51 protein-coding genes and 1 tRNA gene (2 of these 52 only partly in view) are annotated in these 57303 nt (G+C 67.6%); 27 read left to right on the top strand and 25 right to left on the bottom strand.

The features are described from left to right. Positions 1-741: the 3' portion of a carbohydrate ABC transporter permease gene (locus D1610_RS08325; protein WP_182466749.1), read on the top strand. Its footprint begins 81 nt before the window's first position; the window shows 741 of its 822 coding nt (coding positions 82-822); the start codon falls outside the window, past its left edge; the stop codon is at positions 739-741. A 161-nt stretch (positions 742-902) separates the two neighbouring features. Here D1610_RS08325 and D1610_RS08320 read toward each other — a convergent pair whose 3' ends face one another. Continuing rightward, positions 903-2426, bottom strand: coding sequence for an ABC transporter permease/substrate-binding protein (locus D1610_RS08320; protein WP_118863633.1), 1524 nt, complete (start codon positions 2424-2426; stop codon positions 903-905). Beyond that, positions 2423-3187, bottom strand: a complete 765-nt coding sequence (locus D1610_RS08315) for an ATP-binding cassette domain-containing protein (RefSeq protein WP_118863632.1) — start codon at positions 3185-3187, stop codon at positions 2423-2425. The genes D1610_RS08320 and D1610_RS08315 overlap by 4 nt, the downstream gene beginning before the upstream one ends. Before the next feature lie 64 nt (positions 3188-3251). Here D1610_RS08315 and D1610_RS08310 point away from each other — a divergent pair, with 64 nt between their 5' ends. Then, on the top strand, positions 3252-4031 hold the full coding sequence (locus tag D1610_RS08310) for an SDR family oxidoreductase (RefSeq protein ID WP_118863631.1): 780 nt from the start codon (positions 3252-3254) through the stop codon (positions 4029-4031). Between the two features lies 1 nt (position 4032). On the opposite strand, the gene D1610_RS08305 is transcribed toward D1610_RS08310, so the two are convergent. Then, complete coding sequence (locus tag D1610_RS08305; RefSeq protein ID WP_182466748.1) at positions 4033-4335, bottom strand: 4a-hydroxytetrahydrobiopterin dehydratase; 303 nt, start codon at positions 4333-4335, stop codon at positions 4033-4035. A gap of 26 nt (positions 4336-4361) precedes the next feature. On the opposite strand from D1610_RS08305, the gene D1610_RS08300 reads away from it, so the two are divergent. Genes D1610_RS08300 through D1610_RS08290 form a run of 3 tightly spaced genes read left to right on the top strand, consistent with a single transcriptional unit; the run spans position 4362 to position 5961 of the window. Next, positions 4362-4766: a metallopeptidase family protein gene (locus tag D1610_RS08300; protein WP_118863630.1), complete on the top strand. Its 405-nt coding sequence runs from the start codon at positions 4362-4364 to the stop codon at positions 4764-4766. Continuing rightward, positions 4763-5332, top strand: a complete 570-nt coding sequence (ccmA, locus tag D1610_RS08295) for a heme ABC exporter ATP-binding protein CcmA (protein ID WP_182466764.1) — start codon at positions 4763-4765, stop codon at positions 5330-5332. Before D1610_RS08300 ends, ccmA begins: the two co-directional genes overlap by 4 nt. Then, on the top strand, positions 5332-5961 hold the full coding sequence (locus D1610_RS08290) for a heme exporter protein CcmB (RefSeq protein WP_118863778.1): 630 nt from the start codon (positions 5332-5334) through the stop codon (positions 5959-5961). The genes ccmA and D1610_RS08290 overlap by 1 nt, the downstream gene beginning before the upstream one ends. 136 nt (positions 5962-6097) lie before the next feature. Here D1610_RS08290 and D1610_RS08285 read toward each other — a convergent pair whose 3' ends face one another. The 7 genes from D1610_RS08285 to D1610_RS08260 form a co-directional block, all read right to left on the bottom strand. Next, the gene (locus D1610_RS08285) at positions 6098-6970 is read right to left on the bottom strand and encodes a class I SAM-dependent methyltransferase (protein WP_118863628.1); all 873 of its coding nucleotides are present in this window, start codon (positions 6968-6970) and stop codon (positions 6098-6100) included. A gap of 126 nt (positions 6971-7096) precedes the next feature. Further along, a complete protein-coding gene (thrC, locus tag D1610_RS08280) occupies positions 7097-8494 on the bottom strand; it encodes a threonine synthase (RefSeq protein ID WP_118863627.1) in 1398 nt (465 codons plus the stop codon). A gap of 11 nt (positions 8495-8505) precedes the next feature. After that, the gene (locus D1610_RS08275; protein WP_118863626.1) at positions 8506-9123 is read right to left on the bottom strand and encodes an SURF1 family protein; all 618 of its coding nucleotides are present in this window, start codon (positions 9121-9123) and stop codon (positions 8506-8508) included. A 101-nt stretch (positions 9124-9224) separates the two neighbouring features. After that, a complete protein-coding gene (locus D1610_RS08270) occupies positions 9225-10082 on the bottom strand; it encodes a cytochrome c oxidase subunit 3 (RefSeq protein WP_118863625.1) in 858 nt (285 codons plus the stop codon). A gap of 40 nt (positions 10083-10122) precedes the next feature. After that, positions 10123-10656, bottom strand: a complete 534-nt coding sequence (locus tag D1610_RS08265) for a cytochrome c oxidase assembly protein (protein WP_118863624.1) — start codon at positions 10654-10656, stop codon at positions 10123-10125. Then, complete coding sequence (locus D1610_RS17045; RefSeq protein ID WP_182466747.1) at positions 10653-10802, bottom strand: hypothetical protein; 150 nt, start codon at positions 10800-10802, stop codon at positions 10653-10655. The genes D1610_RS08265 and D1610_RS17045 overlap by 4 nt, the downstream gene beginning before the upstream one ends. Continuing rightward, positions 10799-11698: a heme o synthase gene (locus tag D1610_RS08260; protein WP_118863623.1), complete on the bottom strand. Its 900-nt coding sequence runs from the start codon at positions 11696-11698 to the stop codon at positions 10799-10801. Before D1610_RS08260 ends, D1610_RS17045 begins: the two co-directional genes overlap by 4 nt. An 88-nt stretch (positions 11699-11786) precedes the next feature. Between D1610_RS08260 and D1610_RS08255 the strand changes: the two genes are divergently transcribed. After that, entirely contained in the window at positions 11787-12575 is a 789-nt protein-coding gene (locus D1610_RS08255; protein ID WP_118863622.1) for a class I SAM-dependent methyltransferase, read from the top strand. 65 nt (positions 12576-12640) lie between these two features. Here the strand turns inward: D1610_RS08255 and ctaD are convergent, their stop codons facing one another. Next, the gene (gene ctaD, locus D1610_RS08250) at positions 12641-14302 is read right to left on the bottom strand and encodes a cytochrome c oxidase subunit I (RefSeq protein ID WP_118863621.1); all 1662 of its coding nucleotides are present in this window, start codon (positions 14300-14302) and stop codon (positions 12641-12643) included. A 6-nt stretch (positions 14303-14308) separates the two neighbouring features. After that, on the bottom strand, positions 14309-15430 hold the full coding sequence (gene coxB / locus D1610_RS08245) for a cytochrome c oxidase subunit II (RefSeq protein ID WP_118863620.1): 1122 nt from the start codon (positions 15428-15430) through the stop codon (positions 14309-14311). 185 nt (positions 15431-15615) lie between these two features. On the opposite strand from coxB, the gene pyrE reads away from it, so the two are divergent. The 6 genes from pyrE to maiA all read left to right on the top strand — a co-directional run bounded on the left by pyrE (position 15616) and on the right by maiA (position 20061). Further along, a complete protein-coding gene (gene pyrE / locus D1610_RS08240; RefSeq protein WP_118863619.1) occupies positions 15616-16200 on the top strand; it encodes an orotate phosphoribosyltransferase in 585 nt (194 codons plus the stop codon). Then, positions 16197-16925, top strand: a complete 729-nt coding sequence (locus D1610_RS08235) for a pyridoxine 5'-phosphate synthase (RefSeq protein WP_118863618.1) — start codon at positions 16197-16199, stop codon at positions 16923-16925. The genes pyrE and D1610_RS08235 overlap by 4 nt, the downstream gene beginning before the upstream one ends. Before the next feature lie 148 nt (positions 16926-17073). Further along, entirely contained in the window at positions 17074-17490 is a 417-nt protein-coding gene (gene acpS, locus D1610_RS08230) for a holo-ACP synthase (protein WP_118863617.1), read from the top strand. Next, entirely contained in the window at positions 17487-18335 is an 849-nt protein-coding gene (gene lepB, locus D1610_RS08225; protein ID WP_118863616.1) for a signal peptidase I, read from the top strand. Before acpS ends, lepB begins: the two co-directional genes overlap by 4 nt. After that, the gene (locus tag D1610_RS08220) at positions 18332-19432 is read left to right on the top strand and encodes an AI-2E family transporter (RefSeq protein WP_118863615.1); all 1101 of its coding nucleotides are present in this window, start codon (positions 18332-18334) and stop codon (positions 19430-19432) included. The genes lepB and D1610_RS08220 overlap by 4 nt, the downstream gene beginning before the upstream one ends. Next, positions 19429-20061 carry a maleylacetoacetate isomerase gene (gene maiA / locus D1610_RS08215; RefSeq protein WP_118863614.1) on the top strand — a complete coding sequence of 211 codons (633 nt, stop codon included), beginning with the start codon at positions 19429-19431 and terminating at the stop codon, positions 20059-20061. The genes D1610_RS08220 and maiA overlap by 4 nt, the downstream gene beginning before the upstream one ends. Here the strand turns inward: maiA and D1610_RS08210 are convergent. After that, entirely contained in the window at positions 20058-20339 is a 282-nt protein-coding gene (locus tag D1610_RS08210; protein WP_118863613.1) for a type II toxin-antitoxin system RelE/ParE family toxin, read from the bottom strand. The genes maiA and D1610_RS08210 overlap by 4 nt on opposite strands. A 203-nt stretch (positions 20340-20542) precedes the next feature. Continuing rightward, positions 20543-21631 carry a glycosyltransferase gene (locus tag D1610_RS08200; protein ID WP_245942043.1) on the bottom strand — a complete coding sequence of 363 codons (1089 nt, stop codon included), beginning with the start codon at positions 21629-21631 and terminating at the stop codon, positions 20543-20545. A 120-nt stretch (positions 21632-21751) separates the two neighbouring features. On the opposite strand from D1610_RS08200, the gene D1610_RS08195 reads away from it, so the two are divergent. The 3 genes from D1610_RS08195 (at position 21752) to D1610_RS08185 (ending at position 24549) form a co-directional block, all read left to right on the top strand. Next, on the top strand, positions 21752-22687 hold the full coding sequence (locus D1610_RS08195; RefSeq protein WP_182466746.1) for a hypothetical protein: 936 nt from the start codon (positions 21752-21754) through the stop codon (positions 22685-22687). Next, positions 22684-23199 carry a DUF2141 domain-containing protein gene (locus tag D1610_RS08190; protein ID WP_245942042.1) on the top strand — a complete coding sequence of 172 codons (516 nt, stop codon included), beginning with the start codon at positions 22684-22686 and terminating at the stop codon, positions 23197-23199. Before D1610_RS08195 ends, D1610_RS08190 begins: the two co-directional genes overlap by 4 nt. 147 nt (positions 23200-23346) lie before the next feature. Next, positions 23347-24549: a glycosyltransferase gene (locus D1610_RS08185; RefSeq protein ID WP_118863610.1), complete on the top strand. Its 1203-nt coding sequence runs from the start codon at positions 23347-23349 to the stop codon at positions 24547-24549. 21 nt (positions 24550-24570) lie between these two features. Here the strand turns inward: D1610_RS08185 and D1610_RS08180 are convergent, their stop codons facing one another. Then, positions 24571-25362, bottom strand: a complete 792-nt coding sequence (locus D1610_RS08180; RefSeq protein WP_118863609.1) for a DUF2334 domain-containing protein — start codon at positions 25360-25362, stop codon at positions 24571-24573. Beyond that, the gene (locus tag D1610_RS08175; RefSeq protein ID WP_118863608.1) at positions 25359-26942 is read right to left on the bottom strand and encodes a dipeptidyl-peptidase 3 family protein; all 1584 of its coding nucleotides are present in this window, start codon (positions 26940-26942) and stop codon (positions 25359-25361) included. The genes D1610_RS08180 and D1610_RS08175 overlap by 4 nt, the downstream gene beginning before the upstream one ends. 113 nt (positions 26943-27055) lie before the next feature. On the opposite strand from D1610_RS08175, the gene D1610_RS08170 reads away from it, so the two are divergent. Beyond that, complete coding sequence (locus D1610_RS08170) at positions 27056-28675, top strand: alkaline phosphatase D family protein (RefSeq protein ID WP_118863607.1); 1620 nt, start codon at positions 27056-27058, stop codon at positions 28673-28675. 178 nt (positions 28676-28853) lie between these two features. Here D1610_RS08170 and pepN read toward each other — a convergent pair whose 3' ends face one another. Then, positions 28854-31448 (bottom strand): aminopeptidase N, encoded by a 2595-nt coding sequence (gene pepN / locus D1610_RS08165; RefSeq protein ID WP_118863606.1) that lies wholly within the window; start codon positions 31446-31448, stop codon positions 28854-28856. A gap of 117 nt (positions 31449-31565) precedes the next feature. Here pepN and D1610_RS08160 point away from each other — a divergent pair, with 117 nt between their 5' ends. From D1610_RS08160 to D1610_RS08150, 3 genes are read left to right on the top strand one after another with little or no spacing between them, the layout of a single operon-like run. Next, the gene (locus D1610_RS08160) at positions 31566-33191 is read left to right on the top strand and encodes a M28 family metallopeptidase (RefSeq protein ID WP_118863605.1); all 1626 of its coding nucleotides are present in this window, start codon (positions 31566-31568) and stop codon (positions 33189-33191) included. Continuing rightward, positions 33188-34762 (top strand): M28 family metallopeptidase, encoded by a 1575-nt coding sequence (locus D1610_RS08155; protein WP_245942041.1) that lies wholly within the window; start codon positions 33188-33190, stop codon positions 34760-34762. The genes D1610_RS08160 and D1610_RS08155 overlap by 4 nt, the downstream gene beginning before the upstream one ends. Positions 34763-34767: 5 nt before the next feature. Next, entirely contained in the window at positions 34768-35592 is an 825-nt protein-coding gene (locus D1610_RS08150; protein ID WP_118863604.1) for a Rossmann-fold NAD(P)-binding domain-containing protein, read from the top strand. On the opposite strand, the gene D1610_RS08145 is transcribed toward D1610_RS08150, so the two are convergent. Both D1610_RS08145 and D1610_RS08140 read right to left on the bottom strand, forming a co-directional pair. Continuing rightward, positions 35502-36380 (bottom strand): DMT family transporter, encoded by an 879-nt coding sequence (locus D1610_RS08145; protein WP_245942059.1) that lies wholly within the window; start codon positions 36378-36380, stop codon positions 35502-35504. The genes D1610_RS08150 and D1610_RS08145 overlap by 91 nt on opposite strands. A gap of 173 nt (positions 36381-36553) precedes the next feature. Continuing rightward, positions 36554-37555, bottom strand: coding sequence for a threonine aldolase family protein (locus D1610_RS08140; RefSeq protein WP_118863774.1), 1002 nt, complete (start codon positions 37553-37555; stop codon positions 36554-36556). Positions 37556-37662: 107 nt separating this feature from the next. Between D1610_RS08140 and D1610_RS08135 the strand changes: the two genes are divergently transcribed. Further along, positions 37663-39549, top strand: coding sequence for a CocE/NonD family hydrolase (locus D1610_RS08135; protein WP_118863602.1), 1887 nt, complete (start codon positions 37663-37665; stop codon positions 39547-39549). On the opposite strand, the gene D1610_RS08130 is transcribed toward D1610_RS08135, so the two are convergent. Then, positions 39539-40606, bottom strand: a complete 1068-nt coding sequence (locus tag D1610_RS08130) for a hypothetical protein (protein WP_147414296.1) — start codon at positions 40604-40606, stop codon at positions 39539-39541. The two genes, D1610_RS08135 and D1610_RS08130, sit on opposite strands and share 11 nt — an antisense overlap. A gap of 183 nt (positions 40607-40789) precedes the next feature. Between D1610_RS08130 and D1610_RS08125 the strand changes: the two genes are divergently transcribed. From D1610_RS08125 to D1610_RS08095, 7 genes are all read left to right on the top strand, one after another. After that, on the top strand, positions 40790-42937 hold the full coding sequence (locus tag D1610_RS08125) for a polysaccharide lyase 6 family protein (RefSeq protein WP_245942040.1): 2148 nt from the start codon (positions 40790-40792) through the stop codon (positions 42935-42937). Further along, positions 42934-45114: an alginate lyase family protein gene (locus D1610_RS08120; RefSeq protein WP_118863599.1), complete on the top strand. Its 2181-nt coding sequence runs from the start codon at positions 42934-42936 to the stop codon at positions 45112-45114. Before D1610_RS08125 ends, D1610_RS08120 begins: the two co-directional genes overlap by 4 nt. An 11-nt stretch (positions 45115-45125) precedes the next feature. Then, positions 45126-46409: an MFS transporter gene (locus D1610_RS08115; protein WP_222926964.1), complete on the top strand. Its 1284-nt coding sequence runs from the start codon at positions 45126-45128 to the stop codon at positions 46407-46409. Positions 46410-46414: 5 nt separating this feature from the next. Beyond that, a complete protein-coding gene (locus D1610_RS08110; protein ID WP_118863597.1) occupies positions 46415-47167 on the top strand; it encodes an SDR family NAD(P)-dependent oxidoreductase in 753 nt (250 codons plus the stop codon). Further along, entirely contained in the window at positions 47167-48033 is an 867-nt protein-coding gene (locus tag D1610_RS08105) for a rhamnogalacturonan acetylesterase (RefSeq protein ID WP_118863773.1), read from the top strand. Before D1610_RS08110 ends, D1610_RS08105 begins: the two co-directional genes overlap by 1 nt. Before the next feature lie 172 nt (positions 48034-48205). After that, on the top strand, positions 48206-51076 hold the full coding sequence (locus tag D1610_RS08100) for a TonB-dependent receptor (protein WP_222926962.1): 2871 nt from the start codon (positions 48206-48208) through the stop codon (positions 51074-51076). Between the two features lie 94 nt (positions 51077-51170). Beyond that, a complete protein-coding gene (locus D1610_RS08095; protein WP_118863596.1) occupies positions 51171-51920 on the top strand; it encodes a FadR/GntR family transcriptional regulator in 750 nt (249 codons plus the stop codon). Positions 51921-51994: 74 nt separating this feature from the next. Here D1610_RS08095 and D1610_RS08090 read toward each other — a convergent pair whose 3' ends face one another. The 5 genes from D1610_RS08090 to D1610_RS08070 all read right to left on the bottom strand — a co-directional run. Further along, a complete protein-coding gene (locus tag D1610_RS08090) occupies positions 51995-55357 on the bottom strand; it encodes a TonB-dependent receptor (RefSeq protein ID WP_245942039.1) in 3363 nt (1120 codons plus the stop codon). A 99-nt stretch (positions 55358-55456) separates the two neighbouring features. Further along, positions 55457-56467: a FecR family protein gene (locus D1610_RS08085; protein ID WP_118863595.1), complete on the bottom strand. Its 1011-nt coding sequence runs from the start codon at positions 56465-56467 to the stop codon at positions 55457-55459. Continuing rightward, on the bottom strand, positions 56464-56937 hold the full coding sequence (locus tag D1610_RS08080; protein WP_245942038.1) for an RNA polymerase sigma factor: 474 nt from the start codon (positions 56935-56937) through the stop codon (positions 56464-56466). Before D1610_RS08080 ends, D1610_RS08085 begins: the two co-directional genes overlap by 4 nt. Positions 56938-57086: 149 nt before the next feature. Continuing rightward, a tRNA-Phe gene (locus D1610_RS08075) sits at positions 57087-57162 on the bottom strand. A 28-nt stretch (positions 57163-57190) separates the two neighbouring features. Further along, positions 57191-57303 carry the 3' portion of a DNA gyrase inhibitor YacG gene (locus D1610_RS08070; RefSeq protein WP_118863593.1) on the bottom strand. It continues 64 nt past the right edge of the window, so the window shows 113 of its 177 coding nt (coding positions 65-177); its start codon lies off the right edge, out of view; it ends in the stop codon at positions 57191-57193.

The raw sequence follows: 57303 nt of genomic DNA, 5'->3' as shown, positions 1-57303 counted from the left end.
ATGCTGAGCGTCTCCTTCATGGCGCCGGGCGAGGCCGCGGCCTTCCCGCCGCCGCTCATCCCGACCGACCCGACGCTCGCCAATTATCGCGAGCTGTTCGTCACCTACGGAATCGGCCGCTATTTTGGGAACAGCCTGGCGCTGGCGACGCTCGCCACCATCCTCGCGTTGATCTTCACGGTCCCCGCCGGCTACGCCTTCGCCAAGCTCAAGTTCAAGGGCCGCGACCGGATATTCCAGGCGCTGGTCGGCGCGCTCGTCATCCCGGGGCAGATCGGCATGCTGCCGCTGTTCCTGATGCTCAAGGGCATGGGGCTGGTGAACAGCTATGCCGGCGCGCTGGTGCCTTGGCTGGCGGGCATCTTCGGCATCTTCCTGGTGCGGCAATATTGCCTGTCGATCCCCGACGAGATGCTCGAGGCCGCGCGCGTCGACGGGGCAAGCGAGGGGCGCATCTTCACGTCGATCGTGCTGCCGATGCTGACGCCGATCCTCGTCACGCTGGCGCTGTTCGTGTTCCTGGGCAGCTGGAACGACTTCATGTGGCCGCTGATCATCCTGGCCGATCAGGACCTCTACACGCTGCCGGTGGCGCTCGCCGCGCTCAGCCGCGAGCATGTCCAGGACAATGAGCTGATGATGGCGGGCAGCGTGGTGACGACCTTGCCCGTGCTGATCCTCTTCCTCGCGCTGCAGCGCTTCTACATGAGCGGGCTGCTGGCGGGGAGCGTGAAGGGATGAGGCTGGCGACGGCAGCATAATCCTCCCCCTGCGAAGCAGGGGGAGGGGGACCATGCGCAGCATGGTGGAGGGGGAATGCGGCAAGCGGTGCGCTCGGGGCTTTCCCCCTCCACCAGCCTGCGGCTGGTCCCCCTCCCCCGCTGAAGCGAGGGAGGATTTGATTACGGGCCAAGCCATCGGCCGAGCCAGCGCGCCGCCTCCGCCGGGCTTCGCTTGTCGGCGTCGCGATCGACCATGTAGTTGGCCTCGCGCATCGCCTCGACCGGGATCGCGCCGATCAACGGCCTGAGCGCGGCGGCGAATCGCGCGTCGTCCGCGCGGCCCGGTGCGATTAACAGCACGGCGTCGTAGCCGGGGATCGCGCCCCGATTGTCCTCCAGCATGGCGAGGTCCTGCGCGGCGATGCGCCCGTCCGAGGAGAAGGCGGTGATCACGTCCGCGCGTCCGCTCGCCACCGCGCGGTACATGAAGCTGGGATTGTAGGCGCGGGTCGAGGCGAAACGCATGGCATAGACGTCGCGCACCGCGGCCCATTCGGGCCGGTCGAGGAATTCGAGATCGCTGCCGAGCGCGAGCTGGGGCGAGGCGCGGGCGAGATCGTCGAGCGTGGCGATGCCGCGCCGGGCGGCCGCCTCGCGCTTCATCGCGAAGGCATAGGCGTTCTCGAAACCGAGCGCGCCGAGCAGGCGGACGCCATGCTCGCGCGCCGCCCAGGCCGATACGCCAGCGACGATCGCGTCGCGCGGCGGCGTATCGGTGCGGCGCATCTGGTTGGTCCAGATCGTGCCCGAATAATCGACATAGACATCGATATCGTCGGCCGCGAGCGCGCTGAAGGCGACCGCCGAACCCAGACCCTCGCGGTAGCGAACCGCATAGCCGGCATCCTCCAGCCGCTGGCCGATCAGCCGGGCGAGGATGAACTGTTCGGAGAAATTCTTCGCGCCGATGGTGATGGCGGGCCGGGCCGGGGCCAGCACCGGCGCGAAGGCCAGCAGGACGGCGGCGCCGAGCACGCCCAGCGCCGCGATCACCCGCTTACGCCGCCGCATCGCAAGCCCCCGCTCGACCACGCCGAGCAGCGCGTCGACGCCGAGCGCGAGCGCGGCGGCGGCGAGGCAGCCGACCAGCACCAGGCTCCAGTTCTGCGTCTGCAGGCCCGAGAAGATCATGTCGCCGAGCGACGGCTGGCCGACCGTGGTCGAGAGCGTCGCCGCGCCGATCGTCCATACCGCCGCTGTGCGGATGCCCGCCATCAGCACGGGTGCTGCGAGCGGCGCCTCCACCAGCCGCAGCTTTTGCGCGGGGGTCATGCCCACGCCGTCGGCGGCTTCGATGATCGCGGGATCGAGGCCGGTCAGTCCGGTCACGCCGTTCCTGAGGATCGGCAGCAGCGCATAGAGCGTCAGCGCGAGCAGCGCCGGGAGGAAGCCGAGCGCTGGGACCCCGCCGCCGACCAGGCCCGAAAGCGCCAGCAGCAGCGGATAGAACAGCGCCAGCAGCGCCAGGCTGGGGATCGTCTGGACGAAGCTCGCAAAGCCCAGCGTCCAGCGGGCGAGCGCGGGACGGCGCGCCGAGATGATGGCGAGCGGCAGTGCGACCGCCAGACCAAGCGCGAGCGCCGCCATCGCCAGCAGCAGGTGCTGCGCGGCGAGATCGGGCACGCGGGCGAGGGTGGCGTTCATTCGCGCTCCAATGCGCGCAGCCGCTCGGCCTGGCGGCGGGGGACGGCGACCAGCGCCTCGGCCTCTTCGCCCGCCTTGCCCGCGATCAGATCGGCGGGCAAGGCATCGGCGGCGATGCGGCCATGATCCATCACCAGCACCCGATCGGCGATCAGCAGCGCCTCCGCCATGTCGTGCGTGACCAGAAGGGTGGTGAGGCCGAGCTGGTCGTGCAGCGCGCGGACCCTCTCGCCCAGCTGGTCGCGCGTCACGGGGTCGAGCGCGCCGAACGGCTCATCCATCAGCATCAGATCGGGCTCGGTCGCGAGCGCGCGGGCGACCCCGACGCGCTGGCGCTGGCCGCCCGACAACGCATCGGGCATGCGGCGCGCGAAATCGGCCGGAAGGTCGACCATCTCCAGGAGTTCAGCGACGCGCCCATTCTCCGCGCGGCCGTCAATCCTGAGGCCGATGGCGATGTTCTCAGCCACGGTCATGTGCGGGAGCAGGCCGATATTCTGGAAGACATAGCCGATGCGGCGGCGCAGGCGGTGCGGTTCCTCGCCGGCCACGTCGCCGCCGTCGATGAAGACGCGGCCGGCGGTCGGTGCGATCAGCCGGTTGATCGTCTTGAGCAGGGTCGATTTGCCGGAACCGGAGCTGCCCACCAGCGCAACGAAGCTGCCCGGCGCGATGTCGAGGTCGATTCCCGCGAGCGCGGCGGTGTCGCCATAATGCTTGGTGACGCCCTCGAAACGGACGGCGGGGCCAGCGGTGGTCATGCCTCTTTAGAACCCCTCGTCCCGTCCCTGTCGAGCGGCTATGGGAAGCGAAAGGGAGAGGGGCATGGCGGAGAAGGCGATCTTCATTTCGGGCGGCGCGTCGGGCATCGGTCGGGCGGTGGCGACACTGTTCGCCGCCAAGGGCTGGCGTGTCGGTATCGGCGATGTCGATGCGGCGGCGATGGCGGCGACCGCGGACGCATTGGGGGTGGAGGCGCATGCGCTCGACGTGCGCGATTACGACCAGTGGGTTGCCGTGCTCAACGCCTTCACGCGCGGCGGGCCGCTGCATGTGCTGCACAACAATGCGGGGATCGCGCAGGGCGGGCCCTATGGCGAGATCGGGCGCGACGAGATCGACCGGGTGACCGACATCAACTTCCGCGGCGTGCTGTACGGCGCGCGGGCGGCGTTCCCGCACCTTGCGCGCACGCCGGGATCGTGCCTGCTCAACACCGCCTCGGCCTCGGCGATCTGGGGCGCGCCGGGGCTGTCGGCCTATTCGGCGACCAAGTTCGGCGTGCGCGGGCTGACCGAGGCGCTGGACGGCGAATGGGCGGCGGCGGGCATCCGCGTCAGGTCGCTGATGCCGGGCTTCATCGATACGCCGCTGTTGAAGGCGAGCATCGCCGGCAGCAACCAGACCGCGCGCGAGAAGGTGGTCGAGGCCGGGCTGGAGTTCACGCCCGTGGAGGAGGTGGCGCAGGCGGCGTGGGATCTGGTCCATAGCGACAAGGCGCTGCACGCCCATGTCGGGCCGACCGCGCGCCGGCTGGCCTTCGCCGCGCGCTGGCTGCCGGGGAAGCTGAGAAGGCAGCTCAAGGCGCGGAGTTTGGGGGCTTGAATTACTCCACCAGCTCCTCGATCGCCTCGGCCATTTCGATGTCCCGAGGGCTGAGGCCGCCGGCGTCGTGGGTGGTGAGGAGGATGGTCACGCGGTTGTAGACATTGGACCATTCGGGATGGTGATCGGCCTTTTCGGCGATGAGCGCGACCTGCGTCATGAAGCCGAAGGCCTGGTTGAAATCGTCGAAGATGAATTCGCGAAGGATCGCGTCGCGCGCCTCATCATAGTCCCATTCGGGCAGGCCATCGAGCGCGTCGGCACGCTCGGCTTCGCTCAGGGCCTCTACCACATCTTCCTCCATCACCGGTTCCGGCCTATGTCGCAGCGATGACGAGCCGAGGTCAACAGATCGCGCCGGGGGCGGACATATTCGAGACGCTGGCGCGGGCGGCGTTCGAGCGACTGCCGCCGGCGTTCCGCGATCAGCTGGGCGACGTCGTGATCCGTATCGAGGAGTTCGCCGACGCCGAGCAGCTGGCGAGCGTCGATCTCGACGATCCGTGGGAGCTGACCGGGCTCTACACCGGCATCCCGATGGGCGAGAAGTCCGCATTCCACAGCGCGCAGCAGCCCGACATGATCCACCTGTTCCGCCAGCCGCTGCTCGCCGAATGGTGCGAGAGCGGGGTCGATCTGGCCGATCTGGTCAACCATGTCGTGGTGCACGAGGTGGGCCACCATTTCGGCCTGTCGGACGACGACATGCACGCGCTGGAAGACGCGGCGGAGTGAGCGCGGAACTCGCGTTCGGAGACGTGACGTGCGTGCGCGGGGGACGGGCGCTGTTCGAGGGGTTGTCCTTCGCGCTTGCGCCGGGCGGCGCGGCGCGGGTGACGGGGGCGAACGGGGCGGGCAAATCGAGTCTGTTGCGGATCGCCGCCGGATTGCTGAGGCCTGTGAGCGGCGGCGTGCAGCGCGAAGGCGCGGTGGCGCTGCTGGCCGAGCAGGCCGCATTGGACGGCGACGCGACGCTCGCCGAAGCGGTCGGCTTCTGGGCGCGGATCGATGGGCGGCCAGATGCGGTGACGGGCGCGCTGGAGGCAGTCGGGCTGTCCGCGATCGCCGATGCGCCGGTGCGCATCCTTTCGACCGGGCAGCGGCGGCGCGGCGGTCTCGCTCGCGTGGTGGCGAGCGGCGCGCCGATCTGGCTGCTCGACGAGCCGGCGAGCGGCCTCGATGCGCCGGCGGTGGGGCAGGTCGAGGCGCTGATCGCGCGGCATCGGGCGGAAGGCGGGATCGCGCTGGTGGCGACGCACCAGCCGCTCGATCTGCCCGGTGCGCAGGAGATCGCGCTGTGATCGCGGCGCTGATCGTGCGCGATCTCAGGCGGCAATGGCGCGGCGGCGGGGTGTGGATGCCGGTCGCCTTCTTCCTGCTGGTAGCGACCTTGTTTCCGTTCGCGATCGGGCCGGACGGCGAGACGCTGGCGCGGGTTGGCCCCGGCGCGGCGTGGGTCGCCGCGCTGCTGGCGGCCTTGCTGCCGATCGATCGGCTGATCGCGCCGGATGTCGACAATGGCGTGCTCGATCAGCTGGCGGTGCGCGGTGCCTCAGACGAACTGATCGCCGCGGCGAAGATCGCGGCGCACTGGCTGGGGTTCGGCCCGCCGCTGATGCTGGCGGCGATCCCCGCCGCGGCGCTGCTGCGGCTCGACGGCGCGGCGCTGTGGCGGCTGGAGGCGGCGCTGCTGATCGGCACGCCGGGGCTCGCCGCGCTGGCGGTCGCGACCGCCGCGCTGATCGCCGGCCTGCGCGGCGCGGGGGCGCTCGCGGGATTGCTGATGCTGCCGATCGCGGTGCCGCTGCTGATCTTTGCGAGCGGCGACGGCCCCGGCGCGCTCAAGCTGCTGGCGGCGACCAGCCTGGCGCTCGTCGCGGGTGCTCCGTTCGTCGCCGGCGCAGCGATTCGCGCTGGGCGGGCGTCGTGAGTCGCATAAGTCGCAGCAGTTTTGAAATTCCGTTACGCCAGTAGGAAATTATCTTTCGCCAACGGGAATGGAACGGTCGACGGTGCAAAGAGCGAGCGGAGCGAGTCTTGCACAAGGCCGCGCATGTAGGACAGCATTATCTGCGCCACCGCGCGAAGATCGCCGTTGGGAGGATCAGCCCGCGCGCCTCTTCGCGCACGCCAAGCTCGCCCGCTTCGACCTTGCCGCCGAGATCGGCGAAAGCCTGGGCGAGCAACTCGCGGATGGCGAGCGCGGACATCCGGACGGCGTAGACGGTGAGGAACAGGAAGCGCGAATCCGCGTCGAGCAGCTTGCGGCAATCGGCGATCAGCGGGGCGAGATGCTCTTCGAGCCGCCAGACCTCGCCTTCGGGCCCACGGCCGAATTTGGGCGGATCGAGCAGGATGCCGTCATAGCGGCGGCCGCGGCGCACCTCGCGCGCGGTGAACTTGGCGGCATCGTCGACGATCCAGCGAACCGGCTTGTCCGCCATGTTCGACAGATCGGCGTTGCGGCGGGCGGCTTCGACCGATTTCTTCGATGCATCGACATGGACGACCTGCGCGCGCCTGGCCGCCATCGCCAGGCTGCCGACGCCGGTATAGCCGAACAGGTTCATGATCTGCGGCGCGGGCATGCCGGCGACCTGCTCGCGCATCCAGGTCCAGACGGGGGCCATGTCGGGGAAGAAGCCGAGATGACGGAAGGGGGTGGTCTGCGCGGTGAAGCGGACATCGTCCCAGGCGAGCGGCCAGCCTTCGCGCGGGGTGGGGCGGCGGAACTGCCAGCGGCCGCCGCCTTCCTCGTCCGATCCGGGGATGAATTCCGCGTCCGCATCCCAATCCTCCGATGCGGGCGCCCACATCGCCTGGGGTTCGGGGCGGATGAAGCGGTGCGGGCCGTAGCGTTCGAGCTTGCGGCCGTTGCCGCTGTCGACGAGGCCGTAATCGGCCCAGGGTTCGCCGGCGAGGGTAAGGAGCTGGGTCACCCCAGCGCTCCTAACGATCGCTCCCCTCCCTGGAAAGGGAGGGGCCGGGGGTGGGTCGATGCCGACGACGCGGCGCTTGGGGCATCGACCCACCCCTAACCCCTCCCTTTCAGGGAGGGGAGGCGATCATCCTCGCGGCGTGGCGCGCTCCGCCACGAAGGCTTCGATCGCGCCAATCTCCGCGGGCAGTGTGGCGTAGCTTTCCTCGCGGTCGAACAGATTGCCGATGCGGGACGGCAGGCGCGGGCGTTGGCCGGTGGCGCGCTCGACCGCGTCGGGGAACTTGGCCGGATGCGCGGTGGCGAGGGTGACGATGGGGGTGGCTGGATCGATGCCCGCCGCCTCGCGCGCCGCGGCGAGCCCGATCGCGCTGTGCGGATCGATCAGCTGGCCGGCGCGCTCGCACGCCCAGGCCATTGCGCGCGCCATGCCGTCCGCATCGATCCGCGCGCTGGAGAACAGGCGCGCGGCGCCCTCGCGCTGGCTGTTGGTCAGCCGCATGGCGCGGGTGGCTTCGAAACCGGCCATCTGATCGGCCAAACTGGTGCGGCCGCCGAGGTCGAACAGCAGCCGTTCGAAGTTGGAGGAGACCTGGATATCCATCGACGGCGTAGCGGTCGGCACCACGCTGCCCTGGCTGTAGTCGCCCTCCGAAAGCGCGCGGTGGAGAATGTCGTTGACGTTGGTCGCGACGATCAGCCGTTCGACCGGCAGGCCCATGCGCGACGCGACATAGCCTGCGAACACGTCGCCGAAATTGCCCGTCGGAACCGAGAAGGCGACCGGGCGGTGCGGCGCGCCGAGGCGGACGGCGGCGTGGAAATAGTAGACCACCTGCGCCATCAGCCGCGCCCAGTTGATCGAGTTGACCGCCGAAAGACGGAAGCGGCCGGCGAAATCACTGTCGGCGAACATCGCCTTCACCAGCGCCTGCGCTTGGTCGAAATCGCCCTCGATGGCGATATTGTGGACGTTGGGTGCGCGCACCGTCGTCATCTGGCGACGCTGCACGTCGGAGACGCGTCCCGCGGGATGAAGCATGAAGATGTGGATGCCCTCGCGCCCCGCCACCGCATCGATCGCCGCCGAGCCGGTGTCTCCCGAAGTGGCGCCGATAATCGTCAGGTGATCGCCTGAGCCGTGGAGGAACTTCTCGAACAGCAGCCCGAGCAGCTGGAGCGCGACATCCTTGAAGGCGAGCGTCGGGCCGTGGAACAGCTCGAGCAGCCAATGCTGGTGGTCGAGCTGGACCAGCGGCGTGACCGCGTCATGCGCGAAGCGGCCATAGGCGTGCTCGCACAGGTCGCGCAGCTCCTCGCGGGTCAGCGCGTCGCCGACGAAGGGGGCCATCACCGCCACGGCGGTATCGACATAGGAGAGGCCGCCCAGCCCGGCGATCTCGTCCTGCGAGAGCGTCGGCCAGGCGTCGGGCAGGTAGAGCCCGCCGTCGGAAGCGAGGCCGGCGAGAGTCGCCCCACGGAAATCGAGCGCGGGCGCGCGGCCCCTTGTGCTGATGTAGCGCATGGCAGCGGGCGTTAGCGGGCGCGGCGGCGAAGGGCCAGAAAGTAAATCACGCCCGCAGCCAAGGCGAAGAAGAACCATTGGCCGGCATAGGCGAGGTGGTTGTTGGGGACGTTCTCCGGGCTGGGCGGCGCGCTCGCCTGGAGGCCGGGGGCGGGTTCGGTCGCCACCAGCATCGGCGCGAGCGGCGGCGAGCGGCCGGCGAGCTTGCCGATCAGGCTGGTCGAATCGGGCTCGGTGGTGATCACCCCGGCGACCTGGCCGCCCGACCATGTCGGCTTGACCGTGGGATCGCGCGCGACGCCCATGTCGACCAGCGCGCCCGGCCCCTCGGCCCCGGTGCGGCAGCGGGCGATGTGGCGATAGCCGGTGGTGCCGTCCGCCGCGCGGCCGCCATGCGTCGTCCAGCCGGCGACCTCAAGGCACATCACCGAGGATTGGCGGAACATCGCCGCATCGGGAATGGGCGCGCCGCGCGGGAAGGTCATCGTCGGCTTATCGAGATTGGCGCGGTAGAGCGCGAGCAGCGCCTCCTTCTCCCCCGCGCGCTGCAACTGCCAGACGCCCAGGGCGATCATCGCGGCGATGGCGAGGCCGACGATGAGCGTCGGGATCAGCGGCAGGCGCTTCATCCCTGAATCCGTTCGCTTCGAGCGAAGTCGAGAAGCCTGTTCCCGAACAGCGTGTCTCGACTTCGCTCGACACGAACGGAGAGAAGGATCATCGAATGGCCTTAGCCGTGGACCGGCGCGCCCCAGCCGCCCCAGACATAGATGGAGACGAACAGGAACAGCCAGACCACGTCCACGAAGTGCCAGTACCAGGCGGCCGCCTCGAAGCCGAAATGCTGGCGCGGGGTGAAGTCGCCCTTGTAGCTGCGGATCAGGCAGACGATCAGGAAGACGGTGCCGATCAGCACGTGGAATCCGTGAAAGCCGGTCGCCATGAAGAAGGCCGAGCTGTAGTTGGTCCCGCCGAAGCCGAACGGCGCGTGCGCATATTCATAGGCCTGGATCGACGAGAAGATCAGGCCAAGGATGATCGTCAGCCACAGCCCCTTCTTCAGCCCGTCGCGATCGCCGTGGATCAACGCGTGATGCGCCCAGGTGATGGTGGTGCCCGAAAGCAGCAGGATCAGCGTATTGAGCAACGGAAGCTCGAACGCCGGGATGACTTCGATGCCCGTAGCGGGGAAGCTGGGCGCAGCCGCCGCCGCGCCGGTCAATATCTCGACTGCGCCATCGGTCACCTGCATCGGCACGGGGAACAGCGCGAAATCGAAGAAGGCCCAGAACCAGCCGACGAAGAACATCACCTCCGAAGCGATGAACAGGATCATGCCGTAGCGCAGGTGAAGCTGCACGACCGGCGTATGATCGCCGCCATTCGCCTCGCGGATCACGTCGGTCCACCAGCTGAACATGGTGAACAGCACGCCCGCGGTGCCGGCGAGGAACACCCAGCCGCCGCCGGCAGCCTCGTGCATCCACATGATCGCCCCCGCCGCCATGACGAGCGCGGCGAACGAGCCGATCAGCGGCCAGGGGCTGGGGGGAAGAATGTGATAATCGTGGTTCTTGGCGCCGGCCATGGGCTTTCCCTGTGTTTGTCGGGCGTTTCAGTCAGTCGCTCTAGCTTGGCGATTTGGGCTGGTCCACCGGGTAAAATGTGTAGCTCAGGGTGATCGCGTTGACGTCCGCCGCATCGGGATCGTCGAGCATCTTGGGATCGACGTAGAAGATCACCGGCATGCGGATCGTCTCGCCGGGTTGCAGCGTCTGCTCGGTGAAGCAGAAACACTGGATCTTGGTGAAATATTTGCCCGCCTGGCTGGGCGTGACGTTGAACGTCGCGGTGCCGGTGACCGGCACCGAATTGTTGTTGGTCGCGGTGAAGAAGGCCATGTCGCGGCCGCCGATGTCGATCGTCTCGGAAGGAACCTCGGGCTTGAAGGTCCAGCCGAGCGCGGGCGAGACGTTCGAATCGAAGCGGATCTCCACCTTGCGGTTGACCGCGCCCGGCGCTTCGCTGCCGATCTGGGTGGTGCCGTTGAAGCCGGTGACCTGACAGAACAGCCGGTAGAGCGGCACGCTGGCGAAGCCCACGCCGGTCATGCCGCAGACCATGGCGGCGCCCAGCAAGGCGGTGCGGAGATTGCGCGTCATGTGCCCATTCCTGCCCTTATCTTGACGATGGTGATGGCGAAAAAGAGGATGACGAGGCCGCCGAGCAGCAGCGCCATCACCGTCGCGCGGGCGCGCTGGCGCTTGCGGACAAGCTTCGCCTCGTCCTTGGGATCGATCGGGGTCATGCCAGCCACCTGTCGGCGACGAGCGCGCCGAAGAGAAGGAAGAGATAGAGGATCGAATAGCCGAACAGTCGCTTTTCCGGGCGCATCGCGTCCTCGCCGCGTGTCGACCGGGTGCTGACCTGGAGCGCGAACAGCGCGAATGCCGCGCTCGCCCCCACCGCCACGATCCCGTAGATCGCGCCGGTCAGGCCGAGCGGCCACGGCGCGACCGCGCAGGCGACCATCGGAATGGTGTAGAGGCCGATCTGATGGCGCGTGGTGCGCTCACCCGCGACCACCGGCAGCATCGGCACGCCGGCATTGGCGTAGTCCGTCTTCACGAACAGCGCGAGCGCCCAAAAATGCGGCGGCGTCCACAGGAAGATCAGCGCGAACAAGAGGACCGGCAGCAGCGCGACATCGCCCGTCGCCGCGGCCCAGCCGATCAGCGGCGGGAACGCGCCCGCCGCCCCGCCGATGACGATGTTCTGCGGCGTCCGCCGCTTGAGCCAGACGGTGTAGACCAGCACGTAGAACAGGATCGAGACGGTCAGGATGGCGGCGGCGGCGTAGTTCACCGCCAGGCCCATCAGCAGCACCGAGAAGACCGCGAGACCGACACCGAAATGCAGCGCCGACTGGCGCTCCATCCGTCCGGCCGGGAGCGGCCGGCCCGAGGTGCGCCGCATCTTCGCGTCGAGATCGGCCTCATACCATTGGTTGAGCGCGCCCGCGGCGCCCGCGCCCACGGCGATGCACAGGATCGCGACGAAGCCGAGCACCGGGTTGATCGCCCTGGGCGCCGCGAGCATGCCGCACAGCCCGGTGAACACCACCAGGCTCATCACCCGCGGCTTGGTGAGCGCGAGGAAGTCCCGCCAATCGGCGGGGAGGGGAAGTTGGGCGGCGGGGGTCATGACAGTCAGCGGGCCTATAGGACGGAAGATGCTTGGGGAAAAGGGCTGGCGGCTGGCATCCCGCGGACGCGCTGCTAGGCATGTCGCCATGCGCCGAGCGTCCGCCCTGATCGCCATCGCCCTGCTTGCGGCCGGGGCCATTCCGGTCGCAGCAGGACCGGCCTCCGCCCAGGCGAATCACGATCAGGACGTGCCGTTCCTGCCGACGCCGATGCCGGCGGTCGAGGCGATGCTCGATCTGGCGCAGGTCGGCCCGGACGATTCGCTGGTGGATCTGGGATCGGGCGACGGGCGCATTGCCATCGCCGCCGGACGACGCGGCGCGCGGGCGTTGGGGATCGAGATCGATCCCGATCTGATCGTCCGCGCGCGGCGCAATGCCCGCGACGCCGGGGTCGCGGAGCGCGTGATCTTTCGCGAGCAGAACCTGTTCGAAGCGCCGATCAGCGAGGCGAGCGTGGTCACGCTCTATCTGCTGCCCGACGTCAATCTGCGCGTGCGCCCGAGATTGCTTACCGAGCTCGCGCCGGGATCGCGGGTGGTGAGCCACGCCTTTGACATGGGGGACTGGATGCCGGACGCGCATCGTCAGGTCGAGGAGCGCAACGTCTATCTGTGGATCGTGCCCGCCATTGTCGGCGGCGAATGGCGGATGACGCTGGCCGATGGCGGCGAGCACCTATTGCGCATCGACCAGCGCTTCCAGCGGGCGACCGGCACGCTGGATGGCGTGGCGATCGGCGGCCCGTCGCTGCGCGGCGCACGATTCGCCTTCACGGCCGGCGGGAAGCGGTATCGCGGCGTCGTGAGCGAGACGACGATCACGCCCGATCCGGCGGCGGATGGCGAAGAGGGCTGGATCGCGCGGCGTCGATAGGAGCCCGAACGAAAACGCCCCGGAGGTTCTCTCCGGGGCGCTTCGTCGTTCGAGCCGATCTGCGATCAGTGATGCCCGCGATCGTCGATCACCGGCAGCGTTTCGAACTGGTGGAACGGCGGCGGGCTGGACAGCGTCCATTCGAGCGTCGTCGCGCCTTCGCCCCACGGATTGGCTTCCGCCTTGCGGCCGGCGAACAGCGACCAGAAGACGTTGACGAAGAACACCAGCATCGAGATCGCCATGATCCCGTACCCCATCGTCGCGATGTGGTTATAATAGGTGTGCGCGTCGGTATAGTCGGGGATGCGGCGCGGCATCGAATCCAGGCCGAGGAAGTGCATCGGGAAGAACAGCACGTTCACGCCGATGAAGAACAGCCAGAAATGCACCTGGCCCAGGAACTCGTTATAGTTCCGTCCCCACATCTTGGAGAACCAGTAGTAGAAGCCGGCGAACAGCGAGAACACCGCGCCGAGGCTGAGCACATAGTGGAAGTGCGCCACGACGTAATAGCTGTCGTGCATGATATCGTCGACGCCGCCGTTCGCCAGCACGACGCCGGTGACGCCGCCCACGGTGAACATGAAGATGAAGCCGATCGCCCACAGCATCGGCACCTTGAAGGTGAGGCTGCCGCCCCACATCGTCGCGATCCACGAGAAGATCTTGATGCCCGTGGGCACCGCGATCACCATCGTCGCGGCGGTGAAGTACATCTTCGTGTTCACGCTCATGCCGGTGGTGAACATGTGGTGCGCCCACACGACGAAGCCGACCACGCCGATCGCGACCATGGCGTAGGCCATGCCGAGATAGCCGAACACCGGCTTCCGGCTGAAGGTCGCGATGATCTGGCTGACGATGCCGAAGCCCGGCAGGATCATGATGTACACTTCGGGATGGCCGAAGAACCAGAACAGGTGCTGGTAGAGCACCGGATCGCCGCCGCCCGCCGGATCGTAGAAGGTCGTGCCGAAATTGCGGTCGGTCAGCAGCATCGTGATCGCCGCGGCGAGCACCGGCAGCGCGAGCAGCAGCAGGAAGGCGGTGACCAGCACCGACCAGACGAACAGCGGCATCTTGTGGATGGTCATCCCCGGCGCGCGCATGTTGAAGATGGTGGTGATGAAGTTGATCGCGCCCAGGATCGACGACGCGCCGGCGAGATGGAGCGAGAGGATCGCCATGTCGACCGCCGGGCCGGGCTCGCCATAGGTCGAAAGCGGCGCGTAGACCGTCCAGCCGGTGCCGGCGCCGCCGACGAAGGTGGAACCGAGCAGCAGCGCGAAGGCGGGGACCAGCAGCCAGAACGAGATGTTGTTCATCCGCGGGAACGCCATGTCCGGCGCGCCGATCATGATGGGCACGAACCAGTTGCCGAAGCCGCCGATCATCGCCGGCATGACCATGAAGAACACCATGATCAGGCCGTGCGCGGTGATCAGCACGTTCCAGAAGTGGAGCGCGGCATCGCCGCTCTCGCCCGACCAGGCCTCCAGATACTGGATGCCGGGCGCGGCGAGCTCCATGCGCATCATGCCCGAGATGACGCCGCCGATGATCCCCGCGACGATCGCGAAGATCAGATAGAGCGTGCCGATATCCTTGTGGTTGGTCGACATGAACCAACGCGCGAAGAAGCCGGGCTTGTGGTCCGCGTCATGATGATGGGCGGCATGGCCTGCATCGAAGGCGTGAGCCGTGGGAACTGCGGTGTCGGTCATGATCGGTTATTCCACATTGCCTGCGCCCGCCGGATTGGCGGTCGCGGCCTGACTGGTCGTGTTGGCGGCGGGGGCGGCGACATTGTCGGCCGGGGCCGGCGTCGCCTCGGCCGAAGCGTTCAGCGTGTTGGCGGCATCGGGCTCGGTCGGCGCGGGCGCTGACGGCTCGGGGCCGCCCAGCGTGCCGCCCTTCGACAGCACCCATTGGTTGAACTGCGCGTCGCTGACCGCCTCGACCGCGATCGGCATATAGGCGTGGCGGGCGCCGCAAAGCTCGCTGCACTGGCCGAAATAGACGCCGGGGCGGTCGATCTGGAAGGTGACCTCGTTGAGGCGGCCGGGGACCGCATCCATCTTGACCCAGGCGGCGGGCAGCGCCCAGCTGTGGATCACGTCGTTCGAGGTGGTGATGAGGCGGATCGGCCGGCCGACGGGGACGACGATGCGGTTGTCGACCGCGAGCAGGCGGGGACCGTCGAGATCGGTGCGGAAGCGCGTGCCCGGCTGGACCTCGTCCTTCTCCTTCAGCATGTTGGCGGTGATCTCGAACTCGCCATTGTCGGGGTATTGATAGGTCCAGTACCACTGATTGCCGATCGCCTTGATCGTCAGCGCATCGGCCGGGGCCGGCTTGTACTGCGCGGACAGGAGACCGATCGACGGCACCGCGATGATCACCAGGATCAGCACCGGGATGACCGTCCACACGACTTCGATGAAGGTGTTGTGCGTGGTCTTCGACGGCACAGGATGCGCCGAGCGGCGATAGCGGACCACCACCCAGACGAGCAGCGCGAGCACGAACAGCGAGATGACGACGATAATCGGCATCAGGATCGCATCGTGAAACCAGAGCGCCGTCTTGCCGTTGGGCGAAACCTGCTCGGGAAGCGCGATTCCCTTCGGAATCGGCTGGCCCCATTCGGGATCGGGCTGGACCAGGGCGGGCGCCGCCGGAGTCGCGGCTGCCGCCGGCGCGGTCGCATTGGCCGCGGCCGCATCGGGCGCCGCCGCCGTCGCGGCGGAGGCGGCGGTGTCGGCAGGCGCTGCTTCCTGCGCGTTTCCGCTGGTGGACGCGAGCGCGAGCCCCGCGGCCAGCAGCAATGACTTCAACCCGGTCTTGCGCATTCTTCCTGTCGCTTCCCTCAAGACTTCTGCCGCGGATGTCGGGATGGCGCGCGGCATTCGTGCCGGGCCTATACGCGCGGTATCGGCGTGCCTCAAGCACGCCCGGCCGCTTTTGTGAAGCCGTTGCGTGGCGCGGGCCGCGACCCTATTCAACGCCGGGCAACGATATCGGGACCGCGGAGCGCATGACGGACGAAGAGATTCTGGCGGAGTTCCGGGCGGCGGAGGCGCTGCTGGAGGGGCATTTCATCCTGTCTTCCGGTCTGCGCAGCCCACGCTACCTGCAATGCGCGCGGGTGGTGATGAACCCGAAGCGGGCGGCGCGCCTGCTCGAGGCGCTGGCGCTTACCATTCCCGATCAGCTGAAGGTGCAGATCGATGCGGTGGTTTCGCCGGCGATGGGCGGCGTCATCGTCGGGCACGAGATGGGCCGTGCGCTTGGGGTCGACGCGATGTTCCTCGAGCGGCCCGAGGGCGTGTTCGAGCTGCGGCGCGGCTTCCGCCTGGCACGCGGCGCGCGCGTGCTGATGATGGAGGATGTGGTCACCACCGGGCTTTCCAGCCGCGAGGCGATCGCCGCGATCGAGCGTGCGAGCGGCGAGGTGGTCGCCGCCGCGGCGCTGGTCGACCGTTCGGGCGGCGCGGCCGATCTCGGCGTGCCCTTCTTCCCGCTGATCCGGCTGGAGGTGCCGACATTCGAGCCCGATTCGCTGCCGCCCGAGCTGGCTGCGATCCCGGCGGTGAAGCCGGGAAGCCGAGCCGCGGCTTGAGCGGGCATCTGCGCCTGGGGGTCAATATCGACCATGTCGCGACGGTCAGGAACGCGCGCGGCGCGGGCTATCCCGATCCGGTGCGCGCCGGCCTGCTGGCGGCGGAGGCGGGGGCGGACGGCATCACCGCGCATCTGCGCGAGGACCGGCGACACATCACCGACGACGACATCGCCCGACTGTCCGAGGCGCTGACCATCCCGCTCAACCTGGAGATGGCGGCGACCGAGGAGATGCTGGCGATCGCGCTCAGGCACCGGCCGCACGCGGCCTGCATCGTGCCCGAGAAGCGCGAAGAACGGACCACCGAGGGCGGGCTCGACGCGGCGGGCGGGCACAATCACCTCGCCCCGCTGGTGAGCGAATTGCGCGGGGCGAGCATTCGCGTGTCTTTGTTCATCGAGCCCGATCCGCGCCAGATCGAGGCGGCGATTCGCCTGGGCGCGCCGGTGGTCGAGCTGCACACCGGGCGCTACGCCGAGCTGGCCGGCGAAGCGCAGACGGAGGAGCTGCGCCGCATCGCGGACGCCGCGGCGCTGGCGGCGAAGAATGGGATCGAGGTTCATGCCGGGCATGGCCTGACCTACGACAATGTTCAGCCGATCGCGGCGATCCCGCAGCTGGCGGAGCTCAATATCGGGCATTTCCTGGTGGGCGAGGCGATGTTCGTCGGCTTGGCCGAAAGCGTGCGCCGGATGCGCGCGCTGATGGAGGAGGCGCGGTGAGTGGCTGCCTTCATACCTCCCCGGAACGGGGAGGGGGACCAGCCGCAGGCTGGTGGAGGGGGAGCGCCACGAGCGCTACGCGGGTGGAGGGCCCCCTCCACCCCCGCTCTTCGAGCGGCGGTCCCCCTCCCCGTTCCGGGGAGGTATAATGATCATCGGCCTCGGTTCGGACCTGTGCAGCATCGAGCGGATCCAGGCGTCGCTCGACCGGTTCGGCGCCCGGTTCGAGGCCCGCGTGTTCACCGAGGTCGAGCGCGCCAAGGCCGCGCGGCGGCCGTTCACCCGCGCGGGCACCTACGCCAAGCGCTTCGCCGCCAAGGAGGCGTTTTCGAAGGCGGTGGGCACCGGATTCAAGCGTGGCGTGTTCATGAAGGACATCGGCGTGGTCAACCTGCCGAGCGGCGCCCCCACGCTTGCGCTCACCGGCGGAGCCAAGGCGAGGCTTGACGCGATGGTGCCGGCGGGCCACGCCGCCCGGGTGCATCTTACCATGACCGACGATCATCCCTGGGCGCAGGCCTTCGTGATCATCGAAGCGGTCCCGCTGGAGCAATTGTGCGAATGACCGAGAACGCGGCCGCGACCACGGCCAAGCCCGCCAAGAAGAAGACCGACTGGGCCGCCGAGGCGAAAAGCATCTTCTGGCTCATCCTGGCGGTGCTGGGCTTTCACAGCTTCATCGCCAAGCCCTTCTACATCCCCAGCGAATCGATGCTGCCGGGCCTCTTGATCGGCGACCGGCTGGTGGTGACCAAATATCCCTACGGCTATTCCTACGTCTCGCCGACCTTTCACCTGATGCCCTTCGTCAAGGGACGGTTGTTCGGCAGCCTGCCCGAGCGCGGCGACGTGGTGATCGTGACGCCGCCGGGCAGCCGCACCGATTATATCAAGCGCGTCGTCGGGCTGCCGGGCGAGCGGCTGGAGGTGCGCGGCGGCACCGTCCTCATCAACGGCGTGCCGATCAGGCGCGCCGCGCCGGTCGAGCGGCTGTTTCCGATCGATCCGAACTTTCAGTGCGATCCGCTGCAATATCCCGGCGCGCGGACCACGTTCCCCGACGGCCGCCCGGCGTGCCGCCTGCCGATCGTGCGGGAGACGATGCCGAACGGCCGCAGCTACGACACGATCGACCTGGGCTATTCGAGCGCCGACGATTATCCGGCGGTGACCATTCCCGAGGGTCATGTCTTCATGATGGGCGACAATCGCGATCGCAGCGCCGACAGCCGCGCCTCGCTGATGGAAGGCGGTCTGGGCGGGCCGGTGCCGTGGGAGAATATCGGCGGGCGCGCCGAGTTCATCACCTTCAGCCTTGACGGCACGACCACGCTCAATCCGCTGACTTGGTTCAGCGCCTTCCGCGGGGACCGGGCCGGCACCTCCCTCCATCCTGACGAGGCGCCATGAACGACACACCCACCGGACTGGTCCAGGAAGCCGCGCCCAACGAGCTGCGCGATCCGCTGGTGCGGATGGAGTTGAAACGCGCGAGCGTGTGGTTCGGCCTGGCCATCGCGGTGGCGCTGGTGGTGCTCCTGATCCAGCCGCTGCTGCTGATCTTCGGCGGGCTGGTGTTCGCCGCGATGCTCGACGGAGGCGTCCGGCTGCTCGGCCGGGTGCTGCCGATCCCGCGCGGATGGCGGCTGTTGATCGTCATGCTGCTGACGCTCGTGTTCATCGTCGGCGTGTTCGTGATGACCGGGGTGCAGATCGCCCAGCAGTTCGGCCAGCTGCAGGAAACCCTGGTGTTCCAGGCGAACCGCGTGACCGACTGGATATCGTCGATGGGTCTGATGCCGGGATCGGCGGACATCACCAGCCTCGCGCGGCAGGCGCTGGGCTCGGTCGGGCGGCTGACATCCGCGGTGGGATCGGTGTTCGGCGCGCTCACCAGCCTGTTCATGATCATGGTGATCGGCCTGTTCGTCGCGATGGAGCCCAGGCTCTACGAGCGCGGGCTGCAGTGGATGGTGCCGAGCGCGCAGCGCGCCGAGTTCGCCATCACCATCGAGCGCATGGGCAAGACGATGCGCCGGCTGCTTGCGGGCCGGTTGCTGGGCATGTTCGTCGAAGGCGTGCTGACCTGGATCGCGCTGCTGATCGGCGGGGTGCCGATGGCGCTGATCCTGGGCATATTGACCGGGCTGCTCGCCTTCATCCCCAATATCGGCGCCTTCATCAGCGGCCTCTTGATGGTGGCGGTTGGGTTCAGCGCCGGGGTGGACACCGGCCTGTGGGCCATCGCCACCTATCTCGTCGTCCAGACTTTCGACGGCTATGTCCTGATCCCGATGGTCGCCAAGAAGACCGTCGACATGCCGCCCGCGCTGACGCTGGGCTCGCAGATTCTCATGTCGACGCTGCTCGGCATCCTCGGACTGGCGCTGGCCGATCCGCTGGTGGCGATGATCAAGGTCGCGCTGGAGCGCGGTTCCGAGCGCGAGGAGGAGCGGGAGGGCGACGGCGATGACGCATCCTTCCCCGCCCAAGGCGCGGCGCCGTGAGCGTGGTGCTGCACGATTATTGGCGGTCCTCCGCCAGCTACCGCGTGCGGATCGCGCTCAGTCTGAAGGATGTGGCGTATGAACGGCGCGATGTTTCGCTGATCGACAACGAACAGCGAGCGCCCGCGCATCTCGCGCGCAACCCGCAAGGGTTCGTGCCCACGCTGGAGATCGACGGGCATGTGCTGACGCAGAGCCTGGCGATCATCGACTATCTCGACGCGACGCGGCCCGAACCGCCGCTGGCGCCGCGCGATCCGGCGGCGCGCGCCGCGGTGCTCGCCCAGGCGCTGCTGATCGCGGCGGACATCCACCCGATCAACAATCTGCGTGTCCTGCGCTATCTGAAGAACGAGTTGGGCCAGGAGCAGGCGGCGATCGACGACTGGTACCGCCACTGGATGCGCGAGGGGTTCGTCGCGCTGGAGGCGATGGCGGCGGGCGCCGGAACATATCTGGGCGGCGATGCGCCCAACCTGGCGGACATTTGCCTGGTGCCGCAGATGTACAATGCGCGGCGGCTGGAACTGCCGCTGGAGGCGTTTCCGACTTTGGTGCGGCTGGATGCCGCGGCCGCCGCCCTCCCCGCCTTCGCGGCGGCGCATCCCGACGCGGTCAAGGGTGGTTAGCGATTCTCCTCTTCTTCACGCGCGCCATGCCGAATGCGGAGGATGAACACGGTGTCCGACGTGACGCGGTAACGAAGGATGTACGGCCAGACGATCGTCATTTCACGCAAGCCGCCTCCTGCATCGCGCCCACGTTCGGAGAACTCGGCCAGGCTGTCGGCCAGCTTCACCAGCTTATCGGCAAGCCGGCGCGCCGCGGCAGGATTGAAGGCCGACACGTAAGTGACGATCGCCTCGAGATTGCCTACCGCTTCGTCGGTCCAGATGATCCGCCGCATCAGCCGCCGGGGCGCGGCCTAGGCAAGGGTGTCTCAGTTCCCCAGGACGCGATCCAGCGCTTTACGGCGCCATGCTCGATGACGCGATTTGCGCGTAGATCGGCTTCGGCACGAGCATCGGCTTCAGCTTCCGCAGCAGCATCGCTCGCATCGAACAGGGGCCGGTCCGGCTTCATGGCCGCCAGCCTAACATCCGCGGCGGTCTAGGCAAGACGCCCGCCCTCAACCACGCTATCGAAGATCGTGAGATAGCGCACGCCCGCATCGTCGCCGTCGCGAAACGGTTGAGGGCGAGCGGTTCCGGGTGCGGACCATCTGGTAAGCGCGGCGTCGAGCGCGGCGGCGTCGCCGATCGGCACGATGCTGCCCTGGTGCGGGCCGACGACGTCGCGGATCGAGACGGCCGAATCGGTGGTGACGACGGGCGTGCCGACCGACAGCGCCTCGCGCAGGACCGCGGGAATGCCCTCGAAATCGGATGTCAGTGCGACCACGCGCGCGGCGCGCATCGCCGCGAGCGGATCGCCCGAATGGCCGGGCAGATGGACACGCGCGGTGACGCCGAGGCGCGTCGCCAGCGCTTCCAGCCGCAGCCGTTCGGGACCGTCGCCGAGGATGACGAGGTGGAGGTCGGGCAGGCGCGAGACGCTCTCGATCAGCCGGTCCCAGCGTTTCTGCGGATTGAGCCGGCCGACACCGAGGACGAACGGCGCGCCGGGAAGCGGCGGGGCGGAACCCGATGGCGGCGCCTGGGGAAGGGGATCGGCGACGACGTCCACCACTGCCGGGTCGAGCCGGGCGACGCGGATCGCCTCTTCGCGCATTGCCGCCCCCATCGCGACGAAGCGGTCGATGAAGGCGGGGTGGCGGCGCAGCCACCAGCGATAGCCCCAGGCGGCGAGCGGCCCCTGGTCGGCGCGGGCGAAGGCGTTGGAGACCTTGGCGACGACGGGGGGGCAGGCTCGCCCCAACCGCAGGCGCGTCACGGCGGCGACGCCGGTATAATAGTTGCCGGGGCAGAAGATCACATCCGGCGCGACCTTGCGCACGTGTCGCGGCAGCGCGAGCAGTGCGGGATAGCGGTCCGAGCCCAGCTCGATCAGTTCCATCCCGGCCGGAATCTCGCGCCCGAGCGGGCCCTCGGCCGAGCCGATGACCAGCACCACGCGCCGTCCGGCGTCGATCCACTGGCGGGCGAGCTCCAGCTGCGCGCGCTCGACGCCGCCGCCCGCAAGGCTTTCGGCATAGGTCAGAATCGTCGCGGCGATGGTCATGCGCGCGGATGTGGCCATATCCGCACCCGAAAACCACCATATTTGCAACTGAAGGGACACTGCCCCATCTATGCGCCGCCGCCCTGCCAAAAGTGTGGCTGCCTGGGGAAGATGCCGCACTTGGATTCGGGACACCGCATGACGACCGCCACGGCCGACGCATCCGCGCCGGCATTGCCATCAGGGCCCGCCGATCTGGCCGGGCTCGAGCCCGTCGAACGGATCAAGCGGCGCTGGCCGTTCTGGCTGGGCGTCGCCGTCACGCTGCTGATGGTGGCGGGAATTGCGCGCAAGCTGCTAGACGGCGGGCTCGCGGGGCTGGAGGAGTCGATTCCGGACAGCCCGCTTTTCTATATCGCCTTCTTCGCCGCCTATATGGCGCTGCCGCTGGGCGACTGGGTGATCTTCCGGAAATTGTGGCGGCTGCCCGTCTCCGGCATCGTTCCGATCGTCAAGAAGACCGTCGCGAACGATGTCGTGTTCGGCTATTCGGGCGAAGCCTATTTCTATGCCTGGGCGCGCCAGCACGCCAACCTGACCGCGACGCCGTTCGGCGCGGTCAAGGACGTGTCGATCCTCTCGGCGATCGCGGGCAACGCCTTCACATTGATCCTGCTGGTGCTGGCGGTGCCTTTCGCCAGCCAGCTCCTGCCCGACGACATGGCGAAGAATGTGATGGGGTCGGCGGCGATCATCATGGGCATCTCGCTTTTGGTGATCCTGCTCGGCAAGCGCGTGTTCTCGCTGACCAAGGGCCTGTTGTGGTGGATCTTCGGCGCGCATTTCGTCCGATCGATCCTGCAGCAGGTCCTGACCGCGGCGGCATGGTATTTCGCGCTGCCCGATGTTCCCTGGGCGATCTGGCTGGTGCTCGGCGCGACGCGGATGCTGGTCGGCAGGTTGCCGCTGATCCCGCAGAAAGAGATGGTCTTCGCCACCTTCGCGATATTGCTGATCGGGCATGACGATGTTCTGTCGAGCATGATCGCTTTTACCGCGACCCTGACATTGCTGGTTCATATGACCCTGCTAGGATCGCTCAGCATCTATTCGATTTCGAGGAAGGACATATGAAGCTTTTCGCGACGATTGCCGCAGGCGGGCTGATGGCGCTCGCGCTGCCGACCGCCGCGCCTGCCGCCATTCTGGGCGCGGATGCCGCGGCATGTCAGAATGGCGGGCCTGCGATCCTGGCCAACATCACGGGGCTGAAGGACCGGAAGGGCATCGTCCGGCTGGAGCTTTATCCCGACAATGCCGAGGATTTCCTGCAGGACGATTATATCCTCGAGCAGGCGGGCAAGACCTTCCGCCGCGTCGACGCGAAGATCCCGTCGAGCGGCACGGTATCCTTGTGCATCAAGGTGCCCAAGGCCGGGCGCTATACACTGATGTTCCTGCACGATCGCGATTCGAACGGGAAGTTCGGCGCCTTTTCGGATGGCGCGGGCTTTCCCGGAAACACGAAGCTCGGACGCCGAAAGCCGCCCGCCAACATCGCGATGATCAATGTCAGCGGCGTGACCAGGACACATATCCGCGCGCAGTATCTGCGCGGGCTATCGGGTTTCGGTCCGCTGAATTAAGACGAGGTCCTCCCTCGGCGCAGCCGGGGGAGGGGGACCGCACGGAGTGCGGTGGAGGGGGCGGCGGCGAAAGCCGCCGTTCCGGCGGCTCCCCCCTCCACCGGCCTTTGGCTGGTCCCCCTCCCCCGCTTCGCGAGGGAGGGTTTATTGCGCGTCGTCGATGTGAACGAGTTCTACGCGCCCAAGGGCGGCGGGGTGCGCAGCTATATCGATCGCAAGATGGCGATCATGGCCGACCTTGGCCATGAACTGGTGGTGATCGCGCCGGCCAAGGCCGACAGCGTCGAGGAGCGGCCAGGCGGCGGCCGGATCATCTGGGTCGACGCGCCAGGCATGCCGTTCGACAAGAATTACGGCCTGTTCTGGGAAGCCGAGCCGATCCACGCGCTGCTCGACGAGCTGAAGCCCGATGTGGTCGAGGCTTCGTCGCCGTGGCGGCCGGCCTGGATCGTCGGGGAATGGCAGGGCGACGCGGTCAAGTCATTCTTCATGCACAACGACAATATCGCGAGCTATCCGGGCCGCTGGTTCGGCGGCGTGGCGCCGAAGGATGCGATCGAGCGGGCGTTCGAATGGTATAACCGGTACATGCAGCGTTTCCTGGCGCCCTTCGACATTCTCGTGTCGAACGGCCCCAGTCTGAAGAAGCGGCTGGAGGCGCGCGGCATCGGGCCGGTCACCGCGGTGCCGCTGGGCATCGAGCGCGAATATTTCTCACCGGCGCTGCGCGACGAGGCGCTGCGCGCGCAGTTGCTGGCGCAATGCGGGCTGGGACCGCAGGCCAAGCTGCTGATCGGCATCGGGCGCTTCCACGGCGAAAAGCGCTGGCCGATGGTGATCGACGCGGTCGAGGCGGCGGGGACCGAGCACCAGGTCGCACTGGTGCTGATCGGCGGCGGGCCCGACCGCAAGACCATCGAGAAGCGCGCGCGCCATTCGCCGCATGTGCGGCTGTTCAATCCGGTGACCGACCGGCGGCGGCTGGCGACGATCCTGGCCAGCGCCGATGCGATGATCCATGGCTGCGAAAGCGAGACCTTCGGGCTCGTCACCAGCGAAGGGCTGGCGAGCGGGCTGCCGCTGATCGTGCCCGATGAGGGCGGGGCGTTCGAGATGGCCGAGCCGGCCTTCGCGGAGGTCTATGCGGCGAAGGACGGCCGCGCCGCGGCGGCGGCGGTCAAGCGGATGCTGGGGGACGGATTCGGCCAGCGGAGATCGGCCGCGGTGGCCGCGGCGGCGAATGTGCGCAGCGACCGCGAGCATGCGCTGGAGCTGATGGAGCTGTATGCGGGGCTGGTGGAGCAGCGCAAAAATCCTCCCCGGAACGGGGAGGGGGACCGCCGTTCGTAGAACGGTGGTGGGGGTTTACCGCTAGGACAACGCTGGTGGAGATCCCCCTCCACCATGCTGCGCATGGTCCCCCTCCCCGTGCCGGGGAGGTATTAGGTCGACGTAACGGCTCGGCACGTGCGTCCTGAACGCCGTTATCGTCCGATCGATACTACGGAGTAGCGCCGACACGCCGGTGTCGCCGGGATGCACCGCGATCCTGACCGTCTCCGCGCCCTGCAACAGCTTCCTCAGCGCCCAGGACGCGGCGAGGCTGCTGGCGATGCGGGGCTTGCTGCGGCTGGCCCAGGTGATCACCGGGCCTTTGGCCAGCACTGCGCCGTCCGCCGGGCGCCAGACGCGCATATGGTCTTCGGCCAAGGCGAAGCCCGCTTCGGCGAGCGCCGCCTTCGCGCCGTCCGAATAGAGCCAGGCCGGGGCGATGAAGCCCGCCGCCGGGCGGCCGGTGAGGTCCTCGACCAGCGCCTTGCCGCGCTGCATGCGGGCCAGCGCCTCGGCCCGCGACAGGCCGAGGAACTCGCCTTCGCCCGCGGTCATATGCTTCGCGCGGATCGCGTCGGCGCCCGAATGCTCGGCATCGTCGCGGTGCGACCAGCCATGGACGAACATCTCGATGCCGCGCTCCGCCCACCCGCGCAGTCGCGCGGCGAAGGCGGCGTTGCCGGCGATCGGAGCGCCGTTCCAGTGATCGGGCACCACCAGCATCGCGAAGCGCGGGCCGCCGAGATGGCCCTCCAGCCCATCGGCCAGCGCATCGACCTGCGCCTCGAAGCGCGGCGATACGTCGTGGATCGAGGCGAGCAGTCGCTTCACACCCGATCCGGATAGACCGGGGCGATATCGACCGGCACGTCCTTCATCGTCGCGATGACGGCCTTCGCGTTGGCGTCGAGCCTGGCGTGCTTCGCCATGAAGGCCTTCACGCCTTCATAATCGCCATCGCCCTGGAGGATGACGATGTCGCGCACCAGATCGCGGATCGCGGCCTCCATCTTCGGGATGTCCATACGGTAGCGCCTGGCCTCCGCGTCCCAATTATAAGCGCCCTTGGCCTGCAGATAGCCGAGCTGCATCGCCGCGCCCTCGCCATGCGCCTCCTCGATCCCGAAGCGCACCGAGCGGAACAGCCCGGCGAGGTAGGTGGCGAGGAGCTGCGGCTTCTCGGATGCGGGAAGCTCGCCCTTCTCCATCATGAAGAGGAGATTGTAGACGCCCATCACGTCCGCCTTGCCTTCCTCCAGCGCGGAGGCCTGCTCCTTCAGCTCGTCGGTGACGGTGGTGGCGCGGCCGTCCACCGTGATGCTGCCCGGCCCCAGGCTGTGCGACAGCTCGTGGAACAGCGTCGAGAGGCCGAAATATTTCTCGCTCACCAGCCCAGCCTGTTCCTCGACCAGCACCAAAGGTGCGAGCGGGGCGAGGATGCGCTGGTGCTTGGCGGCGAGGACGTTGGAGAGGATCACCTTCTTCGCGCCCTTTGCCTCGCGCACGCGCTCATCATTGGGCAGGTTGAAGGCGATGGTCTGCGGCCCGGCGAGGTTGTCGCCGCCGCCATGGACCTGCTCGGCGACCGCGATCGGCGATTCGAAACCGCGCTTGAAATTCTTGTAGCGCTCGGGAACCGGCAGGTTGGCCTCCATGTCGCGCAGATAGGCCTTGTACTTGTCGAGCGCGGCGCTCTCTTCGGGGTCCTTGAGCGTGACGAACGCCTCGAACGCGGTCTTCTGGCCGTAGAGCTTGTCGGTATAGACCTCGTACGGGCCGATCGCGACCTCGATCGGGGTGTCCTTCAGGTCCATCCAGGCGAGCTCGGATTCGTAATAATCGTCGCTGAGGAACGCCTTGGCGCGCAGCGACAGGAAGCGCTTGAGGCTTGGGTTGGTGGTGATCTGCGACGCCTGTTCGAGCAGCTTCGCCGCGGGCACCAGCCATTCCTTGTAGGCTTGGCTGTAGGGCACCGCGACCAGCCGGTCGCCCTCGCGGCGGACGACGGTGTAGGGACTGAGCAGGGCCTCGCGCTGATCGGGGTGCGCGGCGAGATAGGCGTCCATCTCCTGGCGGGTGAGGTCGGCGGGGTAGAAGCCGGCGCCATCCGGAATGCCTTCGGCGGAGGGATCGAGCGGCTGGCCGGGCCGGTAGTCCGGGATCGCCTGGCGCGCGTAGATCTGCGTCATCAGATTGGCCGCCCGGTTGAGCAGGTTGACCACCTGGCGCTCCTCGTCGCTGAGGAACGAGACGTCGGGCGTCATCTCGACCCGGGCGAGCGTGGGATCGGCGGGCGGCTGGGGAATGTCCGAAGCCGCCTGCGCCGCGGCGCCGCCGTTGCCGGCGTCGTTGGACGGGCTGCACGCGGTGGCGGTGGTGGCGAGAAGAATGGCGGCAAGCGCGCTACGCATCGACAAAGTCCTTGGGCGGATGACAGGATGGCGGCAGGGATAGGCGAGGCGCGCGCCGCTGTCACGCCAGCGACACGGACAGCCGCCAACCGTGACGCGAGGAGATACGCCGCATGACATTGATGTTGGACCGCCGCCAGTTGATCGCCGCGGGGGCGCTGGGGCTCGGCGCCTTCGCGCTGCCCGGCTTCGCCCGGGCATTCCAAGGGACGGGGCAGGGCTTCACCCATAATGTCGCGAGCGGCGAGCCGGCGGCGACATCGGTGCTGCTGTGGACGCGCTATGTGCCGGCGGGCGGCGGCGAGGCGCGGCTGCGCGTCGAACTTTCCGAGGATGCCGGCTTCGCGCGGATCGCGGGCGGGGCGGAGATGGTCACCGGGCCGTGGCGCGACCATACCGCCAAGTTGACCGTCGCCGGATTGAAGCCGGGAACGCGCTATCATTACCGCTTCGTCGCGCCCGACGGCAGCTTCTCTCCGGTCGGGCGGACCAGGACGCTGCCCGATGCGGCGGACGCCTACCGGATCGCGGTGTTCTCCTGCTCCAACCTGCCGTTCGGCTGGTTCAACGCCTATGCCCACGCCGCCGCCAACGGGCAGTTCGATCTGGGCGTGCATCTGGGCGATTACATCTACGAATATGCGCCGGGGACCTATCCGGTGAAGGCCGAGCACCTCCCCGGACGCGACATCCTGCCGGCGCACGAGATAGTCGCGCTCGCCGACTATCGGCTGCGCTACGCCAGCTACCGCGCCGATCCCGATCTGCAGGCGGTGCATGCGGCGATGCCCTTCCTGATTTCGATGGACGATCACGAATCGGCCAACAACAGCTGGGAGGGCGGGGCGCAGAACCATCAGGCGGACAAGGAAGGCGACTGGTGGGTGCGCAAGGCGGCGGCGATCCAGGCCTTCCGCGAATGGATGCCGGTGAGCGACGAGCCGTGGAAGGCCTATCAGATCGCCGACCTCATGACGCTCTACCGCACCGACACGCGGCTCAGCGGGCGGTCGAGAGGGCCCGAGGTGACCGCGGCGTCACGCGACGATCCCAAGGCGCTGAAGGCCTTCCATGACGGCCCCTGGCGCGATCCGGCGGCGACGATGATGGGCTGGGACCAGGAGACCTGGCTGGCGGCGGCGATGGCCGCATCGGTCAAGGCGGGAACGCGCTGGCAGGTGATCGGCTTCGGCACCAATATGGGGTTCCAGAAGACGCCCGAGGATGCGCTCGGCTGGCTGCCGCCGACCGCGCCCGATTGGGCGCTGAGCGGCATCGCCAACCGGGTGAAGTTGGGCCGCGCGGGCCTGCCGCAGGAGCTGGACAATTGGGGCGGCTATCCGGCGGCGCGATCGCGCTTCCTCGCCTCGGCGCAGGGAATGGGCGCGGACACGATCCTGATCTCGGGCGACAGCCACAATGCCTGGGCCTATGAGCTGGCCGAGGGCGGGCGACCGGCGGCGGTCGAGTTCGGATCGCAGAGTGTGACCTCGGGCGGGATCGAGGGCGCGACGCGCGGCGTGCCGCCGGCCAAGATCGAGCGCAGCCTGATCGCGGGCAACCCCGAGCTCAAATGGTGCGACACCAGCCGGCGCGGCTATATGGCGCTGACGCTGACGCCCGAGGCGGCGACGAACGAATGGGTGTTTGTGGAGACCATCCTGGAGCGGACGATGCGCACCAGCAAGGGACACAAGGTGACGGTGCGGTGGGGGACGAACCGGATCGTGTGACGAAGCCCGTCTCAATGGTCAGGCCCCTCTCAACTTCGCCTAGCGAGCAAGCTCGCAAGGCTTCGTATCTCTCCCCTGAAGGGGAGAGAGGGGTCGTTGCTTTCTCTCTCCCCTTCAGGGGAGAGATATGGAGGCTTGCCGCTTTAGCGGCTAGCCGGAGTTGAGAGGGGGCTCTGCGCTATTCCAAGCTCTTCGAGGCCTGTTCGAACAGGTCCTTGCTGACGCCCGGCGTGTCGACGATGCGACGGAGCTGATCGCGCATCAGCGCTGCGCGGTCTTCGTCGAAGCGGCGCCAGCGGCCGAGCGGGGGGAGCAGCTTGGCGGCGGTCTGCGGGTTGAGGCGGTCGAGCGCGAGGAGCTGATCGGCGTAGAAGGCGTAACCTCTGCCGCTTGCCGCATGGAAGATGCGCTGGTTGACGCCGAACGCGCCGATCAGCGCGCGGGCGCGGTTGGGATTGGCGAGGGTGAAGTCGCGGTGCTTCGCCAGCGCGATGACCTCGTCGAGGGTGCCGTCGCGCGTGGCGAGCGCCTGGGCCGAGAACCATTTGTCGATGACGAGCGCATCGTCCGAATAGCGGTTGTAGAAGATGTCGAGCGCTGCCTCCCGCTCGTCGGCGGCGAGGTTCACCAGCGTGACGAGCCCTGCCATGCGGTCGGTCATGTTGTCGGCGCGCTCGAACTGGCGGAAGGCGATGGCGCCCCCGTCCTTCGCCTCGCTCGCGGCGACATAGCCGAGCGCGATGCCGCGCAGCCGCCGCCGGCCCTTGGCCTCGGGCGTGAGCGCGAAGGGGGCGTCGGCCCCGTCGGCCAATGCCGCGCGCCACTCGGACTCGAGCTTGCGGCCGAGATCGCGGCGCAGCGCCTCGCGCGCGGCGTGGATCGCCTCGGGATCGACCACCAGCATCCCATCCCCAATGAAGCTTTCGGATGGGAGCAGCACCGCTTCGCCGACAAAGGCGCGGTCCAGCGCAGGATCGGCGAGCGTGTCGGCGACCGCCGCGACGACGGGGCCGTGATCCGCCTCTCCGGTCGAGACCCGCTCGATCAGCGTATCGAGCATCAGCTGCTGCATCGCCTCGTAGCGGGCGAAGGGATCGTCGTCATGGCGCGAGAGGAAGGCGAGATCGGCGGCGGTGCGATCGGCCTCGACGATCACCGGCGCGGAGAAGCCGCGATTGATCGAGAGCACCGGACGCTCGCCTACGCCTTCGAAGACGATGGTCTTCTCCGGCGTGTCGAGCAAGACGAGCTGCTCCTCGCCGATAGCGGCGCCGCTGCCCCAGGCGAACAGGCGCAGGCGCAGCGGGATCACCATCGGCTGCTTGTCCGGCTGGCCTGGTGTGGACGGGATCGACTGGGCGAGATTGAGCGTCGCGCGGCCGCCCCCCGGATCGGCGGTCAGGCGCGCGGCGACGCGCGGGGTGCCGGCCTGCGAGTACCACAGGCGGAACTGGGAGAGATCGACGCCCGCGCCGAACTCCATCGCGCGGACGAAGTCCTCGCAGGTCGCCGCCTCGCCGTCATGCCGCATGAAATAGTGATCGGCGCCCGCGCGGAAGCTTCTGGGGCCGAGAATGGTGGCCATCATGCGAATGACCTCGGCGCCCTTGTTGTAGATGGTCGCGGTGTAGAAATTGCTGATCTCGAGATAGGATTCGGGGCGGATGGGGTGCGCCAGCGGCCCGGCATCCTCGGGGAACTGACTGGCGCGCAGGCTCCGGACGTCTTCGATCCGCTTGACCGCGGGCGACCCCTGGTCGGCGGAGAAGCCCTGATCGCGAAAGACGGTGAAGCCTTCCTTCAGGCTCAGCTGGAACCAGTCGCGGCAGGTGACGCGGTTGCCCGACCAGTTGTGGAAATATTCGTGCGCGACCACGGCGGCGATGGCGTCGTAATCGGCGTCGGTCGCGGTGTCGGGATCGGCGAGGACATAGCGCGAGTTGAAGATGTTCAGGCTCTTGTTCTCCATCGCGCCGAAGTTGAAATCGGCGACCGCGACGATGTTGAACAGGTCGAGATCATATTCGCGGCCGTAGGTCTGCTCGTCCCACGCCATCGCCGCCTTCAGGGCCGACATGGCGTGCTCGGTCTTGGGCAGATCGGCCTCGCGCACCCAGATGGCGAGCTCGACCTGGCGGCCCGACATGGTGGTGAAGCCGCCGACATTGGCCTGCAGATCGCCCGCGACCAGGGCGAACAAATAGCAGGGCTTGGGGAAGGGATCGTGCCATTCGGCCCAGTGGCGGCCGTCATCGAGCAGGCCGGCGCCGGTGCGGTTGCCGTTGGCGAGGAGGACGGGGAAGGTCTCCCGGTCGGCGGTCATGCGGACGGTATAGGTCGCCAGCACGTCGGGGCGGTCGGGGAAGAAGGTGATGCGCCGGAAGCCTTCGGCCTCGCACTGGGTGCAGAGCAGGCCGCCCGACGCATAGAGCCCCATCAGCTGGGTGTTGGTCTCCGGCGCGATCTCGACCTCGGTCTCGATCACATGCGCTTCGCCGGCAAGTGGGACGACGAGGCCGCCATCCTGTTGCCGCCAGTCGTTGACCTCGCGGCCGTCGACGCGGACGGCGAGCGGCTGCTGGCCGGCGCCGTCGAGCACCAGCGGGCGATCATGCGCCCCGTTCCGCGTCACCTCCAGGCGCGCGCGGACGACGGTGCGTGCCGGGTCCAGATCGAAATCGAGGCTGATCGCAGGCACCAGCCAGTCGGGCGGGCGGTAGTCCTCCCGGCGGATGGGCGTCGGGGTCCGGGTTGCGGCGTGCATGTCGAGCATGGCGTAGGGAATACGCGGGCGCGCGACACGTTCCAGCGAAATCGCGTTCAGGGCGTTGTCAGGGGCTTAGTGGCATGCTTTAGGTGCCTCATTCGCATATAGCACCAAGGATCATCGATGCTTCGCAGCCTGACCGCCCTCGCGCTCGTCCTGTCCGCCCCCGCCGTCGCGCAGACCGCCCCCGCCGCACCCGCGAAGTCGGTAGCGCTGTCGCCCGAACAGGCGGCGCTGCGGGCGCATGTCGCCTATCTCGCGTCCGACGCGATGAAGGGGCGCGAGGCGGGAACGCCCGAATATGACAAGGCGGCCGCCTATGTCGCCGATCAGATGAAGGCGCTGGGCGTCCAGCCGGCGGGCGACGATGGCGGCTATCTGCAGAAGGTGCCGCTGGTGAGCTACAAGCTGACCGACAAGGGCAGCATGAAGATGGGGGATACGGCGCTGACATTCGGCGAGGACTACCTGCCCTCCGCCAACCCGACGCGCGCGGCGATGACGATCAGCGCGCCGGTGGTGTTCGTCGGCTACGGCGTGGTCGCGCCCGAGCTCAACCGCGACGACTATGCCGGGGTCGACGTGAAGGGCAAGATCGTCGCGGTGATGGCGGGCGCGCCCGCATCGATGGCGTCCGAGATCCGCGCCCATTACGGCAGCGGCGCGACCAAGGCGCTGGCGGCCGAGAAGAACGGCGCGGTGGGCATCGTCACGCTCGAAACGCCGACGCTCGCCAAGGTGCGGCCGTTCGAACGTGGCGCTGAGAACTGGGATCACGCACGGATGACCTGGGCGAAGGCCGACGGCTCGCCCGACGTCACCGCGCCTTCGGTCACCTCCGCCGGCGCGCTGAGCATGGCCGGGGCGGAAAAGCTGTTCGCCGGATCGGGCACGACCTATGCCGCGGTGGCCGCCGCCGCCGAAGCCGGTCAGCCGGTCAAGCCGCTGGCGCTCAAGACCACGCTTTCGGCCGCGAGCAACACCGCGATCTCGCAGGTGGCGAGCAGCAACGTCGTCGGCATCATCCCCGGCAGCGATCCCGCGATCGGCAAGCAGGTCGTCGTCCTTTCCGCGCATCTCGACCATGTCGGCGTCGGCAAGGCGGTGGACGGCGACACCATCTACAACGGCGCGATGGACAATGCGGTGGGCATCGCATCGATGCTGGAGGTCGCGCGGCGGTTCAAGGATTCGGGCGAGAAGCCGCGCCGCAGCGTGATGCTGCTGGCGGTGACGGCGGAGGAGAAGGGGCTGGTCGGTGCGGATTACTTCGCCAACAACCCGACCGTGCCCAAGGAGACGCTGGTCGCCAACGTCAATCTCGACATGCCGATCATCACCTTCGCCTTCGAGGACGTGGTGGCGTTCGGCGCCGACCGTTCGACGCTGGGCCCGCTGGTGCGCGCCGCGGCGGAGAAGATGGGGGTGGGCTATTCGCCCGATCCGATGCCCGAACAAGGCTTCTTCACCCGCAGCGACCATTATCGCTTCGTCCAGCAGGGCATCCCCGCGGTGTTCCTGTGGCCGGGGGTCAAGGGGCCGGGCAAGGCGGCGTTCGACGACTTCCTGAAGAACCATTATCACAAGCCGTCGGACGAGGTGACGCTGCCGATCAACTGGCAGGCGGGCGTGCGCTTCGTCGAGGCGAACTACGCCATCGCCCGCGAGATCGCCAATGCGGATGAGCGCCCGGCGTGGAACAAGGGCGATTTCTTCGGCGTGCTCTATAACGGCTACGGCGCGAAGTGAGGCGCGCGCTGCTCCTCGCCGCGCTGGTTTCTGCTGCGCCGTCGCCTGCGCAGCAGAAGCCCGAGGACGTCCGGCGCCATGTCGCGGTGCTCGCCGCCGACGACATGCGCGGGCGCGAGGCGGGGACGGCCGATTTCGACCGCGCGGCGGATTATGTCGCGAAGCAGTTCGCCGCGGCGGGGGCCAAGCCGGCGGGCGAGGGTGGCGGCTGGTATCAGCGCGTGCCGATGGCGACCGCTCAGCCGGTGGACAAGGGGCGGATCACGGCGGGCGGCAAGCCCCTCGTCTTCGGCGCCGACTATATTCCGGGCGTCAGCGTCACCCAGGCGGCGGTGGATATCGACGCGCCGGTGGTGTTCGTCGGCATGGGGGTGCACGCGCCGGAATTCGGCCATGACGATTATGCCGGGCTCGACGTGCGCGGCAAGGTGGTCGCCTATCTGACCGGCGCGCCGGTCAGCCTGCAGGGCGAGATCCGCGCGCATTTCGCCAACGGCACGACCAAGTCGCTGGAAGCGGAGAAGCGCGGCGCGGTAGGCGCGATCGCCATCGTCGCGCCCTCGCAGCTCGAGCGGCGGCCCTTCTCCGCCTACGCCAACGGCTGGGACGATGTGCGGATGACCTGGGCCAAGGACGGCAAGCCCTTCGCGCCGTCGTCCATCCCCGGAATCGCGGTGCTGAGCCCGGCGGGCGCGGAGAAGCTGTTCGCGGGGGCGAAGACCTCTTTCTCGGCGATTGCCGCCGCGGAGAAGGCGGGGAAGGCGATCCCCTCGGTCGTCCTGCCCGCGAAGATCACCGCTCGGTTGCGCAACAGACTGGGCGCGGCGGAAAGCCGCAACGTCATCGCCGTCGTGCCGGGCAGCGATCCCGCATTGGCCGCCGAGCATGTCGTGCTGACCGCGCATCTCGACCATGTCGGCGTCGGCAAGGCGGTGAAGGGCGACGCGATCTACAACGGCGCGATGGACAACGCGATCGGCGTCGCGACGCTGATCGAGGCGGCGCGGCAACTGGCGGTGAACCCGCCCAGGCGTCCGGTGCTGCTGGTCGCGCTGACCGCCGAGGAGAAGGGGCTGGTCGGCAGCGACTATCTCGCGCGGCATCCCTTGCCGGCTGGCGGGGAGGCGGTGGCGAACGTCAATATCGACATGCCGATCCTGACCTATGCCTTCACCGATATGTTCGCCTTCGGGGCGGATCGCTCGTCACTGGGCGGAATCGTCGAGGGCGCCTTGAAGCCGATGAACATCGCGCTGACGCCCGATCCCGATCCGGCCGAGGGATTGTTCACCCGCAGCGACCAGTATCGCTTCGTCCAGGCAGGGATACCGGCGGTGTTCCTCAAGACCGGCTTCGCCGGGCCGGGCAAGGAGGCGACCGCGGCGTTTCGCGGCACGCACTATCACCAGCCTTCGGACGAGATCACGCTGCCGATCGACTGGAACGCGGCGGCGCGCTTCGTCGACGCCAATGTCGCGATCGCGCGCGGTGTGGCCGACGCGCCGACGCGTCCGGCATGGAACAAGGGCGATTTCTTCGGGACGCTGTTCAAGGGGCCGATGGCGGAATAGCGGGCATGCACCTGCTGATCTTCGGGCTGGGCTATACTGCTTCGCGCATCGGCGAGGCGTTGGAGCGGCGCGGATGGCGGGTGCAGGGCACTACGCGGGATGGGCGTGAGGGGACGGTGCCTTTCGAGGATCACGCGGCGGTGGCGCATGCGATCGGCCATGCCACGCATATCCTGTCTTCCGTCCCGCCCGATGGCGATGATCCGGTGTTGGCCGCCTATGGCGATCGGCTCGGCGGCAAGCGGCTGAGCTATCTCTCCTCCACCGGCGTCTATGGCGATGCGGGCGGCGCGTGGGTGGATGAGAGCGCGCCGATCATGGGCCGCCGCCCGGCGCGCAACGCCGCTGACGCCGCCTGGCTGGCGATGGGCGCGCGGGTGTTCCGGCTGCCGGGCATCTATGGGCCGGGGCGGTCTCCGCTGGAGCGGGTGGGCGGGGGCAAGGCGCACCGGGTCGATATGCCGGGGCAGGTGTTCAGCCGAGTGCATGTCGACGACATCGTCTCGGGCGTCATCGCCGGGCTCGAGGCGCCGGCGGGCGCGTACAACCTGGCCGACGACCATCCCTGTCCACAGAACGAGGTGGTTGAGTTCGCCGCGCGGCTGCTCGGCCTGCCGCCGCCCGCGTTCGTGCCGCTAGACGCGCTGTCGCCGATGGCGCGCGATTTCTATGCCGAGAACCGGCGCGTGGCGAATGGCAAGGCGAAGCGGGTGCTTGGCTGGACGCCGCGCTATCCCGATTACCGGTTGGGCCTGCGCGCTCTCAGGGCGATGACCAGCCCCACGCCCGCCAGCGCCGCGCCCGCGGCGGCGAGCAGCGACCAGCGATAGCCTTCGAACAGCGTCGACAGCAGCATCGCGATCACCGGCGTCGCCACGCCCGAATAGGCCGCCTTGGCCGGGCCGATCACGCGGATCACGCCGAAATAGAGCGTGAAGGCGATCGCCGACCCGAAGATGCCGAGATAGAGCACGCCGAGGATATAGCCGGGCCGCGTATCGAACACCGGCGCGCCGACGGTCGCCAGCGCAAACACGGCGTTGAAGCCGACCCCGATCAGCATCGACCAGCCGAGCATTGCCGCCATCGGATAGCGCTTGGCGGTCTCGCCCGCCTGCATGACGTTGGCGACCGAGGCCGAGAGGATGGCGATGCCGGTGAGCAGGAAGCCGAGCGCGGTGGCGCCGGTCGCCGATGCGTCCGCGCGCAGCTCGTGCAGCATCAGGAGGCCGACGCCCGCCATCGCCACGATCGAGCCGGCCCAGAATTGCACGCCCAGGCGCTGTCCCAGAAACAGCCGGCCGAGGAGCGCGTTGGGAATGACGAGCAGCGCGAACAGCACCGCGACCAGGCCGGAGGTGATATACGCTTCCGCCCGGTAGACGAAGTTGAAGTTGAGGCAGAATTGCGCGAGGCCGAGCGCCGCGGCGAAGCCCCAGCCGCGCGCGTCCATCGCCAGCTTCTCACGCCGCCACAGCGCCACGCCGAGCATGGCGATGCCGGCGGCGAGGAAGCGATAGGCGACCGACCAACTCGGCGGCACCACGCCCAATTGGTCGCGGATGACCAGCCAGGTCGATCCCCAGATGATCGTGACGAGCGCGAGCGGGATGAGGATGCGCGGCTGGGTGGATTGGACTAGTAATACCTCCCCGGCACGGGGAGGGGGACCATGCGAAGCATGGTGGAGGGGGGGCTCCACTGGCGATTCGCTTGCGGCCCGCCCCCTCCACCCCCCGGCTGCGCCGGGCGGTCCCCCTCCCCGTGCCGGGGAGGTATTTTCCGTTCCGCTCACAGCGCCCTTATCGCATCCGCCAGCGGGCGGACGTCTTCGGGGGCGTGGTTCCAGGCGGTGACCAGCCGCGCCTCGCCGGGGCCCCAGTCGTAGAAGTCGAAGCCCTCGACCCGGAGCGACGCGGCTTCTTGCGGAGACACGCGCAGGAATATCTCGTTGGCCTCGACCGAATGGACCAGCCGATCGCCCGCCGCCTCGGCCAGCATCGCCGCGGCGGCGTTGGCCGCGCGGGCGTTCGCCAGCCAGAGGTCGCCTTCGAGCATCGCCAGGATCTGCGCGGCGAGATAGCGGCCCTTGGACAGCAGATGCCCCGCGCGCTTGCGGCGATAGCGCGTCGCCTTCGCCATCTCGGGATCGAAGAACACCAGCGCCTCGGCGCTCATCCCGCCATTCTTGACGAAGCCGAAGCTGAGCGCGTCGACACCCGCTCGCCAGGTGAGATCGGCGGGCGCGCACCCCAGATGCGCGACGGCGTTGGCGAAGCGCGCGCCATCCATGTGCAGCTTTAGCCCGCGCGCCTTCGCCACCTTGCCGATCGCGGCGACGTCGGCGGGCGAATAGACCCGGCCATATTCGGTGGCGTTGGTGATCGAGATCGCGTGCGGCTGGGTCTGGTGGACATCGTCGCGGGTGGCGTCGAGCAGCGCGGCGATCGCCGCCGCGCTCAGCTTGGCCCCGTCGCCTTCCGCGAGCAGCAGCTTGGCGCCGTGGGTGAAGAATTCGGGCGCGCCGCATTCGTCGTTCTGGATATGCGCGTCGCGGTGGCAGACGATCGCGCCATAGGGCGGGCACAACGCCGCGAGCGCGAGCGAATTGGCCGCGGTGCCGGTCGCGACCCACAGGCAGGCGACATCTCGCCCGAACAGATCGGACATCGCGCCGTCCAGCTTCGCGCTCCATGCGTCGCCGTCATAGGCGGTGTCGAGCGTGTTGGCGTCGGCGATCGCCGCCATCACCTGTGGGCAGACGGGAGCGGCGTTGTCGGAGAAGAAGCGCATGACCGGCCCATGCGGCGGCACGACCGCCTGCGTCAACACGGGGGTTGCTCTCAAAGGCCGGGCGGGGCCACAAAGGCGCCACGCAACAAAATAACAGGGGACGCCACATGAAACGCTTCGCCGCCGCGCTCGCGCTTTCCGCCACGCTGTTTTCGCCGGTCGCTGCGACCGCGCAGGACTACGGCAAATACAGCGATTCGGCGGCGCAGGCCGAACTTGCGCGGGTCGCCGATGTCGAGATGGGTGTGATGGTGCCGATGCGCGACGGCGTCGGGCTGGCGACCAACATCTATCGCCCCAAGGACGCCAAGGGCCCGCTGCCGACGATCCTGTGGAAGACGCCGTACAACGAGCTCGCCTATAGCGCCTCGACCGCCAAGCGCGCGCTGGAGGCGGTCAAGCGCGGCTATGCCTATATTGTCCAGAACGAACGCGGCCGCTATTTCTCGGGCGGCGATTACGAGATCCTGGGCTATCCGCAGACCGACGGATATGACGCGCTCAGCTGGATCGCCAAGCAGCCTTGGTCCAACGGCAAGGTCGGCACGCTCGGCTGCTCCTCTTCGGCCGAATGGCAATTGGCGCTCGCCGCGCAGAACCATCCGGCGCATGCGGCGATGGTGCCGATGGCCTCGGGCGCGGGGATCGGCAAGGTCGGCCGCTTCCAGGAACAGGGCAACTGGTACACCGGCGGCGTGCCGCGCAACCTGTTCTTCATCTGGCTGTACGGCGTCGACAATCCGCTGCGCGCCGAGCTGCCCAAGGATGTCAGCCAGGAAATGCGCGCGCGGCTGATGCGCTACAATGATCTCGACGCGAAGAAGCCGGAGGTCGAGTGGAAGACGCATATCAAGCATCTGCCGGTGAGCGAGCTGCTGTCTTCGCTGGGCGAGCCGCCCGCGACCTTCGAGCAGTTCATCACCCGCGCTCCGGCCGATCCCGCCTGGCGGCAGGGCGGGCTCTATCATGACGATATGGGCTGGGGCGTTCCGGCCCTCTGGTTCAACAGCTGGTACGATGTGTCGATCGGGCCGAACATGGCGCTGTTCAACCATGCCCGCGCGGCGAACACCGACAAGGAGGCGAGCGCCAACCAATATGCCGTCGTCGCGCCCAACACCCACTGCGCCTTCTGGAAGCTCGGCGAGAATTTCGTCTCGGGCGACCGCAAGCTGGGCGACGCCAGCTTCGACGTGGACGGACAAATCTATGGCTTCTTCGATCGCTGGCTGAAGGGCAGAGCCGGCGCCTTCCCGTCCAACACGCCGCACGTCCGCTATTTCACCATGGGTGCGAATGAGTGGCAGTCGTCCGCCCAGTGGCCGCCGAGGGACGTAAAGACGGTGCGGATGTATTTGCGTTCGGAAGGAAGCGCCAACAGCCTGAACGGCGATGGCCGCCTGTCGACCGAAGCACCGCCCGCAGGCGAGGCCGCGGACCGCTACCGCTACGATCCGATGAACCCGGTGCAGACGATCGGCGGCGGCGATTGCTGCAACGGCGGCACCGTCATCCCCGGCGCGTTCGACCAGCGGCCGATCGAGGCGAGGGCCGACGTGCTGGTCTATACCAGCGAACCGCTGACCGAGCCGATGGAGGTGACCGGGTTCGTCGATGCGGTGCTGAAGGTGTCGTCAAGCGCCCGGGACACCGATTTCGCGGTCAAGCTGGTCGACGTCGCGCCCGACGGCACGGCTTACATCCTGGGCGACACGATCATGCGCGCGCGCTACCGCGACGGTTACGACCGGCCGGTGCTGATGCAGCCGGGGCAGGTCTATACGATCAGGCCGACGCCGATCACCACCAGCAACACCTTCCAGCCGGGGCACCGGATCAGGGTGGAGATCACCTCGTCCAATTTTCCCAAGTTCGTCCGCAACCTCAACACCGGCGGGCCGAACGAGACCGAGAAGGCCGGCGTAGTGGCGGACAACACGCTGCACCACGCCGGGGCCGACGCCTCCTATATCGAGCTGCCGGTCAGGGAGTGAAGGGGCGTAGCGGGCAATCGCCGTCGCGCCGGCCGCTGACGCTGCCGACGCCGAGGATGATCTTCGCCCGGCGCGAGAAGGTCAGCGCCTGCCAGCGGCCGCTATTGCCGATCGCGGTGCGGCTCTTGAGGAAGGTGAGGTGGAGCAGCTCATACTGTTCGGGATCGATCAGGCGCGCGTCGATCATGCAGCTCCAGCGATCGACGTTCCACGCATAGTCGCGGACGATGCCGTCCTGGTCGATCGTCTCGGCGAGCGCCTTGTACCAGGCGAAGATGGCGCGGAGGCGCGGCCAGCGCTCGGCCTCGGGCATCGCGGCGAGCTTGCGCCGCAGCCGCGCGACATCCTCGCTGGGCGGCAGGCCCTTCTGCTGCACCCTGGTGTCGATCGCCCAGCGGACCTTGCGCGGGGTGATCGGGCCGGACGGGAAGACGCGGGCCAGCTCCAGCCGCACCTCGTCGAGCAGGTCGATATAGGCGTCGGTCTGCACCTGCAGCATCGAATCGCTTTCGAACAGCGCCTTCAATTCCGCCTCCAGAACCGGACCAAGCTTGCCGTCGGGATATTGGGCGGCGAGGATGCCTTTGCGGCATCGGTCGCGTACGGGCACGGCCACGCAGTCTTCTGAGAACAGGAATTCGCCGGATACCGGCGCCAGCTCGGCGAGCGCGCGCTTGAACTTCCGGCGTGAACCGAAACTCTCACGCCAGCGCACCAGAACGGGCTGCAGGCTGCCCGTGCCGTAATTCCACTGCGCCATGCCGACCGAGATCAGCTGGCTGTCGAAATTGCCCGCCGGCATCGCCCAGCAGCCCATCGTCTCGGGGATCGAGGTCTCCGCCATCCGCGCGAAGATGCCGGCACGATCCAGGCCGATCGTCGCCATCCGTTCCGCGGCGGCGGGATCGATGCGGAGGAATTGCGGCTCACCAGTCCGGCTGGGAACGTCGCCGACCATGCGGCAGTCGGGCGGAGGCGCCGGCGCCGGCGCCGGCTGGGCATGGGCGGGCAGGGCGCATGCCATCACCAGCAATGCCGCATACGCCCATCGTCTCATCTGAAATGCCCCGTGCCGAACGGCCCCGGTTCTACCAGCCGGTCTCGACATTTGGCGAGGCCCTAAATTGGTATGTAAATACTGACTAGCAAAATATCTGAATGTTGCTGTTGCATAACCTATACCATTGCGTTAGCAACATGGCGTCGACCGGTCAGGACCGGCGAAGCGGGAGGAGTCGGCATGCGACGTTCACATCTGATCGCCGGTATCATGCTGGCATCCGTCGCGATGCCGGCAGCGGCCGAAACGACGGTCGTCCGCACCCAGGCCGAATATGCGAACGCGGCCAAGCGGTTGCGGCCGGGCGACACGATCGTGCTGGCGAATGGCGAGTGGCGCGATTTCCAGATCGTCTTCACCGGACAGGGCGCCGCCGACAAGCCGATCACGCTGACCGCCGAGACCAAGGGCAAGGTGTTCATCACCGGCCAGTCGAACCTGCGCCTCGGCGGGCGGCATCTGGTCGTCTCGGGCCTCGTCTTCCGCGAAGGGCACAGCCCGACCGAGGAGGTCATCGCCTTCCGCCGCGATTCGAAGACGCCGGCGAGCGACAGCCGCCTGACCGAGGTGGTGATCGACGGCTTCAACCCGCCCTCCCGGACGAAGGAGGATCGCTGGGTCTCGCTCTATGGCGAGCGCAATCGGATCGATCATTCGCACTTCGAGGGCAAGGCGAACGCCGGCGTGACGCTGGCGGTGATCCGCAACGAGCCGCGCGCGGACAATCACCGCATCGATCACAATTATTTCGGGCCCCGGCCCGTGCTCGGCTCGAACGGCGGCGAGACGATCCGCATCGGCACCAGCGACGAATCGCTGAGCGATTCCAGCACCATCGTCGAACGCAACATCTTCGAGGGCTGCGACGGCGAGGTCGAGATCGTCTCGGTCAAGTCCGGCGGCAACATCGTCCGCGGCAACCTGTTCCTCGCCTCGCAGGGCGCGCTGGTGCTGCGCCACGGCAACGGCAACCTGGTCGAACGCAACGTCTTTCTGGGCAAGGGCAAGGCGAACACCGGCGGCATCCGCGTGATCAACCGCGACCAGATCGTCCGCGGCAACTATATCGAGGGCACGCGTGGGGTCAGCTTCCTGAGCGCGGTCGCGCTGATGAACGGCGTGCCCAATTCGAAGATCAACCGCTATCATCAGGTCGCGGACGCGGTGATCGCCAACAACAGCCTGATCGACGTCGCGCGCGTGACCTGGGGCGCGGGCGCCGACGCAGAGCGCAGCGCGCCGCCGATCGACACGCGCATCGCCGACAATCTGATCGTCGGCGCGGACGGCAAGGATCCGGTGCGCGTCGAGACCGATCTGTCGGGCGTCACCTTCGCCGGCAACGTCAACGCCGCCGAGCGCTCGGTGAAGCTGGAGCGCGGGGCGAACGGCCTGCTCTATCCCACCGATCCGGCGCTCGCCGGCATCGGCGCGCCGCACGATCTGGTCGTGGTGAAGCGCGCAGAGGTCGGCGCCGCCTGGTACGGTCCCGCGCCCGAAGCCGCGTTCGGCAGCGGCAGGACCATTGCGGTCCCCGCCGGCGGGTCGATCGCCAAGGCCGCGGCGAAGGCGGAGAGCGGCGACACGCTGGCGCTGGCGAAGGGCGATTTCCGCCTCGCCGCGCCGGTCGCGGTTGCCGATCAGTTGACCATCACCGGCGCGGGCGCGGCGACGCGGCTGCTGCCGGCGGGGGACGCCTTTTCGATCACCGGCGGAGGCGGGCTGCGTTTGGCCAATCTGTCGATCGCGGGCGGGGCGAACGCGATCGCGGTCGAGCCCTCCGCAACCGCCAACTATGCCGTCGAGCTGGCGGACGTGCAGGTGAGCGGGCTTTCCGGCGATGTGTTGAAGACCGCGGCCGGCACCATGGCGCGGCGGGTCGCGATCGGCGACAGCCGCTTCGCCGGCATCGCCGGCGCGGTGGTCGCGGGCGCGGCCGAGACCGGCGGCAAGGGCACCTACTCGGCCGACCGGGTGACCATCGCCGACAGCCGGTTCGAGAATGTCGGCATGGTCGCCGACCTGCTGCGCAAGGGCACCGACGAGAGCACCACCGGGCCGACCTTCGCCATGACCGGATCGACCGTCACGGCGAGCGGCAAGGGCGGCGCGTCGGTCCGCCTGTCGGGGGTGCAGACCACGTCGATCACCGGCAACCGCTTCGTCCGCTCGGGGCCGATCGCGGTGACGCACAGCGTCGGCACGCCGTCCACCGCGATCACCGGCAACCGCTTCGCCGCGACGCCGGCCCCGCGCATCGAGGAGCTGCATTATCGCGGCCCCGATCGCGCGAGGATCACGAACAACATCATGGAGAACGCCCAATGACGCCGTTTCGGGTCGCTCTGACCGGCGTCGCGGGCGCCCTGTTGCTGGCGGCGTCCCCACTCGCCGCGCAGGCGCCCGCACTCATTCCGCCGCAGGGCCTCGCCGCGATGGCGAGCGAGGCAGGGCGCTATCCGTTGTTCGCTCAGGAAGTAGCGCGCGCCCGCGCCGAGGTCGATGCGGCGATGAAGCGGCCGATCGACGTGCCCGTGCCCAGGGACCCCGGCGGCGGCGTCACGCACGAGCAGCACAAGCGCAACTACAAGATCATCCGCGGTGCGGGCCTGCTGTTCCGCATCACCGGCGAGCGCCGATATGCCGATCACGCGCGCGACATGCTGCTCGCCTATGCCAGGCTCTACCCGGGCCTGGGGCCGCATCCGGCGCGCGCCAACCAGAATGCCGGGCGGCTGTTCTGGCAGAGCCTGAACGACAGCGTCTGGCTGGTCGAGGCGATCCAGGGCTATGACGCGATCCGGGGCGCGCTGACCCCGGCCGAGCGCAAGACCATCGAGGACGGCGTGTTCCGCCCGATGGCGCGATTCCTGTCCGATGGGTCGCCGCACGTGTTCAACCGCATCCACAACCATGCGACCTGGGCCAATGCCGGGGTCGGCATGACCGGCTATGTGCTTGGCGACAAGGATCTGGTCGAAAAGGCGCTGCTCGGGCTCGACAAGAGCGGCAAGGCGGGATTCCTCCGCCAGCTCGATCTGCTGTTCTCGCCCGACGGTTATTATGCCGAAGGCCCCTATTACCAGCGTTACGCGCTTCAGCCCTTCGTGGTGTTCGCCAGCGCGATCCAGGCGAACGATCCGGGGCGCAAGATCTTCGAATATCGCGACGGCATCGTGCTGAAGGCGGTCACCACCGCGATCCAGATGACGCATGGCGGCTATTTCTTCCCGATCAACGACGCCATGCCCGACAAGAGCCTGAAGACCGAGGAGCTCTACTACGGCGTCGCGGTGGCCTATGGCGCGACGCGCGATCCGGGGCTGCTGTCGATCGCGCAGTGGCAGGGGCGGACGGTGCTGACGCCCGACGGGCTCGCCGTGGCGCGCGATCTCGCCGCCGGCAAGGCCAAGCCGTTTCCCTTCGCCTCCAAGCTGTTCCGCGACGGACCCGAAGGCGACCAGGGCGCGCTCGCCATCCTGCGCGCCGGGCTGGACGCGGACGATCAGGTGCTGGTCGCCAAGAACACCTCGCAGGGCATGGGCCACGGCCATTTCGACAAGCTCCACTGGCTGCTCTACGACCAGGGCCAGCCGATCGTCACCGATTACGGCGCCGCGCGCTTCCTCAATATCGAGGCGAAGGACGGCGGGCGCTATCTGCCCGAAAACGACAGTTGGGCGCAGCAGACCATCGCGCACAACACGCTGGTGGTGGACGAAACCAGCCATTTCGACGCCAAGCTGAAGACGGCGGAGAAGGTCGCGCCGACCCAGCTCGCCTTCAACGGCGAGGGGCCGACGCGCTGGTCGGTCGCCGAGGTGGCGGGCGCGTACAAGGGCGTGCGCATGCGCCGCGCGCTGGCCCAGGTCGATGTCGAGGGGCTGGCGCAGCCGTTGGTGGTCGATGTGATGAAGGCGTCGAGCGACGCCGCGCATCGCTACGATCTGCCGCTGCACTATGCCGGGCATCTGATCGAGACCGGGTTCGATCTGCAATCGAACGTCACGACGCGGCCGGTGCTGGGCAAGGCCAATGGCTATCAGCACCTGTGGGTCGATGCGACCGGGCGGCCGGCGGTGGATGAAGGCACGGTCACCTGGCTCAATCACGGGCGCTTCTACACCTATCGGATGCTGCCGCCGAAGGGCGCCGAGGTGATCCTGGCGGAGAGCGGAGCGAACGATCCGCGCTTCAACCTCAGGCGCGAGCCGGTGGTGATCCAGCGGGTCGACGGCGCGCGCGACGCCACCTTCGTCAGCCTGCTCGAGCCGCACGGCCGTTACGACGCGGCTGCCGAGACGACGGTCGGCAGCAAGAGCGGCATCGCCGGCCTGAGCCATGCACGCGCGGGCGCGGCCGATATCGTGACGATCCGCACCAAGGCGGGGCGCACCGTCGTCCTCGCCTTCGCCGACAACACCGCCGCGGGCGTGGCGCACAACGCCCAGGTCGGCGGACGAACCCTCGAATGGACTGGCCCGGTGGGCCGCTTCGACCAATGACGGAGGCTGCCATGACAAGCACCAGGAAGGGCGGCCTGCGCTGGGTCGTGATCGGGATGATCGCGGTGGCGACGGTCATCAACTATATCGACCGCAACGCGCTCGCGGTGATGTGGCCGGCGGTGTCCGAGGACATCGGCGCGTCGAAGGAGGATTACGCGCTCCTCGTCACCGTATTCATGCTGGCCTACGCCTTCGGCCAGTCGCTGTTCGGCAAGATCTTCGACGTGGTCGGCACGCGGATGGGCTTCGCGCTTTCGATCGTCGTGTGGTCGCTGTCGATCGCCGCGCACGCGCTGGTGCGCGGCCTGGGTCTGCTGGCGCTGCTGCGCGTGACGCTGGGTGTCAGCGAGGCGGGCAACTGGCCCGGTGCGGCCAAGGCCAATGCGCTGTGGTTCCCCTCACGCGAGCGTGCGTTCGCTCAAGGGATATTCAACGCCGGCGCATCGCTCGGCGCGATCGTCTCGGCGCCTTTGGTGGCGCTGCTGTTCGTCGGCTTCGGCTGGCGGACGACCTTCCTCGTCGTCGGCATACTCGGCTTCCTGTGGCTGCTGCCCTGGCTGTGGTTCTACAAGTCCGATCCCGATGCGCATCCCTGGCTGAGCGAAGCCGAGCGGCGCCATATCATGGGCGACGACGAAAGCGCCGAGGACGCCGCCAGGCGCAGCGGCTATGCCCCGCCGCTCGGCGAGCTGCTCAAGCGGCGTGAAAGCTGGGCGGTGATCCTCGGCCGTTTCTTCCTCGACCCCGTCTGGTGGCTGTTCGTGTCCTGGCTGCCGCTCTACCTCGCCGAGACCTTCGGCTTCGACGTCAAGCAGATCGGCTATTTCGCCTGGGTGCCCTATGTCGGCGCGATGCTGGGCAGCCTGTTCGGCGGCTGGTTCGCCGGACGGCTGATCGCTTCGGGCAAGTCGGTGAACTTCGCGCGGAAGGCGGCGATCACGATCGGCTGCCTGATCATGCTGCCCGCGCTGCTGCTGACCGCGCGCGCGGCCGATCCGCTGACCGCGGTGCTGCTGATCGCCGCGATCCTGTTCGGCTTCCAGATGGCGATCGGCAACATCCAGACGCTGCCGTCCGACTATTTCGGCGGCGGCGCGGTCGGCACGCTTGCCGGCGTCAGCGGCACCGCGGCGGTGGCCGGCACGCTCATCACCACCTGGCTGGTGCCGGCGATGACCGAGGTCAGCTACGCGCCGATCTTCATCCTGGGCGCCGCCATCGTTCCCCTCTCGCTCATTTCGGTCTGGCTGCTCGGCGGCCGGATCGCCCCCATCGAAGAAAAGAAGGACTGACTTTCATGGATCTCACCAACAAGGTCGCGCTCGTCACCGGCGGCGGCCGCGATATTGGCCGCGCGGTGTCCTTGCGGCTGGCGCGGGCGGGCGCCGCCGTCGCGATCAACTACAAGAGCGACAGCGCGGCGGCCGAGGCGACCGCGCAGGCGATCAAGGACGCGGGCGGCCGCGCGCTGGTGGTGCGGGCCGATGTCACCAAGGCGGACGATGTCGCCCGGCTGATCGAGGAGACGCGCGGGGCCTTTGGCGGGCGGATCGACATCCTGGTCAACTGCGCGGGCGGCATGGTCGCCCGGAAGACGCTCGACGACATGGACGAGGGCTTCTTCGACGAGGTGATGACGCTCAACCTCAAAAGCGCCTTCCTCGTCACCAAGGCGGCCAAGCCGCTGCTGGGTGAAGGCAGCGCGATCGTCAACGTCTCCTCGCTCGCCGGGCGCGACGGCGGCGGGCCGGGCGCATCGATCTACGCCACCGCCAAGGGCGCGCTGATGACGCTGACCCGCGCTTGGGCGAAGGAGATGGGGCCGCAGGGCATCCGGGTGAACGCGGTGTGCCCCGGCCTGATCGGCACCAGCTTCCACGACATCTTCTCCAAGCCCGAAGGGCGACTGGCGACCGCGGGCAACACGCCGCTCCGGCGCGAAGGGAAGCCCGAGGAGGTGGCCGAGGCGATCGCCTTCCTCGCCTCCGATGCATCGGCCTTCCTGACCGGCGTCAACATGGACATCAACGGCGGGCTGGGCTTCTCATGATGCTGACGGCGCTTGCGTTGCTCGCTGCCGCACCGGTGCAGGCCGCGCCCTCGCCGCCGCGCGAGGCGGGCGATCCCGTACCCAGGGAGCGGACCGACGCGCCGCCGCTCAAGCCCTACAAGATCATCCTGGTCGGCGATTCGACCATGGCGCCGCATTCGGGCTGGGCCTCCGCCTTTTGCGCGCGGCATGTGAAATCGTCGGTCGCGTGCCTCAATGCGGGGCGCGGCGGGCGCAGCACGCGCAGCTATCGCGCCGAAGGATCATGGGACATCGCGCTCGCCGAGGCGAGGGTGCCCGGCTATCGCGAAACCTATGTGCTGATCCAGTTCGGCCATAACGACCAGTCCTCCAGGCCCGAGCGCTGGACCGACATGACCACCGAATTTCCGGCCAATCTGACGAAGATGGTGGCGGAGGTGCGCGCGGCCGGCGCAATTCCCGTGTTGCTGACGCCGCTCACCCGGCGCGAGTTCCGGGACGGCAAGCTCAGGAATACGCTGGAGCCCTGGTCCGAAGAGGTGCGCAAGGTCGCGGCGGCGACGGGGGCGGCTCTGGTCGATCTCAACCGGACCAGCGCCGCAGCGGTGACGCGGATGGGGCCGGAGACCTCGCTCGAGCTCGCGCAGGAGCCGCCGACGGCGGAGGAGCGCGCGGCGGCGGTCGCCGGGACGACGCTCAAGCCGCGTCCGGCGCCTGAAACCGCGGATGCGCCTCCGGCAAACGCCAAGGCGCCGCGCGGGCGGGTGACGCGCAAGTTCGACTACACCCATGTCGGCGATGTCGGCGCCAACGTCTTCGCCAGGCTCGTCGCGCGCGATCTCGCAGGCGTAGCCCCCAATCTGCGCAGCCAGCTGCTGCCGTAAATCTCTCTCCCTGCCCCCGGCGGCTGTCGTCGCCGGGGGAATTTTTGTACTCTACCAATTGGTATAGACATTAATCGGAGAAATGAGACATTAAAGGTATGTATAAATCCGTTGACAATTTCCGGTATTGGGTTCAGCAAGCCGGTATAAAGATAAGTTGGGAGGAAAGCTGATGCGCAGCGCGCAAGACAACGCCAATGGTTTCGCGGGACGCCGGATGGCTCTGCTGCTGGGCTGCGCGACCGCCGCGCTCGCCCTGCCGGCAATGGCGGCCGCGCAGGACGCGCAGGACGCGCCGGTCGCTGAAGAGGGAGCCTCCGAGGGCGATGAGATCATCGTCACCGGCATCCGCGAAACGATCCAGACCTCGATCGAGACCAAGCGGCGCGAGACCGCCATCGTCGATGCACTCTCGTCCGACGATATCGGCGATCTGCCGGCGCTGTCGGTCGGCCAGGCGATCCAGACCATCACCGGCGCGACCACGCATCGCGAAAAGGGCGATGCGTCGGAGATCGCGATCCGGGGCCTGGGGCCCTTCCTTTCCAACGCCACATTCAATGGCCGCGATGCCTCCAACGGCTCCGGCGACCGCGCGGTGAACTTCAACCAGTTCCCCTCCGAGCTGATCAACAACATCAAGATCTACAAGACGCAGCAAGCCAATCTGGTCGAAGGCGGCGTCGCCGGCACGATCGAGCTGGAGACGCTCCGCCCGCTCGACTTCAATCGCACCCGCATCCAGGCGGAGCTCAAGGGCAACTACAATCCCTATGGCGAGCGGATCGGCACGGACGATCCCTTCGGCTATCGCGCCACCCTTTCCTATGTCGACCAGTTCGAAACCGGGCTGGGGCGCATCGGCATCTCGCTGGGCGCGCAGCGCAACGAGACGAGCAACCCCGAAGAGACGCTGGCGGCGAGCACGACCTGGGTGGCGTGCGACGCGACGCAGACCGTCACCGGCAACTGCCCCGAGGTGGACCGCGGCGAGGACACGCCCTTCTACCTCGCGCCCAATGCGATCACCTTCCGCCAGATCGTCGAGCATGATCGCCGCGATGCGCTGTTCGGCGCGATCCAGTGGCAGCCGAGCGACACGCTCGACATCAATATCGACGCGCAATATTCGAACCGCGACTTTTCCGAGGAGCGGCACGACCTCAACCTGTCCGAGGGCCGGTACAGCATCTCCAACCGCGTGATCAACGAGGAGGGGCGCTTCCTCGAATCCTACAGCGGCGTCTCCTCGCTCGAATCGACCTCGACCCTGCTCGAGCGCGGCGAGGAATATCTGGGTGGCGGCATCGACATCGCATGGGAGGCGACCGATCGGCTGACGCTCTCCGCCGACGCCTCCTATTCGGGCACCAAGCGCGTCGAGATCGAACGCTCCACCCGCCTGCGTTCCGATCCGCTCGACATCTACGGCAACCGCACGCCGCTCAACAACCAGCGCGTGCCCTATACCTACACGATCGAGAACGGCTACGCGCCGACGATCACCTTCGATCCGCGCTTCGACATCACCAACCACGACCTGTTCAGCGACGACGCGCGCATCCGCCGCGACCAGACACAGCGCGAGAACGAGATCTGGGCGGGGCGGTTCGACGTCAACTATCAGCTCGATGGCGGCTTCCTCAGCCAGATCGACGCCGGCGCGCGTTACACGAAGCTCACCTACGAGGATTTCGACGATCGGGTTGAGATCACCCAGAACGATCGCAACGTCGATCGCGACGTGAACCTCGCCTGCCGCACGGTGTTCCCGCAGCGCGACTTCCTGTCGGACGCGCCGGGCAACTCGATCAGCAGCTGGGCGACGTTCGATCCGATCTGCCTGTTCCGCGGCTATCTCGGCACCGAGGATCCCGGCGGCAACGAGGACGTCCGCGATCCCGCCAATCGCGACGTCGAGGAAAACACCTGGGCGGGCTATGTCATGGCGTCGTACGATTCGACGCTGGGCGACATGCCGGTTCGCGGCAATTTCGGCGTGCGCGTGGTCAACACCCATGTCACCTCGCGCGGGTTGCGCGCCGATCTTGAGGTGGATGTCGATCCGGACACCGGCGCCATCACCCTGGAACCGGTCGACGATTCGTTCGTGGGGGTGACGATCGAGAACGAGACGACCAGGTTCCTGCCCAGCATCAATGCGATCTTCGAGCTCGACCGGAACCTGCTTCTGCGCCTCGCCGGTTATCGCGCGATGTCGCGTCCCGCGCCGAGCAGCCTGGGCGCTGGCCGCACCATCCGGCTGGATGACGGCGAGGCCTTCACCACTATCGAGGAGGCGATCGACGGGATCGACGCCAATGGCAGCCCACGGCTGGAGCCGCTGATGTCGTGGAACGCCGACGCCGCGCTCGAATATTATCCCAATCCGGACACGATCCTTTCCGGCACGGTCTATTACAAGAAGTTCACCGGCGGCTTCATCCCGGTGCGGATCGACGAGGATTTCGTCATCGGCGGCGAGACGGTGACGATCCCCGTCACCCAGACGCGGAACAGCGACGATCAGAGCCGCATCTACGGGTTCGAATTGACGCTGGCCAACCGCTTCACCTGGCTGCCCGCGCCGTTCGACGGGTTGGGCGGCAAGGTCAGCTACAATTATGCCGACTCCGATTTCGAGACGCAGGACATCGACCTTGGCGACGTCGTCGATCTCGATACCGGAGAAGTGACGCAGGGGCTGATCCCGCCGGCCAACATCTCTGGCTATTCGAAGCACGTGCTGTCGGCGCAGGCCTATTACGATGCGGGACCGGTCTCGCTGCAGGGCATCTTCAACTACCGCTCTGGCTATTATCAGGACTTTGTCGGCGGCAACAACCAGCTGCGCTATGTGCGTGACAACGAGACGTTCGATCTGCGCGCGACCTACCAGGTCAACCGCAACATCTCGCTCCGCGCCGAGGCGCTCAACATCTTCAACGAGCCCAAGATCACCGACATGCCGGTCAAGGGCAGCATTCGCCAATACCATTATTATGGCTCGAAATACTTCCTCAGCGTCCGCGTCCGCATCTGACGGCTTCGCCGCCGGGCATTCCCGGCGGCGCTTGCCTGCGCCGGTGCAGCGACTATGACATTCTCCATGCCTATCGCGGGGAATTGGACTGAACATGGCTGATCGACGGCTCTTCCAGGATATCGCCGACCAGATCATCGCGCTGATCGAGGAAGGGGTGTTCCCGCCTGGATCGCGCCTGCCCGGAGAGCGTGAACTGTCCGAGCGCTTCGGCGTCAGCCGAGTCACCATCCGCGAGGCGGAGATCGCGCTGCAGGCGACGGGGCGCGTCGCGATCAAGACAGGCTCCGGCGTCTATGTCTCGCCCGATGGCGCCACGACCGGCGGCGAGCGGCTGCCGAAGGTGAGCGCCTTCGAATTGACCGAGGCAAGATCGCTGTTCGAGGCCGAGGCCGCCGCGCTTGCCGCGCCGATCATTTCGGAAGGCGACATCGAGAAGCTGGATGGTCTGCTCGAGGTGATGGCGAACGACGAGGCCGACGAGGACAGCATCAACGCCGCCGACCGCGAGTTCCACACCACCATCGCCGCCGCGTCGGGCAACGGCGCGATCATCCATGTTATCCGCACGCTGTGGCGGCTGCGCACCGAATTGCCCGAGGTGCGCGCGACCCACGCCTCGGTCTGCCAGCACGACGGCAAGACCCGCCAGGCCGAGCACGGCGCGATCGTCGACGCACTGCGCCGCCGCGACCCGCAGGGCGCCCGGCTCGCCATGCGGCGACACTTCAACCGCCTGCTCGAATCGATGCTCGACGCGGCCGAGGAGCGCGAGATGCGCGAGCTGCAGAGAAAGGCGGCGGAGAGCCGCGCGCGCTTCCTGATGACGACGCAGCTGGGCTGAGGCCGCCCGGAAAAACGGCGGACGGCGCATGACGCCGCCCGCCGAGAGGTCGCCCCTGAGAGAGGTGGCGGAAGCTAGAAGCGTTTCATGACGCTGAACCCGATGATGCGCGGATCGAGCGTGAAGACGTTGGTGGTGAGGCCGGTGTCGTCCGAATTGGTGAAGGCGTCGGTGATCGGCGTGTTGTCGAACACGTTCTTCACATAGGCCTGCAGCACCAAATCCCAGTCGCGGTTCTCCAGCGTCACCGCCAGATTGGCGTTGTCCCATCCGCGCAGCCGGTCATATTCGGTGTTGTAGACACGGGCGAAGCTTTCCGATTGGCGGTAATAGTCGCCGCGGAAGGTCAGTTCGAACGCGTCGAGGAAGAAGGTGTATTGCGCGCCGACGTTGAAGGTCAGGTGCGGCGAATTGGGCAGCTCGTTGCCGCCAAGATCGGCGTAGAAGCCCTGGCCGCCGTTCGGCGCGCCGCTGCGTGGCGCGGTGCCGCCCAGCACGTCGATCGGGCTCAGGTTCGGGTCGTACGGCAGCAGCGGATCGTAGACGAACCGATACAGCGCATCGAACGGAAGACCACCGCCGCCGACTGTTTCAGTAATGTAATCGCCGATGCGGTTCGAAGCGCTGCACAGCCCCGCCAGGCCGAAGGTGCCAATGTCTGGGCCAAGGAACGAACCGACGATGGTCTCGACCGCTTCGCGCGGCGCGATGCAGTTGGATGGAACCTGCACCCAGGGCCGCACCACGACCCAATCCTCATTGCCCTGGGTCCGGTCCATGACGTCGATCGACTGCTCGCCATCCGCGATGCGGGTGTCGAGATAGCCGAGATTGGCGTCGAGCCGGAAGCTGCGCGAGGGTCGCCAGGCCATCTCGAATTCCAGCCCCATGCTGCGTGCGTCGAAATTCTCGTTCAGGGAGATGCGATCGACGATCTGCGACACCTGATAGTTGGTGTAGTCGTAATAGAAGCCGGTGAGGTTGAGCGTCAGCCGGCCATCCATCAGCACATTCTTGGTGCCGATCTCGAACGCGTTGACATATTCCGGTTCGAATGTCTGGGCGAGCGGCTGGAAACGAACGATGTTCGGGTCGAAATCGACGCGCGGGGGATTGGAGCCGCCACCCTTGTAGCCATGCGCGAAGGACGCGTAGATCAGCGTATCGTCGGTGAAGGACAATCGCGGGGTCCAGTCGGCGACCGCCCGGCCACTGAAGCGCGTCCATCGCTGATCGATATCCGGTTGCGCCACGAAACCGCGCGCCACCTTGCCGCCTGTCGACCCCGACATCCCCGTTCCCAGGCCCAGCAGCAGCTGGCTGGGATAGGGCGTGCTGGTCTTGTTATCGTCCGTATAGCGCAAGCCGCCGGTCAGCTTGAAGTTATCCGTGACGTTGACATACGCCTCGCCGAACAGCGCCCAGGATTCGGTACGAACGACATTCTTGCTGCGAAAGTAATTATGGCCGTCACCATTGATGGATTCCAGTGGATTGCGATCGATATAGATGCAGTCCGGGCCGGCATCGAACGGACCCGTTGGCTGACAGTCCTGTGTCGTCTCAATTATAAGATCAGGTTGACGTATTGTTTCCCTATTATAAAAATATTCCGCAATCAAAGAGAAAAAATTGTTGAATACATAATAATCATCTTCGGCGCTAAAATCGAGATAATTAGCCCCAACGCTGAAGTTGAACGGTCCGTCCCATGAGGATTGAAGCCGTAGTTCCTGGCTCCATTGTTCGCTAGCCGACTGGCTGAGATCGACCGAGAGCATGCGGCTTGACGGGCCGAGTTGCGGATCAGTGTATATGCCCCCGGGCGTTGCGTTAGGCCAGAGCACAGGTGTGCTCGAGACGTTGACGAGGCCGGGGTCGGTCGAATCTCCGAAGATGGGGTTGGAGACGAAGCGGTTGTAATCCTGCGACGAGTAATAGCGATCGCGCGCATATGCCGTCTGGGTGATCAGTTGCAGCCCGTCGGTCAGCCCGAATTCGAGATTGAACTGAAACAAGTCGTTCTTGGCGCGGAATACGGGATCGTAGCTGGTTTCGATCTCGCGCAGGTTGCGCGATTGCACGCGCCCCGCATAGGGATCGACATTGGGAGGAACGGCCCTGATCGGAGCGTTGAAATTGGCCGAGCCATTCGGGTTGGATTCGAATCCGTAAGTGATGTTGCTGGGGATGAATACATGCGGAAAGCTCCCGGCGTTGACCACGCCATAGGCCGCTTCGTCGAACAGCGATCCGGGCTTGCAGCCCTGGCTGAGCCGGGCGCGTATATTTTCGTTGACGGCGGTATCGCCGATCATCGTCGGTCCCTCGTCGCGCGTGCACAGCTGCTTGCCGGTGCGTGAGCGGTTGTCGTCCTCCTCGAAATGCTGCCAGATGAAGTTGGCGCGGAAGCCGTCGAACGGCTCCCATTGGGCGGACAAGCGCGTCGACCACAGGTCCCGGCCGTTGACGCGGGTGTCGTTGAAGCTGTTGTAATCGAACCCCTCGCGCTTGGTGTAGGCGCCCGCTGCGCGCACCGCGAAATTGTCGGTCAACGGCACGTTGATCATCCCGCTGGCGCGGCGGGTGTCGTAATTGCCCACCTCGACCTTGGCCATGCCTTCGAAGCTGTAGACGGGCAGCGCCGGCAGCACGTTGACCACGCCGCCGGTCGCGTTGCGGCCGTAGAGCGTGCCCTGCGGCCCGCGCAGCACCTCGACCCGCTCGATATCGAAGAATTCCTGCTCGAACAGCCGGTTCCGGATGAGCGGCGTGTTGTTGAAGCTGACCGCCACGGCAGGATCGGTGCTCGACGACACCGCCTTGGTGCCGATGCCGCGGATCGAGAAGTTGTAGCCCGAGAAGTTGGCCTTCGAGAAGGTCACGTTGGGCACCGCGCGCAGCAGTTCGGACCCGCCCTCGATCTTCAGATCTTCGAGCGACTCCCCCGAGAACGCGCTGACCGCGATCGGCACGTCCTGGATCGATTCCTCGCGCTTCTGCGCCGTCACGATGATGTCCGGCCCCACCGGCTCCGCTTGCGCCTGGGCAACCTCGGCGTCGGTCGCTTCCTGCACGGGTCCGCTGGTGTCCTTGCCATGCAGGCCCATCTCCGGCCGCACCATGATGAGGCCCGTGCGCCCGCGTTCCGCCACCATGCCCGAGCCGCGCAGCAGCAGGTCAAGCGCCGTCGCCGCCGGATAGCTGCCCTTGAGCGCGGGTGCGCGCTTGCCGCGCATGTCCGCCGCGTTGAAGGTGATCTGTTCGCGCGTGACCTGCGCGAACGCCTTCAGCGCGCCGCCCAGATCCTGCGACGGGATATCGAAGCTGTAGGCCTGGTCCTGCGCGTGGGCCGGCGCGGCAGCGCTCCCTGCGGCCAGCGACGCCGCGAGCGTCCATGCGGCAAGCGAATATGCGAAACGTGCCTTCGCGATCATGATGTCCCCCTCCTCAGCGCGGCATGTTTTGTGCCGTCACAGGGTAAGACGTGCGACGAAGGCGTAGGGACAGCGATGACCGGCACGTCCCCCGTTTCGTCAGCCGCTCGTCAGCGTCACCCGCCCGGGCGTGCGCTCGGCATGAAGGCCGCCGAGCATGGTCACGCCCTCGACGAAGGCCTCGACGTCGCCCGCGGTGAACACGCCGTTGACGCGGGTGCGCGCCGCCCCCGCGTCGCCGAGCACGAGCTTGACCTCGGAATGGCGGTTCATCCGGGCGATGGCGAGCGCGATCGGTTCCTCGTCGAAGCTCAGCTGGCCGTTCTGCCAGGAAGAGGATTGGGCGGAAACGGCCTTGACCACGGTCGCCGCGGCGGGGGCATCGATTGTCGCGATCATCTCCTGCCCGGCGAGGAGCGGGCGCGCCTCGGCCGCCGCCTTCGCCGGGGCCGGCGGATCGCGGTCGATGACCGACACATGGCCTTCATAGAGCAGGACGCGAACCTCGCGGCCGACCATCTCCACGCTGAACGAGGTGCCGGTCGCCACGACGAGCTTGTCCCCCGCGGCGACGGTGAAGGGCCTGAGCGGATCCTTCGCGACGTCGAACCGTGCGCGGCCGCGCACCAGCACGAGCTCCCGGCGATCCTCGCCCAGCCCGACATCGACGCGGCTGTCGGCGTCGAGCGTGAGGCGGGAGCGGTCGTCGAGGATCGCGACGCGGCGTTCGCCCACCCTGGTTTCATAATGCCGGCGCGGATCATGGAGCAGCGTGAACGAGACGATGGCGAGGACGAGCACCGCCGCCACCGCGAGCGCCCAGCGCCACGGGCCACCGGACTGCACCGTCCATCGCCGCCCGCTCGCGCGGCGATAGGAGGCGAGCGCCGCGCCGCGCATGCCGATCAGCTCCGGCATGTCGGCGGCCCCCCCGGCGGCGTTCCAGACGCGCGCCGCGTCCTCGAAGGCGCTCGCATTGGCCGGATCGGCGAACCAGCGGTCGAACGCCTCGCGCTCGCCCGGCGGCAGCTCGCCCTCCGCGAGGCTCAGGCACCACAGGGCGGCCTCGGTATCCCGTTCGTCCTGCTGGTCGTTCGCCGCGCCGGTCATCGTAGGTCCCGCATCTTGCCGGAGAGCGTCGCCATCGCCTTGCCGATCTGTTGCTTCACCGCGCTGGCCGAGATGCCGTATGCGGCGCCGATCGTCTCCTGGCTGAGATTTTCGAGGCGGAACAGGATGAACATCGTCCGCGTCCGCTCGGGCAGCTCGGCGAGCGCTGCGGCGAAGGCGGCCAGTTGCTCGCGGCTGGCGGCGATGCGGTGCGGATCGAGCGGGTCGAGCATCCGCTCCGGCTCATGTGCGACACGCTGCCGGTAACGGTCGCGCACCATCGTCTTGCGGGCGCGGTCGATAAGCAGGTTCTGCGCGATCCTGAAGATGTAGCTGTCCGGCTCGCCCGCCGGCAGGTCGCAGTCGAGCATGCGCAGCAGCACCTCCTGCGTCAGGTCCTCCGCCTCCGCGCGGCTGTCGACGCGGCGCAGGAAGAACGCCATCAGCGCCGGCCGCCACCGATAGCTCAACTGCTCAGTCGAACGTCCTCGCTTCCCGCGCAACGCATCCCCCATGGGCTCACTTTAGGGATAGACGTGCAAGCCGCGCAAATGGACAGCGAGCTTCTGGAAAAAGTCGCCCCTTCAGAGGGACCGGCATCGCATCGTCAGGCGAGGGATGGTGCCCAGGGACGGGATCGAACCGCCGACACTGCGATTTTCAGTCGCATGCTCTACCAACTGAGCTACCTGGGCATGCCGGAGAAGACCGGAAGCAGCGCCCTTAATGGGGCTCGGGCGGGCTGTCCAGCCCATCCGGATCAACCGTGCGGCCGGGGATGCGATATCCTTCGCCGAGCCATTGCAGCAGATCGCGATCGCGGCATCCGCGGCTGC

The organism is Sphingomonas gilva (assembly GCF_003515075.1).
GTDB classification, from domain to species: domain Bacteria; phylum Pseudomonadota; class Alphaproteobacteria; order Sphingomonadales; family Sphingomonadaceae; genus Sphingomonas; species Sphingomonas gilva.
This window is presented reverse-complemented; position numbering and strand designations above follow the sequence as displayed.

What these genes read in the sequence shown, in the direction of transcription:
- D1610_RS08320 (WP_118863633.1), bottom strand. Translation starts at nt 2,426, where the DNA reads ATGAACGCCACCCTCGCCCGCGTGCCCGATCTCGCCGCGCAGCACCTG.
- D1610_RS08315 (WP_118863632.1), bottom strand. Translation starts at nt 3,187, where the DNA reads ATGACCACCGCTGGCCCCGCCGTCCGTTTCGAGGGCGTCACCAAGCAT.
- D1610_RS08310 (WP_118863631.1), top strand. Translation starts at nt 3,252, where the DNA reads ATGGCGGAGAAGGCGATCTTCATTTCGGGCGGCGCGTCGGGCATCGGT.
- D1610_RS08305 (WP_182466748.1), bottom strand. Translation starts at nt 4,335, where the DNA reads ATGGAGGAAGATGTGGTAGAGGCCCTGAGCGAAGCCGAGCGTGCCGAC.
- D1610_RS08300 (WP_118863630.1), top strand. Translation starts at nt 4,362, where the DNA reads ATGACGAGCCGAGGTCAACAGATCGCGCCGGGGGCGGACATATTCGAG.
- thrC (WP_118863627.1), bottom strand. Translation starts at nt 8,494, where the DNA reads ATGCGCTACATCAGCACAAGGGGCCGCGCGCCCGCGCTCGATTTCCGT.
- D1610_RS08275 (WP_118863626.1), bottom strand. Translation starts at nt 9,123, where the DNA reads ATGAAGCGCCTGCCGCTGATCCCGACGCTCATCGTCGGCCTCGCCATC.
- D1610_RS08270 (WP_118863625.1), bottom strand. Translation starts at nt 10,082, where the DNA reads ATGGCCGGCGCCAAGAACCACGATTATCACATTCTTCCCCCCAGCCCC.
- D1610_RS08265 (WP_118863624.1), bottom strand. Translation starts at nt 10,656, where the DNA reads ATGACGCGCAATCTCCGCACCGCCTTGCTGGGCGCCGCCATGGTCTGC.
- D1610_RS17045 (WP_182466747.1), bottom strand. Translation starts at nt 10,802, where the DNA reads ATGACCCCGATCGATCCCAAGGACGAGGCGAAGCTTGTCCGCAAGCGC.
- D1610_RS08260 (WP_118863623.1), bottom strand. Translation starts at nt 11,698, where the DNA reads ATGACCCCCGCCGCCCAACTTCCCCTCCCCGCCGATTGGCGGGACTTC.
- D1610_RS08255 (WP_118863622.1), top strand. Translation starts at nt 11,787, where the DNA reads ATGCGCCGAGCGTCCGCCCTGATCGCCATCGCCCTGCTTGCGGCCGGG.
- ctaD (WP_118863621.1), bottom strand. Translation starts at nt 14,302, where the DNA reads ATGACCGACACCGCAGTTCCCACGGCTCACGCCTTCGATGCAGGCCAT.
- coxB (WP_118863620.1), bottom strand. Translation starts at nt 15,430, where the DNA reads ATGCGCAAGACCGGGTTGAAGTCATTGCTGCTGGCCGCGGGGCTCGCG.
- pyrE (WP_118863619.1), top strand. Translation starts at nt 15,616, where the DNA reads ATGACGGACGAAGAGATTCTGGCGGAGTTCCGGGCGGCGGAGGCGCTG.
- acpS (WP_118863617.1), top strand. Translation starts at nt 17,074, where the DNA reads ATGATCATCGGCCTCGGTTCGGACCTGTGCAGCATCGAGCGGATCCAG.
- lepB (WP_118863616.1), top strand. Translation starts at nt 17,487, where the DNA reads ATGACCGAGAACGCGGCCGCGACCACGGCCAAGCCCGCCAAGAAGAAG.
- D1610_RS08220 (WP_118863615.1), top strand. Translation starts at nt 18,332, where the DNA reads ATGAACGACACACCCACCGGACTGGTCCAGGAAGCCGCGCCCAACGAG.
- D1610_RS08210 (WP_118863613.1), bottom strand. Translation starts at nt 20,339, where the DNA reads ATGCGGCGGATCATCTGGACCGACGAAGCGGTAGGCAATCTCGAGGCG.
- D1610_RS08200 (WP_245942043.1), bottom strand. Translation starts at nt 21,631, where the DNA reads ATGGCCACATCCGCGCGCATGACCATCGCCGCGACGATTCTGACCTAT.
- D1610_RS08195 (WP_182466746.1), top strand. Translation starts at nt 21,752, where the DNA reads ATGACGACCGCCACGGCCGACGCATCCGCGCCGGCATTGCCATCAGGG.
- D1610_RS08190 (WP_245942042.1), top strand. Translation starts at nt 22,684, where the DNA reads ATGAAGCTTTTCGCGACGATTGCCGCAGGCGGGCTGATGGCGCTCGCG.
- D1610_RS08175 (WP_118863608.1), bottom strand. Translation starts at nt 26,942, where the DNA reads ATGCGTAGCGCGCTTGCCGCCATTCTTCTCGCCACCACCGCCACCGCG.
- D1610_RS08170 (WP_118863607.1), top strand. Translation starts at nt 27,056, where the DNA reads ATGACATTGATGTTGGACCGCCGCCAGTTGATCGCCGCGGGGGCGCTG.
- pepN (WP_118863606.1), bottom strand. Translation starts at nt 31,448, where the DNA reads ATGCTCGACATGCACGCCGCAACCCGGACCCCGACGCCCATCCGCCGG.
- D1610_RS08160 (WP_118863605.1), top strand. Translation starts at nt 31,566, where the DNA reads ATGCTTCGCAGCCTGACCGCCCTCGCGCTCGTCCTGTCCGCCCCCGCC.
- D1610_RS08150 (WP_118863604.1), top strand. Translation starts at nt 34,768, where the DNA reads ATGCACCTGCTGATCTTCGGGCTGGGCTATACTGCTTCGCGCATCGGC.
- D1610_RS08140 (WP_118863774.1), bottom strand. Translation starts at nt 37,555, where the DNA reads ATGCGCTTCTTCTCCGACAACGCCGCTCCCGTCTGCCCACAGGTGATG.
- D1610_RS08135 (WP_118863602.1), top strand. Translation starts at nt 37,663, where the DNA reads ATGAAACGCTTCGCCGCCGCGCTCGCGCTTTCCGCCACGCTGTTTTCG.
- D1610_RS08130 (WP_147414296.1), bottom strand. Translation starts at nt 40,606, where the DNA reads ATGAGACGATGGGCGTATGCGGCATTGCTGGTGATGGCATGCGCCCTG.
- D1610_RS08125 (WP_245942040.1), top strand. Translation starts at nt 40,790, where the DNA reads ATGCGACGTTCACATCTGATCGCCGGTATCATGCTGGCATCCGTCGCG.
- D1610_RS08120 (WP_118863599.1), top strand. Translation starts at nt 42,934, where the DNA reads ATGACGCCGTTTCGGGTCGCTCTGACCGGCGTCGCGGGCGCCCTGTTG.
- D1610_RS08115 (WP_222926964.1), top strand. Translation starts at nt 45,126, where the DNA reads ATGACAAGCACCAGGAAGGGCGGCCTGCGCTGGGTCGTGATCGGGATG.
- D1610_RS08110 (WP_118863597.1), top strand. Translation starts at nt 46,415, where the DNA reads ATGGATCTCACCAACAAGGTCGCGCTCGTCACCGGCGGCGGCCGCGAT.
- D1610_RS08105 (WP_118863773.1), top strand. Translation starts at nt 47,167, where the DNA reads ATGCTGACGGCGCTTGCGTTGCTCGCTGCCGCACCGGTGCAGGCCGCG.
- D1610_RS08100 (WP_222926962.1), top strand. Translation starts at nt 48,206, where the DNA reads ATGCGCAGCGCGCAAGACAACGCCAATGGTTTCGCGGGACGCCGGATG.
- D1610_RS08095 (WP_118863596.1), top strand. Translation starts at nt 51,171, where the DNA reads ATGGCTGATCGACGGCTCTTCCAGGATATCGCCGACCAGATCATCGCG.
- D1610_RS08090 (WP_245942039.1), bottom strand. Translation starts at nt 55,357, where the DNA reads ATGATCGCGAAGGCACGTTTCGCATATTCGCTTGCCGCATGGACGCTC.
- D1610_RS08085 (WP_118863595.1), bottom strand. Translation starts at nt 56,467, where the DNA reads ATGACCGGCGCGGCGAACGACCAGCAGGACGAACGGGATACCGAGGCC.